58 protein-coding genes (2 of these 58 cut by a window edge) are annotated in these 57,671 nt (G+C 44.0%); 56 read left to right on the forward strand and 2 right to left on the reverse strand.

From position 1 onward, the window contains the following. Nucleotides 1-851, reverse strand: partial view of a YifB family Mg chelatase-like AAA ATPase gene (locus V6W81_RS10990; protein ID WP_338543161.1) — the 5' portion only. It extends 754 nt beyond the left edge of the window; only the first 851 of its 1,605 coding nucleotides appear in the window; it begins with the start codon at nt 849-851; its stop codon lies beyond the left edge, outside the window. Between the two features lie 255 nt (nt 852-1,106). After that, nucleotides 1,107-1,535, reverse strand: a complete 429-nt coding sequence (locus V6W81_RS10995) for an organic hydroperoxide resistance protein (RefSeq protein WP_338543163.1) — start codon at nt 1,533-1,535, stop codon at nt 1,107-1,109. 224 nt (nt 1,536-1,759) lie between these two features. On the opposite strand from V6W81_RS10995, the gene V6W81_RS11000 reads away from it, so the two are divergent. From V6W81_RS11000 to V6W81_RS11275, 56 genes are all read left to right on the forward strand, one after another. Beyond that, nucleotides 1,760-2,215 (forward strand): MarR family winged helix-turn-helix transcriptional regulator, encoded by a 456-nt coding sequence (locus V6W81_RS11000; protein ID WP_056700555.1) that lies wholly within the window; start codon nt 1,760-1,762, stop codon nt 2,213-2,215. Between the two features lie 241 nt (nt 2,216-2,456). Further along, nucleotides 2,457-3,617 carry an ADP-forming succinate--CoA ligase subunit beta gene (gene sucC, locus V6W81_RS11005; RefSeq protein ID WP_056700556.1) on the forward strand — a complete coding sequence of 387 codons (1,161 nt, stop codon included), beginning with the start codon at nt 2,457-2,459 and terminating at the stop codon, nt 3,615-3,617. 99 nt (nt 3,618-3,716) lie between these two features. Then, nucleotides 3,717-4,646, forward strand: a complete 930-nt coding sequence (gene sucD / locus V6W81_RS11010; RefSeq protein WP_056700558.1) for a succinate--CoA ligase subunit alpha — start codon at nt 3,717-3,719, stop codon at nt 4,644-4,646. A gap of 247 nt (nt 4,647-4,893) precedes the next feature. Continuing rightward, complete coding sequence (gene dprA / locus V6W81_RS11015) at nt 4,894-6,024, forward strand: DNA-processing protein DprA (protein ID WP_338543164.1); 1,131 nt, start codon at nt 4,894-4,896, stop codon at nt 6,022-6,024. A 116-nt stretch (nt 6,025-6,140) separates the two neighbouring features. Further along, nucleotides 6,141-8,240 (forward strand): type I DNA topoisomerase, encoded by a 2,100-nt coding sequence (topA, locus tag V6W81_RS11020; protein ID WP_338543166.1) that lies wholly within the window; start codon nt 6,141-6,143, stop codon nt 8,238-8,240. A 15-nt stretch (nt 8,241-8,255) separates the two neighbouring features. After that, nucleotides 8,256-9,599, forward strand: coding sequence for an FADH(2)-oxidizing methylenetetrahydrofolate--tRNA-(uracil(54)-C(5))-methyltransferase TrmFO (trmFO, locus tag V6W81_RS11025; protein ID WP_370874826.1), 1,344 nt, complete (start codon nt 8,256-8,258; stop codon nt 9,597-9,599). Between the two features lie 24 nt (nt 9,600-9,623). Further along, a complete protein-coding gene (gene hslV, locus V6W81_RS11030) occupies nt 9,624-10,166 on the forward strand; it encodes an ATP-dependent protease subunit HslV (protein WP_056700565.1) in 543 nt (180 codons plus the stop codon). Nucleotides 10,167-10,285: 119 nt separating this feature from the next. Continuing rightward, nucleotides 10,286-11,686: an ATP-dependent protease ATPase subunit HslU gene (gene hslU, locus V6W81_RS11035; protein WP_338543169.1), complete on the forward strand. Its 1,401-nt coding sequence runs from the start codon at nt 10,286-10,288 to the stop codon at nt 11,684-11,686. 1,006 nt (nt 11,687-12,692) lie between these two features. Further along, the gene (gene flgB, locus V6W81_RS11040; protein WP_145046293.1) at nt 12,693-13,100 is read left to right on the forward strand and encodes a flagellar basal body rod protein FlgB; all 408 of its coding nucleotides are present in this window, start codon (nt 12,693-12,695) and stop codon (nt 13,098-13,100) included. A 5-nt stretch (nt 13,101-13,105) separates the two neighbouring features. Further along, the gene (gene flgC / locus V6W81_RS11045; RefSeq protein ID WP_338543170.1) at nt 13,106-13,558 is read left to right on the forward strand and encodes a flagellar basal body rod protein FlgC; all 453 of its coding nucleotides are present in this window, start codon (nt 13,106-13,108) and stop codon (nt 13,556-13,558) included. A gap of 62 nt (nt 13,559-13,620) precedes the next feature. Next, nucleotides 13,621-13,932, forward strand: a complete 312-nt coding sequence (gene fliE / locus V6W81_RS11050; RefSeq protein ID WP_056700575.1) for a flagellar hook-basal body complex protein FliE — start codon at nt 13,621-13,623, stop codon at nt 13,930-13,932. Nucleotides 13,933-14,079: 147 nt separating this feature from the next. Continuing rightward, nucleotides 14,080-15,663: a flagellar basal-body MS-ring/collar protein FliF gene (fliF, locus tag V6W81_RS11055; RefSeq protein ID WP_338543172.1), complete on the forward strand. Its 1,584-nt coding sequence runs from the start codon at nt 14,080-14,082 to the stop codon at nt 15,661-15,663. Nucleotides 15,664-15,674: 11 nt separating this feature from the next. Next, nucleotides 15,675-16,691: a flagellar motor switch protein FliG gene (gene fliG, locus V6W81_RS11060; RefSeq protein WP_056700579.1), complete on the forward strand. Its 1,017-nt coding sequence runs from the start codon at nt 15,675-15,677 to the stop codon at nt 16,689-16,691. Further along, entirely contained in the window at nt 16,684-17,538 is an 855-nt protein-coding gene (locus V6W81_RS11065) for a FliH/SctL family protein (RefSeq protein ID WP_145046298.1), read from the forward strand. The genes fliG and V6W81_RS11065 overlap by 8 nt, the downstream gene beginning before the upstream one ends. Continuing rightward, nucleotides 17,525-18,844, forward strand: a complete 1,320-nt coding sequence (fliI, locus tag V6W81_RS11070) for a flagellar protein export ATPase FliI (RefSeq protein WP_128101398.1) — start codon at nt 17,525-17,527, stop codon at nt 18,842-18,844. Before V6W81_RS11065 ends, fliI begins: the two co-directional genes overlap by 14 nt. Nucleotides 18,845-18,855: 11 nt before the next feature. Further along, the gene (fliJ, locus tag V6W81_RS11075) at nt 18,856-19,308 is read left to right on the forward strand and encodes a flagellar export protein FliJ (protein ID WP_056700584.1); all 453 of its coding nucleotides are present in this window, start codon (nt 18,856-18,858) and stop codon (nt 19,306-19,308) included. A gap of 45 nt (nt 19,309-19,353) precedes the next feature. Continuing rightward, nucleotides 19,354-20,292 (forward strand): MotE family protein, encoded by a 939-nt coding sequence (locus V6W81_RS11080; protein WP_338543177.1) that lies wholly within the window; start codon nt 19,354-19,356, stop codon nt 20,290-20,292. A 55-nt stretch (nt 20,293-20,347) separates the two neighbouring features. Continuing rightward, nucleotides 20,348-21,745 carry a flagellar hook-length control protein FliK gene (locus tag V6W81_RS11085; protein ID WP_338543179.1) on the forward strand — a complete coding sequence of 466 codons (1,398 nt, stop codon included), beginning with the start codon at nt 20,348-20,350 and terminating at the stop codon, nt 21,743-21,745. A gap of 18 nt (nt 21,746-21,763) precedes the next feature. After that, nucleotides 21,764-22,339: a flagellar hook capping FlgD N-terminal domain-containing protein gene (locus V6W81_RS11090; protein WP_145046305.1), complete on the forward strand. Its 576-nt coding sequence runs from the start codon at nt 21,764-21,766 to the stop codon at nt 22,337-22,339. Beyond that, complete coding sequence (locus V6W81_RS11095) at nt 22,336-22,719, forward strand: TIGR02530 family flagellar biosynthesis protein (protein ID WP_239289526.1); 384 nt, start codon at nt 22,336-22,338, stop codon at nt 22,717-22,719. The genes V6W81_RS11090 and V6W81_RS11095 overlap by 4 nt, the downstream gene beginning before the upstream one ends. An 82-nt stretch (nt 22,720-22,801) precedes the next feature. Further along, a complete protein-coding gene (gene flgG / locus V6W81_RS11100) occupies nt 22,802-23,620 on the forward strand; it encodes a flagellar basal body rod protein FlgG (protein ID WP_145046309.1) in 819 nt (272 codons plus the stop codon). A 68-nt stretch (nt 23,621-23,688) separates the two neighbouring features. Next, on the forward strand, nt 23,689-23,910 hold the full coding sequence (locus V6W81_RS11105) for a flagellar FlbD family protein (protein ID WP_056700597.1): 222 nt from the start codon (nt 23,689-23,691) through the stop codon (nt 23,908-23,910). Beyond that, the gene (locus V6W81_RS11110; RefSeq protein ID WP_056700598.1) at nt 23,910-24,371 is read left to right on the forward strand and encodes a flagellar basal body-associated FliL family protein; all 462 of its coding nucleotides are present in this window, start codon (nt 23,910-23,912) and stop codon (nt 24,369-24,371) included. The genes V6W81_RS11105 and V6W81_RS11110 overlap by 1 nt, the downstream gene beginning before the upstream one ends. 41 nt (nt 24,372-24,412) lie before the next feature. Continuing rightward, complete coding sequence (gene fliM / locus V6W81_RS11115) at nt 24,413-25,411, forward strand: flagellar motor switch protein FliM (protein WP_338543184.1); 999 nt, start codon at nt 24,413-24,415, stop codon at nt 25,409-25,411. Then, nucleotides 25,401-26,720 (forward strand): flagellar motor switch phosphatase FliY, encoded by a 1,320-nt coding sequence (gene fliY, locus V6W81_RS11120; RefSeq protein WP_338543185.1) that lies wholly within the window; start codon nt 25,401-25,403, stop codon nt 26,718-26,720. Before fliM ends, fliY begins: the two co-directional genes overlap by 11 nt. Before the next feature lie 28 nt (nt 26,721-26,748). Beyond that, the gene (locus V6W81_RS11125) at nt 26,749-27,114 is read left to right on the forward strand and encodes a response regulator (RefSeq protein ID WP_128101407.1); all 366 of its coding nucleotides are present in this window, start codon (nt 26,749-26,751) and stop codon (nt 27,112-27,114) included. An 11-nt stretch (nt 27,115-27,125) separates the two neighbouring features. Beyond that, a complete protein-coding gene (locus V6W81_RS11130) occupies nt 27,126-27,644 on the forward strand; it encodes a flagellar biosynthetic protein FliO (protein ID WP_430701347.1) in 519 nt (172 codons plus the stop codon). 8 nt (nt 27,645-27,652) lie between these two features. Continuing rightward, on the forward strand, nt 27,653-28,408 hold the full coding sequence (gene fliP / locus V6W81_RS11135) for a flagellar type III secretion system pore protein FliP (protein WP_307214248.1): 756 nt from the start codon (nt 27,653-27,655) through the stop codon (nt 28,406-28,408). A gap of 25 nt (nt 28,409-28,433) precedes the next feature. Then, nucleotides 28,434-28,703 carry a flagellar biosynthesis protein FliQ gene (gene fliQ / locus V6W81_RS11140; RefSeq protein WP_056700610.1) on the forward strand — a complete coding sequence of 90 codons (270 nt, stop codon included), beginning with the start codon at nt 28,434-28,436 and terminating at the stop codon, nt 28,701-28,703. Between the two features lie 10 nt (nt 28,704-28,713). Beyond that, complete coding sequence (gene fliR, locus V6W81_RS11145) at nt 28,714-29,502, forward strand: flagellar biosynthetic protein FliR (RefSeq protein WP_338543188.1); 789 nt, start codon at nt 28,714-28,716, stop codon at nt 29,500-29,502. A 23-nt stretch (nt 29,503-29,525) separates the two neighbouring features. Further along, complete coding sequence (gene flhB / locus V6W81_RS11150) at nt 29,526-30,608, forward strand: flagellar biosynthesis protein FlhB (RefSeq protein ID WP_338543190.1); 1,083 nt, start codon at nt 29,526-29,528, stop codon at nt 30,606-30,608. Between the two features lie 25 nt (nt 30,609-30,633). Then, nucleotides 30,634-32,667: a flagellar biosynthesis protein FlhA gene (flhA, locus tag V6W81_RS11155; RefSeq protein ID WP_145046320.1), complete on the forward strand. Its 2,034-nt coding sequence runs from the start codon at nt 30,634-30,636 to the stop codon at nt 32,665-32,667. Beyond that, a complete protein-coding gene (gene flhF, locus V6W81_RS11160; protein ID WP_338543192.1) occupies nt 32,664-34,013 on the forward strand; it encodes a flagellar biosynthesis protein FlhF in 1,350 nt (449 codons plus the stop codon). The genes flhA and flhF overlap by 4 nt, the downstream gene beginning before the upstream one ends. Continuing rightward, on the forward strand, nt 34,010-34,897 hold the full coding sequence (locus V6W81_RS11165; protein WP_338543194.1) for a MinD/ParA family protein: 888 nt from the start codon (nt 34,010-34,012) through the stop codon (nt 34,895-34,897). The genes flhF and V6W81_RS11165 overlap by 4 nt, the downstream gene beginning before the upstream one ends. 31 nt (nt 34,898-34,928) lie before the next feature. Beyond that, nucleotides 34,929-36,374, forward strand: a complete 1,446-nt coding sequence (locus tag V6W81_RS11170; RefSeq protein WP_338543196.1) for a protein-glutamate methylesterase/protein-glutamine glutaminase — start codon at nt 34,929-34,931, stop codon at nt 36,372-36,374. Nucleotides 36,375-36,407: 33 nt separating this feature from the next. Continuing rightward, nucleotides 36,408-38,480 (forward strand): chemotaxis protein CheA, encoded by a 2,073-nt coding sequence (locus V6W81_RS11175; protein ID WP_338543198.1) that lies wholly within the window; start codon nt 36,408-36,410, stop codon nt 38,478-38,480. Between the two features lie 44 nt (nt 38,481-38,524). Beyond that, nucleotides 38,525-38,986 carry a chemotaxis protein CheW gene (locus tag V6W81_RS11180; protein WP_056700626.1) on the forward strand — a complete coding sequence of 154 codons (462 nt, stop codon included), beginning with the start codon at nt 38,525-38,527 and terminating at the stop codon, nt 38,984-38,986. Nucleotides 38,987-39,023: 37 nt separating this feature from the next. Continuing rightward, nucleotides 39,024-39,617: a chemotaxis protein CheC gene (locus tag V6W81_RS11185; protein WP_307214579.1), complete on the forward strand. Its 594-nt coding sequence runs from the start codon at nt 39,024-39,026 to the stop codon at nt 39,615-39,617. Beyond that, on the forward strand, nt 39,610-40,107 hold the full coding sequence (locus V6W81_RS11190; RefSeq protein WP_128101415.1) for a chemotaxis protein CheD: 498 nt from the start codon (nt 39,610-39,612) through the stop codon (nt 40,105-40,107). Before V6W81_RS11185 ends, V6W81_RS11190 begins: the two co-directional genes overlap by 8 nt. Before the next feature lie 5 nt (nt 40,108-40,112). After that, complete coding sequence (locus V6W81_RS11195; protein ID WP_338543201.1) at nt 40,113-40,556, forward strand: hypothetical protein; 444 nt, start codon at nt 40,113-40,115, stop codon at nt 40,554-40,556. Between the two features lie 15 nt (nt 40,557-40,571). Next, nucleotides 40,572-41,360 carry a FliA/WhiG family RNA polymerase sigma factor gene (locus V6W81_RS11200; RefSeq protein WP_056700634.1) on the forward strand — a complete coding sequence of 263 codons (789 nt, stop codon included), beginning with the start codon at nt 40,572-40,574 and terminating at the stop codon, nt 41,358-41,360. 58 nt (nt 41,361-41,418) lie between these two features. Further along, nucleotides 41,419-42,828 (forward strand): DUF342 domain-containing protein, encoded by a 1,410-nt coding sequence (locus V6W81_RS11205; RefSeq protein WP_338543203.1) that lies wholly within the window; start codon nt 41,419-41,421, stop codon nt 42,826-42,828. A gap of 51 nt (nt 42,829-42,879) precedes the next feature. Continuing rightward, nucleotides 42,880-43,194 carry a hypothetical protein gene (locus tag V6W81_RS11210; protein WP_338543205.1) on the forward strand — a complete coding sequence of 105 codons (315 nt, stop codon included), beginning with the start codon at nt 42,880-42,882 and terminating at the stop codon, nt 43,192-43,194. A gap of 123 nt (nt 43,195-43,317) precedes the next feature. After that, nucleotides 43,318-43,890 carry a hypothetical protein gene (locus V6W81_RS11215; protein ID WP_338543207.1) on the forward strand — a complete coding sequence of 191 codons (573 nt, stop codon included), beginning with the start codon at nt 43,318-43,320 and terminating at the stop codon, nt 43,888-43,890. Nucleotides 43,891-43,893: 3 nt separating this feature from the next. Next, complete coding sequence (locus V6W81_RS11220; protein ID WP_338543208.1) at nt 43,894-44,517, forward strand: hypothetical protein; 624 nt, start codon at nt 43,894-43,896, stop codon at nt 44,515-44,517. A gap of 286 nt (nt 44,518-44,803) precedes the next feature. Beyond that, nucleotides 44,804-45,502 (forward strand): 30S ribosomal protein S2, encoded by a 699-nt coding sequence (gene rpsB, locus V6W81_RS11225; protein WP_024630243.1) that lies wholly within the window; start codon nt 44,804-44,806, stop codon nt 45,500-45,502. A 114-nt stretch (nt 45,503-45,616) separates the two neighbouring features. Continuing rightward, nucleotides 45,617-46,267 carry a translation elongation factor Ts gene (tsf, locus tag V6W81_RS11230; RefSeq protein WP_145046345.1) on the forward strand — a complete coding sequence of 217 codons (651 nt, stop codon included), beginning with the start codon at nt 45,617-45,619 and terminating at the stop codon, nt 46,265-46,267. Between the two features lie 232 nt (nt 46,268-46,499). After that, complete coding sequence (gene pyrH / locus V6W81_RS11235; protein WP_056701161.1) at nt 46,500-47,228, forward strand: UMP kinase; 729 nt, start codon at nt 46,500-46,502, stop codon at nt 47,226-47,228. After that, complete coding sequence (gene frr / locus V6W81_RS11240; protein ID WP_338543211.1) at nt 47,228-47,782, forward strand: ribosome recycling factor; 555 nt, start codon at nt 47,228-47,230, stop codon at nt 47,780-47,782. Before pyrH ends, frr begins: the two co-directional genes overlap by 1 nt. An 88-nt stretch (nt 47,783-47,870) precedes the next feature. Further along, nucleotides 47,871-48,638, forward strand: a complete 768-nt coding sequence (locus V6W81_RS11245; protein ID WP_056700645.1) for an isoprenyl transferase — start codon at nt 47,871-47,873, stop codon at nt 48,636-48,638. Nucleotides 48,639-48,654: 16 nt separating this feature from the next. Beyond that, a complete protein-coding gene (locus tag V6W81_RS11250) occupies nt 48,655-49,449 on the forward strand; it encodes a phosphatidate cytidylyltransferase (protein ID WP_145046349.1) in 795 nt (264 codons plus the stop codon). 75 nt (nt 49,450-49,524) lie between these two features. Continuing rightward, nucleotides 49,525-50,670, forward strand: coding sequence for a 1-deoxy-D-xylulose-5-phosphate reductoisomerase (locus tag V6W81_RS11255; protein ID WP_056700648.1), 1,146 nt, complete (start codon nt 49,525-49,527; stop codon nt 50,668-50,670). A 789-nt stretch (nt 50,671-51,459) separates the two neighbouring features. Continuing rightward, nucleotides 51,460-51,615: a lanthionine synthetase LanC family protein gene (locus V6W81_RS11260; RefSeq protein ID WP_338543214.1), complete on the forward strand. Its 156-nt coding sequence runs from the start codon at nt 51,460-51,462 to the stop codon at nt 51,613-51,615. Between the two features lie 75 nt (nt 51,616-51,690). Beyond that, nucleotides 51,691-52,962: an RIP metalloprotease RseP gene (gene rseP, locus V6W81_RS11265; RefSeq protein WP_338543984.1), complete on the forward strand. Its 1,272-nt coding sequence runs from the start codon at nt 51,691-51,693 to the stop codon at nt 52,960-52,962. Nucleotides 52,963-53,023: 61 nt separating this feature from the next. After that, a complete protein-coding gene (gene proS, locus V6W81_RS11270; RefSeq protein ID WP_145046351.1) occupies nt 53,024-54,478 on the forward strand; it encodes a proline--tRNA ligase in 1,455 nt (484 codons plus the stop codon). Nucleotides 54,479-54,667: 189 nt separating this feature from the next. Continuing rightward, nucleotides 54,668-57,671, forward strand: partial view of a PolC-type DNA polymerase III gene (locus V6W81_RS11275; protein ID WP_338543215.1) — the 5' portion only. The gene runs 1,316 nt beyond the window's last position; the window shows 3,004 of its 4,320 coding nt (coding positions 1-3,004); its start codon is at nt 54,668-54,670; its stop codon lies beyond the right edge, outside the window.

A 57,671-nucleotide genomic window follows, 5' to 3' on the forward strand; every position in this document is an offset into this window, starting at 1 on the left:
TTTAACTTACCTGCAGCGCTTAAAATTTTGGTTACCTCAAGGGCTTCCTCTTCGGAAAGGGGAGGGAGAATAGTAGGCAGCCTTTTAATCAGCATCGTTTTGCCTGTGCCTGGTGGACCAACAAGCATAATATTATGCATGCCTGCCGCAGCGATCATCAGTGCCCGTTTCACATGATGCTGCCCTAATACGTCGTGATAGTCCTCTAGAGAGGAATCCTCTGATTGTCCACCTTTATCCGGATCGATCACTTCTATTGCATCCTTTGACGATAACAAATGGTTGTAATCTTTTAGAATGAGTGGTTGATTATTTGCTTTTGTTTCTACAGTGTTACCTATACCAGATTCGCTTTGCGGTATAACATCTTGCAGATGTCGAATCCCATACACCTTAATGCCTCGGATTAGAGCAGCCTCTGCCAAATTATCTTTAGGTAGCAGGACAGAGGTGAAGCCTCCCCTTTTAGCGAGATCAACCATAGCAAGGATACCGGGTACTGAACGCACCGTGCCATCTAGAGCAAGTTCTCCAAGGATAAGCGTTCGTTCTTGTGGAGGGAGCATGAGTTGTCCACTAGTGACAAGCAGACCCACCGCAATAGCTAGATCAAAGGAAGAGCCTTCTTTTCGTAAATCAGCAGGAGCTAGGTTAATCGTAATTCGCTGGAGTGGGTACTGGAAACCACAATTTTTAATCGCTGCCCGGACACGCTCTACAGCCTCACGAATGGCTGAATCTGGTAGCCCAATAATGGCTGTCTGAGGTAACCCATTTGATAAATCGGTTTCGACCTCAATCAAAACGCCATCAATTCCGTACAAACAAGCACTATGTATCTTACCGTACATAATAAAAGAAACACCTCACTTCGTTCTTGACTCTGCATAGCGCAGGCCAGTCTTCGAATTAAGGTGCTTCCTCATCTTCTATTATGCATTTTATATAAAAGAAATCAGGGCGTCAACTCAGGTGTTCGTCATGATGATATCGAACGGGATTCCTGATTCCTGAATTGTTATGACATCAACCAGAAATTCTTCAGAGAATTACAAATGAAAACCAAACGTCTTATATATAAGGCATGTAAATGAAATATTAATGTTTTAAAGTACGTTCAGTTCAACAACAATGTTTCCACGGGTTGCACGGGAATAAGGGCATGCTTGGTGAGCAGCTTCGACTAATTTTGCAGCAGTTTCTTTGTCTACACCTTTGGCTAGAACGTCCAGTGTAGCCGCGATTCCAAAGCCACCATCTTCAACTTTGCCAAAGTGAACGGTAGCCGTTACCTCTGTACCTTCCAATTTAATCTTCTGCATACGAGCTACCATGTTGAGTGCACTGTCAAAACAAGCTGCGTAACCTGCCGCAAATAATTGCTCAGGATTCGTGCCTTCACCGCCAGCACCACCCATTTCTTTAGGGGTACGTACGTCTAGTCGAAGTTCAGGGCTGGAGGATTCTACATAACCGTTACGTCCGCCTACGGCTTTAACTGTCGTTTCATACATTTTTTGTTGGATCGTCATCATATTATTTCACTCCTAAGCAAACAATTATATTTTATACAATTTAATTTAACATGATTAAATATAAAAGTAAAATACTTTGTGCTCAATTATTCTGTTTTTTTTCTAATTTGTGATAAGATAGATCTAGAGTTTCTAATCATTCGCAACTTCAAGTAGATAACTTAGGCGTGAAAATGCGGATTAATTAGGAATTGAATGTACAATTAGGCAGGTGAGATCAAGATATGCAGAACGATTCATTGAAGTTGGATAACCAATTATGCTTTGCCATATATGCTTGTTCACGGGAAATTACCAAGATGTACCAGCCTTATCTAGAGGTGCTGGGTGTAACATACTCGCAGTATTTAGTGCTGATGGTGCTGTGGGAGCGTGAAGAATGTACGGTGAAAGAAATCGGAGAGGCGCTTTATCTCGATTCGGGGACGTTGACTCCTCTGCTGAAACGCTTGCAATCCGCAGGTCACATCCATCGTGAACGCTCAGCGCAGGATGAGCGTAAAGTGCTTATTACATTAACCGACTCAGGTAGGGAATTACGGAACAAAGCTTTGGCTATACCGTCTTCCATCCAAGGAGATGCTTGTTTGAATAGTACCGAGTTTGAGGCTTTGCTAGGACAGTTCAAAGGGCTTTTGCATAAGGTGCATGAGACCAATATGAAAGAGTCCAGAAAATAACCTCCAAAATGATGACGAACCTTCGACATATTAGTCGGAGGTTTTTCCATTTATATCCAAGCATTCGCTAAATGGGATGATATCCATATCAAAATGCTGTCTATTAACCATTAATTTTTTAAGGAAAGCGTTTTAAAAACGTGTTACAATGAATTGGGTTTAAGTAAAAATAGTCAACATTTGTCTTTTGTTAGTCAACCAACCCGCCTTGTTGCAGTCATGTTGATAGGAGGATTCGAGAATGAATATCCATGAATATCAAGGAAAAGAAGTACTGAAACAGTATGGAGTTGCCGTTCCTAATGGAAAGGTTGCTTATACAGTCGATGAAGCGGTCGCGGCCGCAGAGGCACTGGGCAGTCCGGTGACTGTAGTCAAAGCGCAAATTCACGCAGGTGGCCGGGGTAAAGCCGGCGGTGTGAAAGTGGCGAAGAGCACGGATGAGGTTCGTGCGTATGCATCTGAAATTTTGGGGAAAGTGTTGGTTACACACCAAACTGGACCTGAAGGTAAAGAAGTGAAGCGTCTTCTGATTGAAGAAGGATGCGATATCCGCAAAGAATACTATGTGGGTGTTGTTGTAGACCGCGCTACGGGACGTGTCGTTATGATGGCTTCCGAAGAGGGCGGTACGGAGATCGAAGAAGTGGCTGAAGCTACACCTGAGAAAATTTTCAAAGAAATCGTTGATCCTGCAATTGGATTGCAAGTGTTCCAAGCACGTAAACTGGCTTACAGCATTAATATTCCGAATGAATTAGTTAACAAAGCTGTGAAGTTCATGCTTGCGTTGTACAAAGCATTTGTCGAAAAAGATTGCTCCATCGCTGAGATTAACCCTCTCGTTGTTACAGGAGATGGAAACGTTATCGCACTGGATGCGAAACTCAATTTTGACTCCAATGCGCTGTTCCGTCACAAAGACATTTTGGAACTTCGTGATCTGGACGAAGAAGACGAAAAAGAAATCGAAGCTTCGAAATACGACCTCAGCTACATAGCGCTGGATGGAAACATCGGCTGTATGGTTAATGGTGCGGGACTTGCGATGGCAACGATGGACATTATCAAATATTATGGAGGCGACCCAGCCAACTTCCTAGATGTTGGGGGCGGTGCGACAACGGAGAAAGTGACAGAAGCATTTAAGATCATTCTGTCTGATGCTAAAGTTGCAGGTATCTTCGTTAATATTTTCGGTGGTATCATGCGCTGTGATGTCATTGCCAATGGTGTGGTTGAAGCTGCGAAGCAGCTTGGACTTACGAAACCACTGGTTGTCCGTCTTGAAGGAACGAACGTGGAGCTTGGTAAGCGTATTTTGGGTGAATCCGGCCTGAATATCGTACCAGCTGACTCCATGGCCGATGGTGCACAGAAAATTGTTGCCCTCGTGAAGTAAGCTCATTCCTGGGAAGGTTGCACCCGAGTAGTGCAACAAACTTCCTTAGTACCGGAGCTGTCCGGCACTTGAAAAATAACCGTAAGGATGTGAAGCAACGTGAGTATTTTGATTGATAAAAATACAAAAGTCATTACGCAAGGCATTACGGGTTCAACGGGAATGTTCCACACGAAGGGCGCATTGGACTACGGAACCCAGATGGTAGGCGGTGTTACTCCGGGTAAAGGCGGAACCAATGTTGATATCACACTGGAAGATGGCCAAGTGGTGAGTCTCCCGGTATTTAATACGGTGCAGGAAGCGAAGGAAGCGACTGGCGCAACAGCGAGCGTCATTTATGTTCCCCCAGCGTTCGCAGCAGATTCAATCATGGAAGCTGTAGATGCAGAGCTGGATCTTGTCATCTGTATCACAGAAGGTATTCCTGTGCTTGACATGGTCAAGGTAGATCGTTTTATGGAAGGCAAAAATACCGTCCTGATCGGCCCTAACTGTCCAGGTGTCATTACACCAGGCGAGTGTAAAATCGGAATTATGCCAGGATACATCCATATGCCTGGACATGTTGGTGTTGTTTCCCGTAGTGGAACATTGACGTATGAAGCTGTACATCAACTCACCACTCGTGGTATTGGACAATCCTCTGCTGTCGGAATCGGTGGAGACCCTGTTAAGGGCTCTGAGTTTATTGATATTCTCAAACGGTTCAATGAAGATCCGCAGACTCATGCAGTCATTATGATTGGTGAGATTGGTGGTACTGCTGAAGAGGATGCAGCAGAATGGGTGGCAGCTAACATGACCAAACCTGTTGTAGGGTTCATCGGTGGTGTTACAGCTCCTCCAGGCAAACGTATGGGTCATGCTGGCGCAATCATTTCTGGTGGTAAAGGTACGGCTAAGGAAAAAATTGCGAAGCTTGAATCTTGCGGTATCAAGGTTGCGCCTACGCCAGCCGAGATGGGATCTACACTTGTCAGTGTGCTTGAAGAACGTGGTATTCTGAATTTGTGCACGACACATTAATTCTTTTCCGTTATAATAGAAGAAACGGTATAGGAAACTCGGTTTCCTTGTAACCGACTTTGTGGATACGGAAAAGGTAAGCAACCTTTTGTCCTAATTTAGGGCGAAGGGTTGCTTTTTTGCGTTTTTTTACTCGGCTTACTAGCGAACAGGGAGAGATTCTTTTGGAGTAAACGCTTGCAATCCGTTGTCACAGCCTACACAATATGAGGGAAGGACTTCTTCCCGGATCGGGAGGTTTTTGTTTATGGAGGAGAGATGGGTTTTATTTGGTTTGCATGAGATGGATGGGGTCGGTAAGAAAACGATCGCGAAGCTATTATCTGGACAGCATAAGCTCCAAGAGCTATTAGATTATACGGAAGCCGATTGGTTGCAGGCGGGTCTGAGGAAGGATCAAGCGCATCGCCTTGCCGTGCAGTTTGACCTTGACTGGATAGAGCAAAAACGCGAGAACGTTTACAAACAGGGGATTGAGGTTATAACTTATCTGGATTCCAATTACCCTATATTAATGAAGGAAACCGTTCAGCCTCCATGGGTATTATATGGTCGTGGAGATATGCAGCTGCTGCATTCTAAGTCCATCGCGATGGTAGGTACCCGTATGCCGACTGTATATGGTCGTAAAGTTGGAGAGCGACTGGCCGAGGAATTGTGCAAGGCAGGCTTGACCATTGTCAGTGGACTGGCTAGAGGTATTGATAGCGTGTGTCATGATGCTGCTTTGCGTGCAGGTGGCAAAACGATTGCAGTATTCGGAACAGGCATAGATTCGATCTATCCGCCTGAAAATAATAGTTTGGCTGAACGCATTGCCGAAACGGGTCTACTTTTGTCAGAATACCCTCCAGGTACTCGAGCTCACCAGGGGTTGTTCCCCGAACGGAACCGAATTATTGCTGGCTTAAGTCTAGGAACGTTGGTGGTAGAAGCTGACATTCGTAGTGGCTCACTCATAACGGCTGATGCAGCATTGGATGCGGGTAGAGATGTATTTGCAGTGCCAGGTCCTATTACATCGCCGAAGAGCAGAGGGTCACATAATCTCATTCGACAGGGCGCAAAATTGGTCACTTCTGCAGCCGATCTGTTAGAAGAGTATCAAATGGACTTGCCAAATCCCGAACAAGTTCCTTACAATAGAGGACGTTCGACGCAAAATAAACAGTCTGTTACAGCGGGAATGTTTCCTCCGGCAACGCTCTCTTCGGACGAGCAGAGAGTAATTGCCATACTGCAACAGGAGGAACAGTCCTTAGATCAACTTGTTGAACGGCTTAGTTGGGATTTTGGACATTTGCATTCAGTTCTGTTATCTTTAATCATAAAAAAGCAGATTAGCCAATTACCTGGAACTAGATATGCAAGGGTATGACGATGCTGTGACGTATGCAGCGTGTGAATATAGATTATTAACGGAAGTTAACGGCTATGATGAGCATTACTATGAATTGGAACCAAGCAGTTTCATGACTGAGAGGAGATGGACCTATGGCGGATTCACTCGTAATCGTGGAGTCGCCCTCAAAGGCGAAGACCATTGGCAAATATTTAGGCAGCAAGTTCATCGTTAAGGCTTCGATGGGACATGTGCGTGATTTGCCGAAAAGTCAGATCGGCGTTGAGGTTGAGAATGATTTTAATCCGAAATATATTACGATCCGCGGCAAAGGTTCGATTTTGAAAGAACTGAAAGATGCACGTAAGAAAGTGAAAAAAGTGTACCTCGCAGCTGACCCGGATCGCGAAGGTGAGGCTATTGCATGGCATTTGGCCCATGCCTTGGAACTTGATGATACAGAAGATTGCCGCGTTGTATTTAATGAGATTACTAAACAAGCCGTCAAGGATGCGTTCAAAACGCCGCGCAAAATCAATATGGATCTGGTTAATGCGCAGCAGGCAAGACGTATTCTGGATCGGCTCGTAGGATATAAGATTAGCCCTTTATTATGGAAGAAAGTCAAAAAAGGACTATCGGCTGGTCGGGTTCAATCGGTAGCGGTCAAAATCATTTTGGATCGTGAAAATGAAATTGATGATTTTGTACCTGAAGAGTACTGGAGCATTACCGCTAAGCTGATAGCTGACGGAAACCCATTTGAAGCTAAATTTCATCAGTTGAACGGCACCAAGACCGAACTGGGTAGCGAAGCTGAAGTGCAGGCGATCCTAAAACAGATCGAGGGCGCTGACTTTACGGTCAAAGAAGTGAAAGAGAAGGAACGTAGTCGGAATCCTTCCGCTCCGTTTACGACGAGTTCCTTGCAACAGGAAGCCGCTCGTAAATTGAATTTCAGAGCTTCTAAGACCATGTCCGTTGCACAACAGCTGTATGAAGGCGTAGACCTGGGAAAAGAAGGCACAGTGGGTCTCATCACGTATATGAGAACCGATTCCACACGAATCGCAGCGTCTGCACAGGAAGAAGCAAAGGAATACATCATTGGCAAGTACGGCGAACCATTTGCGCCTGAAACACCTAGAAACTATTCCAAAAAGGCAGCTAATGCACAGGATGCGCATGAAGCTATTCGTCCTACGTCCATTTTGCGCGATCCGGATTCGATTAAATCATTTATGAGCCGGGATCAATTCCGCTTATATAAATTAATCTGGGAACGTTTTGTCGCAAGTCAGATGTCATCCGCTATTCTAGACACACTGTCTGTTGATATTGCTGTCGGAGATACGATCTTCCGCGCTGCGGGCTCCAAAGTTCGCTTCCAAGGTTTCATGAAGGTATATGTGGAAGGTAACGATGACGGTACAACAGAAGAAGATCGCTTGCTTCCTCCTCTGAAAAATGGAGATGTACTGGAGAAACAGGAGATCGAGCCGAAGCAGCACTTCACACAGCCACCACCGCGTTATACCGAGGCTAGGCTGGTTAAGACTCTTGAAGAACTGGGCATAGGTCGTCCGAGTACATATGCGCCAACACTGGAAACGATTCAGAAGCGCGGGTATGTTGCGATCGAGGAAAAGAAATTCATGCCTACAGAGTTAGGTGAGCTTGTCATAGAACAGATGGAAGAGTTTTTCCCAGAAATTCTTAATGTAGAGTTTACTGCCAACATGGAAGGTGACCTTGACCATGTAGAAGAAGGCTCTGAGGATTGGGTCAAGGTTCTCGCGGAATTTTACGAATCCTTCGAGAAACGACTTGAATTTGCAGAAGAAGAAATGAAGGAAATTGAGATTGAAGATGAAGTTTCTGATGAAATCTGCGAGAAGTGCGGTAAACATTTAGTTTACAAGCTTGGCCGTTTTGGTAAGTTTTTGGCTTGTTCTGGCTTCCCGGAGTGTCGGAATACCAAACCAATTATTAAGGATATCGGCGTGACTTGTCCGAAATGTAAGGAAGGGCATGTTGTAGAGCGACGGAGCAAAAAGGGACGTGTATTCTATGGATGTGACAAGTATCCTGAATGTGACTTTGTCTCGTGGGATAAGCCATCAGCGAAGCCATGTCCAAGCTGCGGTTCGTTAATGATTGAGAAGCGCAATAAGCAAGGTACACGATTACAATGTACGTCCTGTGACCATCAGGAACCTGTGGAAGAAGCAGACGAGGAATCAGCGGATTAGCATATATGGGGGTAAATGATTTTGACTAACGAACAACAAGTAACGGTTATTGGAGCAGGTCTGGCAGGAACAGAAGCAGCTTGGCAGATTGCGAGTCGCGGTGTACGTGTGAAACTATACGAGATGAGACCGGTTGTGAAAACACCGGCTCATCATACAGATAAATTTGCAGAGCTGGTATGCAGTAACTCACTGCGTGCTAACGGACTGACCAATGCAGTAGGTGTTCTTAAGGAAGAAATGAGAATGCTTAACTCTCTTGTTCTTGGAGCAGCAGATAAGCATGCTGTACCAGCAGGTGGAGCACTTGCGGTTGACCGTGATGGATTCTCGGGGGAGATTACTTCTACGCTGCAACAGCATCCTTTAATTGAGGTTGTCAATGAAGAACTGACTTCCCTTCCGGAAGATGGCATCGTAGTTGTTGCAACAGGGCCTTTGACATCTCCTGCATTATCGGAGCAGATCAAAGCACTCATGGGAGAGGAATACTTCTACTTCTATGATGCGGCTGCACCAATCATTGAAAAAGACTCGATCGACATGAATAAAGTCTACCTAGCTTCCCGTTATGATAAGGGAGAGGCGGCATATCTGAACTGTCCGATGACAGAAGAGGAATTTGATGTATTCTACGATGCATTGATTACCGCTGAGGTCGCTCAATTAAAAGAGTTTGAGAAAGAGATTTACTTTGAAGGCTGTATGCCAATCGAAGTGATGATGAAACGTGGTAAACAAACAGCATTGTTTGGACCGATGAAGCCCGTAGGTCTAGTTAACCCACATACAGGAACACTTCCACATGCGGTAGTTCAACTTAGACAGGATAATGCTGCAGGAACGTTGTATAATCTGGTTGGATTCCAGACACATCTGAAGTGGGGAGAACAAAAACGTGTGTTTTCATTGATTCCTGGTCTTGAAAATGCAGAGTTTGTACGTTACGGCGTGATGCATCGCAATACATTTATTAATTCTCCAAAATTGTTGCGTCCAACGTATCAATTTAAAGACCGTCCTAACCTGTTCTTCGCTGGACAAATGACAGGTGTTGAAGGATATGTCGAATCGGCTGCATCAGGTCTTATTGCAGGTATGAATGCTGCAAAAGCAGCTCTCGGTCAGGAACTTGTAGTACTGCCAGTAGAAACAACACTGGGTAGTATGGCACAATATATTACGACTGCTGATTTTAAACACTTCCAGCCTATGAATGCAAACTTTGGTTTGTTGCCGAAACTGGAAACCAAAATACGCAACAAAAAGGAAAAGAATGAAGCTCTTGCTCAGCGTGCATTGGATGGAATTGCTCGGTTTGCTGCTTCAGAAGGTCTAACCGTTCCTGAACGCGTATAAATTATTCGTGGGGGAGGCTATATCATGGATATGTCATTTCATGCCACTACGATCTGTGCAGTGCGCCATAATGGCAAGGCAGCGATTGCTGGAGATGGTCAAGTGACCATGGGGCAAAGTGTTGTTATGAAGAATACCGCCAAAAAGGTAAGACGTTTGTATCGCGGACAGGTCGTTGCTGGTTTTGCCGGCTCTGTGGCAGATGCGATTACACTCTTTGAGAAATTCGAAGGCAAGTTAGAGGAGCACCATGGTAATTTACAGCGGGCTGCTGTAGAGCTTGCCAAAGACTGGAGACAGGATCGGATACTCCGTAAGCTTGAAGCGCTCTTAATCGTTATGGACAAAACAGGGATGTTGCTCATCTCTGGTGGTGGCGAGATCATCGAGCCGGATGATGATGTTATTGCCATAGGATCAGGAGGAAACTTCGCTCTATCCGCAGCACGAGCGTTGAAACGACATGCAGGGAATTTGGAAGCCAAAGATATTGCGCGTGAATCACTCCAAATTGCAGCAGAATTGTGCGTGTACACCAATACGAATATCATTGTAGAAGAGTTGTAATATAACCCCGCAAAATGGAGCCTGACCCCGGTCATTTTTCCTCATGTTTTGCGGGGTTCTCCCTAATTTGGGTCATGAATAGGTTTGAAAATTAAGTATACCAGTAGGAGGGAAGCTATATGCAATCACAAGCGCTAACACCTAGACAAATTGTTGCAGAGCTCGATAAATACATCGTTGGTCAAAAACAAGCCAAGAAATCCGTAGCGGTGGCTCTTCGTAACCGTTATCGTCGTAGCTTGCTACCCGAGCAAACCCAGGATGATATTGTACCCAAAAATATCCTGATGATTGGACCTACAGGTGTAGGTAAAACAGAGATTGCCCGTCGGTTAGCTAAGCTCGTGGGCGCTCCATTTGTTAAAGTAGAAGCAACGAAATTTACTGAAGTGGGTTACGTGGGTCGTGATGTTGAGTCCATGGTTCGTGATCTCATTGAAACGTCCTTGCGCATGGTTAAATTGGAGCGGACAGAAAAGGTGAAAGACAAAGCCGAAGAAGCTGCCAACGAGCGAATTGTACATATTTTGGCTCCTTCACAATCCAAATCCAAAAATCAGCGGAATCCATTTGAGATGATCTTCGGAAATAATGGTAATCATGTCCCAGAGCAAGAAGAAGCTGAGCCAGATACAAATGTGGCTGAGCGCCGCCGTAAGATTAAATTTGATCTGCTATCAGGCAAGCTAGAGGACGATGTTATAGAGATTGATGTAGAGGATACAACACCTAACATGATGGATATGTTTGCTGGTCAGGGTAATGATCAGATGGGAATGAACATGCAGGAGATGTTTGGTAGCTTGTTGCCTCGGCGTACCAAGAAGCGCAAATTGGCTATTAAAGAAGCTCGAAAAGTGCTCATTCAGGAAGAAGCAAGCAAATTAATCGATATGGATGACGTGACCCAGGAATCAATCCGGAGAGCAGAACAAACTGGAATTATCTTCATTGATGAAATCGACAAGGTAGCAAGCCAAGGACGCGGAAGTGGCCCTGACGTCTCACGTGAAGGTGTACAGCGGGATATTCTGCCTATCGTTGAAGGTTCAACTGTGATGACAAAATATGGGCCTGTCAAAACCGATTATATTCTGTTTATGGCTGCAGGCGCATTTCATGTGGCTAAGCCCTCAGATCTGATTCCAGAGCTTCAGGGGCGATTCCCGATTCGTGTAGAATTAAATAGCCTCACACTGGATGAATTTGTATCCATATTGACTGAACCGAAAAATGCATTAACGAAGCAATATGTCGATTTATTGCGTACAGAGAATATTGAAATTGAGTTTTCGGACGAAGCCATTCGAGAGATTGCTAAACTTGCAGAGTCCGTAAACCAGAATACGGAGAATATTGGCGCACGTCGTCTGCACACGATTCTGGAGAAACTACTTGAAGACTTGTCCTTTGAGGCAGCTGAGCTCACGTTAGAGCGTATGGTAATCACTCCAGAGTATGTTCGTGAGAAATTGAATGATATCGCTCTGGATCGTGATCTGAGCCAGTACATTCTATAGATCAGCTATAGCTGACTTGTCATTTTGACATCGATTAGACAATGACGGTATACATGGATAAACAATCACATTTTAAGTTATTCGTGGGTATGACAATCCTACAATGGCTTGTAAGTGTGCTATCTATCCGGAGGTATACCGTCTTTTTGTATTGAACGAAAAGATCCTGTTTAACAAATTCAGCTAATTAAACAAAGGTAAAGAACCGATAATTAGGTGTAAGTAGATTATTGGTAAGTGACATATAGGACTTGTGCCGCAGATCGGGCATAATTCGCTCGACAAAAGTAAGTTATAGCGTGTTCAGGTGTGGAACCTCTTCCAATATAAGGGTTTTGTTTTAACCAAGTCTGACGATAGGTTTTATGAAGAATGAGAGAAAATTTGCGCAAATGTGCAAAAAGTGGGTTTGGAGAAAATTCTGGAATAACAAACTACTTTCCAAGAAATCAATCTACATACAAGTTGATAATTGTTAAAAAAGTGTTGTGGAAAAAGAGAAGAATTGAAGTAACAAAGATTGTTTTTAAGTCAAAATTTTATTACACAGAAATGCTATTCCAAAAGTGAGATTATTGGAAAAACCTTATTATATCGGCGATTAGCTATATCATCAAAAGGGATGAGCTAATCAATCATGCTGCTATTTTGTAAAGGTTGCGTAAGAAACTAAGGGGAGAATCATTTTTTTTATTTTAAGAATGTTTAAGTGCAGGATGATTGGATGTTAGAAAGTTTTTGTTTTGGGCCTCATCATTTACGAAAAAAATCATAATTTGCAGAAAATACACAAAAAGCCCTCTATTACAGAAAAGATAGGGCTTTTTTCTTATTGTAATAAATCCCAATCTCGAAGAAACTTATCATATACGACAACATCAGAGTTAATTCTACTTAAGTCCTAGAAAAACGTGTAAAAGCGAATGTTTTTGTCGAAAAAACATAAGCGATTAAAAGGAAGAAGATGCAATCTTTTTCCATAATTTCTAAGGAGAGGAGGGAAAATATGAATCTTTTGAATGATATTAGCTTCCAGAGGTTACAAGGTGCACTTGATGCGTCGAATATGAGACAACGTACGATTGCAGACAATGTTGCAAATGCGGACACCCCGTACTTTAAGCGTTCTAACGTCGCTTTTGAAGAAATGTTGCAGCAGCAAATGGATGGAGATACGCCTGTTCTTAGGGGGAAAGTAACGGATTCAAGGCATTTTGTCATAGGCCCTTCCTCTTCCGTACCTACACCAGTAGTCAATTTGGATCATTCTACATCGATGAATAATAACCAGAATAATGTCGATATCGACAGAGAAATGAGTCTTCTGGCGGACAACCAATTGCGCTACAGTGCTTATATCCAGCAAGTAAATGAACAGATCAAAATGATGCGTGTTGGCGTTGAAGGGAGATAGCTAAGGTGAACATCAGTAATAGCTTTGGGATTAGTGCATCGGCTCTAACGGCTCAACGTTTGCGAATGGACGTGATTTCTTCCAATATTGCCAACGCAGAGACAACGCGTGCCAGTGTAGTTAATGGGGAGGCCGTTCCTTATAAGAGGAAAATGGTTGTTCTTGAGCCCAACAAATCCTCGTTTAGTAGCATGCTTCAAAGCCAAATGAGAGACGGTGGAACGGGAGAGGGTGTTAGAGTTTCTGAGATTCGTGATGATCAATCTCCGCTCAAGCCTGTATACGATCCGACACATCCAGATGCAAATGCGGACGGGTATGTATTTATGCCTAACGTTGACATTGCGAAAGAGATGGTGGATATGATCTCTGCTACGCGGTCATACGAGGCTAACGTTACTGCTTTGAATTCAACTAAAGCCATGATATCTAAGGCATTGGAGATTGGTAGAGCCTAGTTAAACAGAAATGAAATTAATTCTTCTTAAGCTGAAGAAAGAGATGAAGGGGAGGGACATTAATGATTCAGAACAACATGTTTAACACACAGGGGATTCAACCGCTCCAGATGCAAAATGCTTCCGTTAGCAAACCCTCAACACCAGCCGAAACTATCGAGAGCTTCGGTACATACTTACAAGAAGCGTTAGGCTCCGTAGCTGCACAGGAATCCCAAGCACATGAGATGTCTAACCAGTTTTTGGTTGGAAAAGTGAACGTCGATCAAGTGATGATCGCATCAGAACAAGCTCTACTGGGTTTGCAACTGACGACTCAGGTCCGAAACAAAGTAGTCGAAGCATACCAAGAAATTATGCGTACGCAATTGTAAAATAGCATGCCTTGCGCTTCGATAACAGCGCTGATCAGTACAACAAGCAGCGTGATGCTGCTCCTAAAAGCCACGTTATTCTGTAACAAATGACCTACAGAAGTTGCTTCGGGACAGACTAAGCAAAGTTTCGGATGGGGTGACAGAGTGAATGAGAGAATTGCCCAGTACAAAGACAAGACGGTTCAGTACTGGAATAGTTTTAGCAAAAAACAAAAGGTGTTGCTGGTATCTACCTTTTTATTCTTAATCATGGCAGCAGTTGTTCTAACCATGCAACTCTCCAAAACGGAATATGAGGTGGCCTTCAGAGATCTAAACTCTAGTGATTCCGCGGGAGTTATCGCATACCTAGATTCAGCCAATATTCCTTACAAACTAAGTGCAGATGGCAAATCCATCTCCATTCCTAGTACGGATGTTGCAATTACGAAAGTGAATGTCGGATCACAAGGCATTATCCAGAACGGTTCGTTAGGTTATAAAGCATTCTCAGAATCCTCGTCTCCGATCGGGATGACGGATAAAGAATTTGATGTGAAATACAATAGTGCGTTAAACGGAGAAGTGGAGCAATTACTTCAACGGATGCAAGGAATTCAGGATGCCAAGGTGCTCGTTAATATGCCAAAAGATAACATCTTCGCTGGCTTAGAAGAGCAAGATAAAGCATCCGCATCTGTAGCCCTACAATTTAAACCGGGTTATCACCCAAATCAGGCTGCAGTTGATGGTTACTTTAATTTGGTTAAAACCGCTATTCCTAATCTACCGATAGAGAATATTACGATTACGAACACGGATGAAGCAGAGCTGATTCCATCAGCCCGCGGTGGCAGTGGTGGCTTGTCATCTGAAGTTCAAGAGAACATGGCACTGCAGAAAAAGTTTGAAAATGATGTTCGTAACAACGTTAAGCAATTCCTTTCACAGATCGTAGGCGAAGAAAAAGTTAATGTTCTTGTCGTTTCTACATTGAATTTTGACAAGGAAACTAGAACAGAAAATAGAGTAGAGCCTGTCGATGTGGAAAATATGAAAGGTATTGAGATTAGCGTACAAGAGATTCAGAAGAGTTATACCGGAGCGAGTACACCTACAGGTGGCGTAGCTGGTACGGGGCAGGAAGAAGTTCCTGGTTACCCATCGGCTGATGCGACAGGAAATTCAACCTCCGAAGAATCATCGAGTACTAAAAATTACGATGTTAACCGAATTGTTAAAGATATCGTGGCAAGTCCATATTCTGTAAAAGACTTAACCATTAACGTGGCTGTTGAACCACCGGCAGGTCAGACAGAATTGCAAGCACCGGTTCAAGATGCGATTGAAAATATCTTGGTGAATATCGTTCGTGCTTCACTTGCTGACACAGGCACGGTTATCACTGACGCGGATTTAGCTAAGAAAGTATCTGTCATCTCTCAAGGCTTCCAGACTACAGATACAGCGGATACAGGATTCCCACTTTCAACAGGAATGCTATGGGGCATAGGTGGACTGGTTGCAGCATTGATCGCAGCCGTTGTGATCCTGCTCGTACGCCGTCGCCGCAAACAGGATGAAGAAGAAGAAGAGGAAATCCCTCTTCCAGTAGCAACCGAGTTCCCGTCCATAACGTTGGACAGTGTAACGAACGAAAGTCAGGTGCGCAAACAATTGGAGAGTTTGGCGAAGAAAAAGCCAGACGAATTCGTCAATCTGCTGCGTACATGGCTGGCTGACGAATAGAGGTGGACGCATTGGCAAAGGCAAGCAATCAGGGACTAAGCGGAAGACAAAAAGCAGCAATTTTGCTCATCACACTTGGTCCAGAGGTATCGGCACAAATCTTCAAACATCTTCGTGATGAGGAAATAGAACAACTGACGTTGGAAATTGCCAACGTTCGTAAAGTGGATGCCGCGGAAAAAGACATGATTATGGCTGAATTTCATCAGATCTGCCTTGCTCAGGAATACATTTCTCAAGGCGGTATCACCTATGCAAGAGAGATTCTCGAGAAAGCACTGGGATCCTCGAAAGCTCTCGAAGTCATTAATCGCTTAACGGCCACACTACAAGTTAGACCATTCGACTTTGCTCGCAAAGCGGATCCGAATCAGATTTTGAACTTTATTCAAAATGAGAGCCCGCAAACGATTGCTTTGGTGCTTTCCTATCTGCAATTTGAGCAAGCTGCAGCAATCCTTTCCTCTTTACCACAGGAAAAACAAGCTGATGTGGCGAGAAGAGTTGCGGTCATGGATAGTACTTCTCCAGAAGTTATCGCACAGGTGGAACGAGTGTTGGAGCAAAAATTGTCTTCGACCGTTACGCAGGATTACACAAATGCTGGTGGTATCGAGTCAATCGTACAGATTTTGAACGGTGTAGACCGTGGTACAGAGCGTACGATTTTGGATTCTCTCGAGATACAAGATCCAGAGCTTGCCGAAGAAATCAAAAAACGGATGTTTGTCTTCGAAGATATCGTCAACGTCGACGACCGTTCGATTCAACGCATTATTCGCGATATCGACAACGCAGATTTGCAGTTGGCACTCAAAGTGGCCAGCGAGGAAGTACGCGATGCGGTGTTCCGGAATATGTCGAAACGGATGTCCGAAACGTTCAAGGAAGAGATGGAGTTCATGGGGCCTGTTCGATTGCGTGATGTGGAGGAAGCACAGACTCGTATCGTAGGTACAATCCGTAGGTTGGAAGAAGCTGGTGAGATCATTATCGCTCGTGGTGGAGGAGATGATATCATTGTCTAATTTGATTAAATCTTTCCAGTATGTTCCGGTGGATGACCGCAAACGACTAGAGAATCATCATCATTATGGAGATTCTGAAGCGGAATTCGAAGTGGAACGAGATGAAAGTGCTGAAGCAGAGCAACTGCAAGCACGTGTAGACGAGGAGTCACAACGACTCACTGCAGAGATGCTGGAGGATGCGAAGGAGTTTGCAGAAAAGCAGGTGCGCGAAGCTTCTGAGGAGGCGGAACGTTTGCTTCAAGAAGCCCGTGAGCAGATTGATAGCTGGTGGCAGGAACAACGCATGCAGGATGAACATCTTACTGAAGCGATGCGATCACAAGGCTTTCAGCAAGGGTTTGAAGAAGGCAAAGTACAGGCTGAACTGGATCTCCAAGTGCAGATCGAAGAGATGATGAAAGAAGCTCGTGAAGTTCTTGAAGAGGCTTATGTTGCTAAAGATCAGATTATTCAAGAAGCAGAACCATTTCTGGTTGATCTAGCATGCGGTATTGCAGAGAAGGTAATTGATATGCAACTTACTGTGGAGCCAGAACAAATGCTTGAATTAATTCGTCAAAATCTGTCGCGTAAACGGGAACAAGGAATGATCACGCTATGTGTATCACCAGATCAGTTCTCTTTTGTGCAAGCAGCACGGGAAGAGTTATCGCTCGCAATTGACTCGCAAGCTGAGTTGCAGATTTTGCCTGATGCGACCGTCAAAGACAAGGGATGTGTCATCCGTTCTTCCTTCGGGAGTGTGGATGCCCGTATTGATACCCAATTAACAGAGATTAAAAAGGAACTGATCCGTTTAGCACTTGAGGATGAGGGGCGAAGAAATCAACATGAAGGTTCTTAGTTCACAGCGTTATATGGAACATTTAAAAGGTTTTGACCCTGTCCGGGTTAACGGAAAAGTGACTCAGGTTATCGGATTAATGGTTGAATCTGAGGGGCCAGATGCAAGCATCGGTGACGTATGTTACATCTACCCTGGAAAATCAGCTAAGCCACTTCAGGCAGAGGTTGTTGGCTTCAGAGATAACAAAGTACTGTTAATGCCTTTAGGAGAATTGCAGTCGATCGGGCCAGGTTGTGATGTTGTAGGAACGGGCAAACCGCTTGGCGTACAAGTGGGTTCTGAACTGCTTGGCAAAGTGCTTGACGGCTTGGGACAGCCGCTCGATGGCTCACTTCTACCGTCAAGAATGCCTACGTATTCCACCTCGAATACACCCGTCAATCCGATGGATCGACCGAGAGTACTGGAGACAATGGGAGTTGGCGTTCGTGCCATTGATGGACTGCTAACTGTTGGTAAAGGTCAGCGGGTCGGGATTTTTGCAGGATCTGGTGTGGGTAAGAGTACCTTAATGGGTATGATTGCTCGGAATACAGCTGCTGACGTGAATGTAATTGCGCTTGTAGGTGAACGGGGACGTGAAGTTCGAGACTTTATCGAACGGGATCTAGGGCCAGAAGGATTAGAACGATCTGTCGTGATCGTAGCGACCTCCGATCAACCTGCCTTAATTCGGATTAAGGGAGCGGTCATTGCGACGACGATTGCAGAGTATTTCAGGGATAGAGGCATGAATGTCATGCTGATGATGGACTCTGTGACACGTTATGCAATGGCACAAAGGGAAGTTGGACTCGCTGTTGGTGAACCCCCTGCCATGAGAGGATATACGCCATCTGTTTTTGCTAGCCTTCCGAAATTGCTAGAGCGAGCAGGAACGGGGCCAACAGGTTCAATTACCGCCTTCTACACGGTCCTTGTTGATGGTGATGATATGAATGAACCGATTGCGGATGCCGTGAGGGGTATTCTGGATGGTCACATTGTATTGAACCGTGCTATTGCGAACAAAGGTCATTTTCCAGCCATCGATGTACTTGCGAGTATCAGCCGTGTCATGAAAGACATTGCACCTCAAGAGCAGATCGAAGCAACGAATAATATGAAGCGATTAATGGCTGTTTATAAAGAATCCGAGGACTTAATTAACATTGGAGCGTATCAGAGAGGTTCCAATGCTGCGATCGACGAGTCGATGGATCAGATTGATAACATTTGGAATTTTACCAAACAAAAAGTAGATGAAAAAGTGACACTGAGTGAAGTACAGGAACGTTTGATTCTTGAGTTTGCAAGGAGATGAATGAGTAAGCGATGAAATTTCGATATCATTTCCAGAAGGTTTGTGACCTGAAGAGCAATGAGAAAACACAAGCGGAGTGGATGTTATCCACAGCCATCGGTAAACTTCAGACGGAAGAAGAGCACCTTTTACAACTTTTGAATGATAAAAATGAGCTGATCCAAGTGATCCAAACGGCAACGGAAAGCACGGCTTCTGTATCTTCTCTACAAGAAATGCAACGTTATGTTCATCACCTAGATGAATGTATTAGTAGAAAAAATACAGATGTTAAGCATGCTCAGGTCAATGTAGAACGGAATAAAACGTTTCTGAATGGCAAAATGGTTGACGAAAAAGTATGGCTTGAAGCGAGAGACAAGGCCAAGATCAAATTTCAGCAGGAGATGCTCCTCCGTGAACAGAACGATCTGGACGAGATGGCTACTGTACGCTTCGCTGCAAAAGCCGGACGGGCAATGTAATAGAAGTCTGGAAGCGAGGTTGCCCTCGTGAGGGAGGAATAAACGATGGCTGTAAGAGACACAGAGGACATGGAAAAAGAGTCAAGCGGTGGTTGGGAGAAGTTTCTGATGATCTCCATTCCAATTGTATTCACCGTTGTACTGCTTGGGGTGCTGCTCACCCTATTTAATGTAGATATTCGCAATAACTTGCTTGATTTTGCTAATAAAATTCCAGTCGTTAAGGACTGGGTACCTGAGCCTGTGTCAGATCCAGAGAAAGAGAAGCTTGAGAAGAGCGAGAAGCAAGTGGAAAGTGCTGAAGCAACAATCGAAAAGCTTAAATCTCAAGTTGCTGCAAAGGAAACGGAGCTTCAAGCAGCTAAGGATGCTACGGCTACAGAAACACAGAAAGCTAGCAATTTGCAAAAGAAATTAGACGAAGCTGAGCAGGCTGCAGAAACGGCTGCACAAGCCACTCCTGAGTCAGAGTCTGATTATCAAAAACAAATCAAAGATTTGGCTAAAATGTACGCAGACATGAGTCCAAGTAAAGCAGCACCGATTCTGCAAAACATGACGAATGAAGAAATGGTGCTCCTGCTCAGCGCAATGCAATCTACACCTCGTACTAGAGTGCTTGAGAAGATGGATCCCAAAACGGCTGCAGATGTGACCATGATGATGAAGGATGCCAAACCATCTGGTGATTTGGCCATTGATGCGCTGCAATCTAGATTGAACAAAGAAGCAACAACAACGGCAGCGGCTACAACTACCTCGAAGAATCTAGACAAAAACCAACTGAGTCAAACATTTGCTAGTATGTCAGCTTCGAGTGGTGCGAAATTACTGCTCGAGACATACAAACTCAGTCCGGATAAAACGTTAACCATTTTGAACTCAGTGGATGATGCCACTCGTTCACAGCTGCTTGAGAATATGTCCACCGAGAATTCAGTGGAAACGGCCAAAATTTTAAACAGACTGATGGGAAACAAGTAATCGGTGCATCATCTTTTTAACATGTGTTTGAACATTTGAAAGGAGGTGAGAACATATGTCGATCGTATATCAGATGACTACAGCATCCTCATCGAAAGCAACGGCAACGACTTCAACGACAGGAACCCAAGCAAAGGGAGCTACTGCAGCACCAGGGGGAGAATTTATGCAAACCCTCGCAGCATCTTTGAATGGGGGAGCAACAGAAGGAAGTAATGTGGCAGGATCTGGGATGTTAAGTGTTAATCCACTAGGTATAGCTTTGGTATCTAGCGAAGAAGGAGAGCAAACCTCTTTAGCAGATATACTTCATTCTTTGTTCAGCGACTTGGAAGCTTTAGATGATGCAATTGAGCAAGATCCATCACTTCTTGCGGAACTCCAGACCCTCATTCAGCAGATGTACGCACAGATCGCTGATGATACAGAGCAAGAGAGTGGAACTGCGGCGGATAGCGACGCGGCTCCAGAAGCATTGAAAGCCGTAACGGCTATCAACCTGACGGAACACCCGGCAGCAGCTCGTTTTGTGTTGCAGGATGCTCTTACACAAATGGCGACAAACTTGGTTAATCCAGATGGCACCCTTAATAAAAACACGAGTGAGTTTAAGAATCTCCTTCAGAATCTACAGAATCATTTACAGAACTCAGGCGTGGATTTAAGTGGTAGTAAGGGATGGTCAGATTTGAAATCAATTGTGGATACGCTAGTTGCCATGAAGGAACAGAATGTACAAGTTACTCAAGCGAGTACAGGACAAGCGCTGAATAAGCAAGATGCAGTGATCTCTCAACTTCTTATTGCTTCTGTAGCAGGTAAGGGTAATCATGCGACAACGGAGACAGGAACGAATGCATCAGTATCAGCGAGCCCAGATGTAGAATTAGATCATTCGACTGTAATCACAGCTGGTGAGTTATCTATGCGTACTTCGGGTACATCTGCAGCTAAACCTGCGGAGCCTGTTATGCAAGCATCACAGTTTGCTAAAGAAATGACGCAATTCGTTGTGAACAAGTTGGATATTGTTCAGAAGAATGGATTCTCTGAAGCGACGATTTCACTTCGTCCGGAGCATTTAGGTAAGTTGGATGTTCAGATCACGTTACAGAACGGACAATTGGTTGCTCGTTTTATGACGGAGCATACCATGGCGAAAGATATGCTTGAACAGCAGATGATGCAACTGCGTAGTTCACTTCAAGCTCAAGGAATTCAAGTAGAACGACTTGAAGTAACACAGAACAGCTCACTGGGATCTCAAATGTATCAGGATGGTGGACGTCAGCCGGGAAGTAACTCCCAGCAGCAACGTCGTTCGCGTGAGCGTGAAGAGCCATCCGATGATGCTGTAACCGCAGCAGGGATCCAGGAAGAATTGCGTAACTGGCGCAGCGAGCAAGTAGAGGGTCAGGAGCTTAAACGGGATTCGTTTACAGCAGAAGCTTAATAGAAATGAGGTGAATATATGGCTAATGAAATCGTTTCAACCAACAATACCTGGCCTAACTACTCGGCAGCGAATAAAGCAACGACAAGTGCTGCAACAAAGGAGTTAGGGAAGGATCAGTTTCTCAAAATTTTGATTACTCAGCTTCAGAACCAAGATCCGATGCAGCCAATGGAGGATAAAGAGTTTATCGCTCAGATGGCGCAGTTCAGTTCGGTTGAACAATTGGTTAACATTTCATCACAACTCAAGACTTTGAACCAATCCCTAGGTGCTGTATCTGGCATGATTGGTCGAGAGATCAGTTGGCTTTCTTCTAATAAAGCAGATAACGGAACGCTTCGTCAGGGCATTGTAGATTCAATCGTTGTTCGAGATGGTGTACAGTACGCTAAAGTGGGCAATGACGAAATCAAACTAGATGAGATTATTCAGGTAACCAATCCGAAGGAACCAGAATCAAGTGATCTGAACCAGCCGGAGCAAAGTGAACCTCAGGTTCAAAACACTACGGATATCGTGTCAGACACAAACGAAAGCCCAGTTAATCCAGAAGTAACCGAGCGGGCGGATGACAGTGAGAACTTGTTATGAGTGATCGAATAACGGTTGGGCAGTTATACACAGGGATAAATACACCGAATTTGCTGAGTCGATCCAAGCAGGGGGATTTATCCACAATGCCAGAGCGTCCCTTTGCCCAGGTGTTGGAAGATAATCTTCTGAAATTAAGTAATCACGCTGCTAAGAGATTGGAACAACGCGGCATCGAGCTGAAAAGTGAGCAAATGCAACAAATTGGTACTGCTCTAGACAAGGCTGCTGCAAAGGGAGCCAAAGAGTCTCTGATTTTGATGCAGGATCTAGCTTTTATCGTTAATGTCAAAAATCGCACCGTCGTAACTGCCATGGATAGTGAAAGTATGAAGAACAACGTATTCACTCAAATTGATAGTGCTGTCATTATATCTTAACCGGCTGGCCCTTCTCGGGAGCCGGAATGCCGCTGACCGATTGATGCGGTAAACCAATTTATGGCTGGGAGGCTTTTTTAAAATGTTGAAATCAATGTACTCAGGCGTTTCCGGGATGCGGGGTTTTCAAACAAAGCTAGATGTTATCGGTAATAATATTGCGAACGTTAATACGGTTGGTTTTAAAGGTAGCCGCGTTATGTTCAAAGATATTATGAGCCAAACGACATCTGGGGTAACTGCACCGAATGATACTGCAAATGGTGGTGTTAATGCGAAGCAAATTGGTTTGGGTGTATCTGTAGGATCTATTGATACTTTGCATTTGGCAGGAAGTCCTATGACAACAAATAACCCTACTGATTTACGCATTAATGGAGATGGATTCTTTCTAGTTTCCATGGGTGATGGGCAGGAAGTTCCGTTTCTGACTCGTGCAGGAGATTTCCATGTAGATGCTGCTCGAAATCTAGTTACGTCTGATGGGCTTTTTGTATTAGACAGTGAAGGTGAAATTATCACAATTGGTGATGACGTCGTTTCATTTACAATCGGACAGAACGGCATGATTAACCAGACAATGGCTGACGGAACTATCGAAGGCGACACTCAAATTGGGATAGGAAAAGTAGTTAACCCTGAAGGTTTGGAGAAAATCGGTGGAAACCTTTACCGAATGACAGCTAACGCTAGTCCTGAAGGTGCACTTGAAACTTTAACAGCCAACAGTGCTGAAGATGGAACTGGTGCGATTATCGCAGGTCAGCTTGAAATGTCTAACGTGGACTTGACAGGTGAATTTACAGAGATGATTGTAGCTCAACGTGGATTCCAGGCCAACTCAAGAATCATTACCACATCGGATGAAGTGCTTCAAGAAGTTGTTAACCTGAAACGTTAATGACGGTTTAGCAGTTTTTTAATTGTGTGGGGGAGTGGGTTCCCCCACGCCGAATAAGGGGGCTTAGCATGATTTCGGTGACGCGGTTAAATGGTTCTCCCATGTGGTTGAATGCGCTGATGGTGGAGATCGTTGAAGAGACGCCAGATACGTATATAACTCTTGTCACAGGAAAGAGACTCATTGTGCTGGAAAAGGCGGATGAAGTCATTTCCAAAATTAAAGAATACAACCGTGAAATTGGGGTTCAGGCGGCCACCATCAAAGTGCAACAAACGGAGGAATCCTGATGAAAAAGATGATGCCCTGGATTGCAATGAGCCTGCTTGCTATAACACTCATTGCGGTGGTTGTGTTTGTATTTATGCAAACTCAGAACGGGAACAACGCTGATGCACATAAGTCTGCTGCTGTAGTAGAAAAGAAGAAGACTGCAGATGAGATTGTCGAAGTAACATCAGAAATTACAGACATAAAAACGAATCTAGCAGATACAAATCACATTTTACAAGCGAAGTTATCCTTTGAGCTAGCAGATGCTAAATCAAAAGAAGAATTTGAGAAGATCAAAGAAATTACGGTAAAACCGATTATTATTCAGACCCTAGCAGATACACAACCAGAAGAATTAAAAACAGCTAAAGGCCGTTCTGATTTTAACACCAAGCTTACAGAATTAATCAATAATGCCTTACCAGAACCGAAACTGAGCAGTACTAGCTTCACTGATTTCTTAATGGTACCTATGTAATATGAACAGAACACGCTGTAAACCTGTAAGGGGGTGAGAACATGGTGGATGTATTATCACAAAATGAGATTGATGCCCTATTAGCAGCACTTTCCTCAGGTGAGATGGATGCTGAGGAATTGAAAAAGGAAGAAACTCAGAAGAAAATTAGATCTTACGATTTTAAGCGGGCAGTGCGCTTTTCAAAGGATCATATTCGAAGTTTGACCCGGATTCACGAAAACTTTGCACGCTTTCTCACCACTTATTTTTCAGCCCAACTGCGGACGTTCGTTCAGATCAATGTCGTTCAGGTTGAACAATTGCCTTATGATGAATTTATCCGTTCGATACCAAAAATGACCATATTAAATATCTTTGAGGCCGAGCCTTTGCAAGGTCGCATGGTTATGGAGGTACATCCAAACGTTGGTTATGCAATGCTGGATCGACTGCTTGGTGGAACGGGCAGTGCACCGGCCAAAATAGCTTCAATGACTGAAATTGAGACAACCATTATGGAGCGGATCTTTAGCCGGGCATTTGAAAGCTTGCAGGAAGCATGGAAAACGGTGCTGGATATTTCACCAAGGTTGGAAGCGTTGGAGACTAACCCGCAATTCATGCAAATTGTATCACCCAATGAAACGATTGCACTGATCTCACTGAGCACTAAAATCGGTGACACAACAGGCATGATCAATTTGTGTATCCCGCATGTCGTTCTTGAACCCATTATGTCACGATTGTCTACGCATCAATGGTTTGTTTCCGAGAAAAAGACCAGAGCTCCGGAAGAGTACGAAGCCCTCAGGGAACGTGTCAATAAGGCTAAATTGCCAGTGGTCGCCGAACTCGGAGAGTCCAGAATTTCCATTTCAGAGTTTTTGGGTTTATCGGTTGGGGACGTCATTACGTTAAACAAACCGGTTGAGGAAGGCTTATCCATTAAAGTTGGCGACAGGCTGAAGTATATGGGCAGTCCGGGAACGATTAAAGACCGTGTGGCTATACAAATAGACGAGATTGTCACCGAAGGAGTTGAAGAATTTGACGAGTAAGGATTATTTATCCCAGGATGAGATCGATGCTTTGCTCAGGCAATCTGAATCGATCAGCAGCTCTGAGCCAGCAGAGAAGACGGTTGACGATTTTTTGACCGAGCTGGAGCAAGATGCTCTGGGCGAAATTGGGAATATCACTTTTGGTAGTGCAGCTACAGCTTTGTCCACCTTGTTGGGACTCAAAGTGGATATCACGACACCTAAAGTATCGGTTATTAGCCGATCACGGTTTGAAGAAGCATTTCCTAAGCCTCATGTTGCCGTCCATGTCAATTATGTCGATGGATTCGAAGGAATTAACTCGCTCGTTATCAAAAAACGCGATGCTCAAGTTATTGCTGACTTGATGCTTGGGGGCGAGGGCAATCCAGCAGATGAGGAATTGAATGAAATTCATATCAGCGCTGTGCAGGAAGCTATGAATCAGATGATGGGTTCTTCTGCTACATCCATGTCTACGATATTTAATCGTTTCGTGAATATTTCTCCTCCAGGGATTGATATTCTCAACATGGAAAGTGGTGAGGGTGTAAGCAACCTTCCAGAAGATGAGACTCTCATTCAAGTATCCTTCCGGTTGTTGATTGGTGATCTGATTGATTCCAATCTGATGCAATTGCTTCCTGTTCATTTCGCGAAGCACATGGTTGAATTGTTGATTGGCGGTGCACAAGAGTCTACAGCGAATACACCTGCTCCAGCAGCACCAGAGCCTGTACAGACGCCAGAGCCTCAGGCACCGACACCGGCGGCAGCTCCACCACAACCACCGGTACAGCAGCAGATGCCACCACAGGCGGCACCGCAGCCACCAGCGCAGGATTACAACAGTTATGGACAAGCACCAATGGGGATGCCGCAAGGAATGCCTCAGGGAATGCCGCCACAGCAACCGTATGGAATGCCACCACAGCAACCATATGCTATGCCGCCACAGCCGCATTATGGTGAACCACAGCACTACGGCGGTGTACCGAATAGGAATGTAAATGTGCAGCCAGTACAGTTTGCTAATTTGCAAAATGGTGCATACAGTCAGGTTGATGAAAACAATTTGAATTTATTGATGGACATTCCCCTTAAAGTCACCGTAGAATTAGGAAGGACCCAAAAGCAAATTAAGGATATATTGGAACTATCACAAGGTTCAATTGTCGAGCTTGACAAACTAGCCGGCGAACCTGTCGATATTTTGGTTAATAACAAGCTGATCGCCAAGGGAGAAGTTGTCGTTATCGACGAAAACTTTGGTGTTCGTGTTATAGATATCGTAAGCCAATGGGACCGAATTCAGAAATTACAATAAGCACAATTTAGGGAGGACTTGAATCAAGATGGCAAACCGAATTTTAGTCGTGGACGACGCTGCATTTATGAGAATGATGATCCGGGACATTTTGTCCAAAAACGGATATGAGGTCGTTGGCGAGGCTCAGGATGGAGCACAAGCAATTGAGAAATTTAAGGAACTTCGTCCTGATCTGATCACGATGGATATCACCATGCCTGAGATGGATGGAATCGCAGCTCTGAAAGAAATCAAAAAAATTGATGGCAATGCCAAAGTGATTATGTGCTCTGCAATGGGCCAACAAGCGATGGTAATCGATGCAATTCAAGCGGGAGCCAAAGATTTCATCGTTAAGCCATTCCAGTCCGACCGCGTTATTGAAGCGATCAGCAAAACACTGGGCGTGTAAGAGATATGATGATGGCTCAGGATGGAAGTCCATATGCGGGTACCAATTATTATTTGCAGCTTGTTTGGGTGATTGTTGTCCTGGCCGTCATCCTAGCCCTTATCGTCTACTTGATTCGTTTTCTCAATAAACGGAATCAGCAGTGGTTTCGTAACGGCACAGTCCGGATTTTAGGCGGAGTTGGGCTCGGGCCTAATAAATCACTACAGATTATTGAAATTGGCGGTAACGTTTATCTACTTGGTGTAGGTGAGGATATTCAACTTGTAGATAAAATTTCTGATCTGGATGAGGCACAGCGGATCATTGATTCGTTTGAACGAGAAGCTTCTGCATCAAATGGAAGCCTCTCGCCTCTCATCAACAAGCTAGCTGCTCGTTTCCGCAAAGAAGAACCACCACGGGAAATAGAGCTAGAAGATACAACCTCTTTTCACGAATTGTTTGAATCCAAACTTCGGCAGATGCCTAACCGAAAAGAGAAGATGGAGAAGCTGCTTAAAGAAGAAGACAATACTACAGATCGGTAGAGGGATTCATGAAGAAAAAGATTTGGCTAGCATGTTGTTTGATGGGGCTGATCAGCCTGGCGTCCGTAACAGTCGCCTTTGCCGAACCGATACCGAATATTGATATTCAAATCGGAAATGGGGATGGGGGAGCACCAAGTACAAGCTCATTATCGCTCATCCTATTAATTACGGTACTGAGTATCGCACCGGCATTACTGGTACTGATGACCAGTTTTACCCGAATTGTTATCGTTCTTGGTTTTGTGCGAACTTCCTTGGGGACACAGCAAATGCCACCCAATCAGGTGCTTGTCGGGTTAGCGCTCTTCTTGACATTATTCATTATGTCACCGACATTGTCTTCGATTAATCAGGTAGCACTTCAGCCCTATCTTCAAGGAGAAATTACGCAAACTGAGGCATTGGAAAAGGCAGCAGACCCGATAAAGAAATTTATGTTCTCCCACACTAGGGAGAAGGACCTATTGCTTTTTATGAAATACAATCAAACCGAACAGCCTAGTTCGTATCAAGATATACCGCTCACTGTTATGGTGCCGGCATATGCAATCAGTGAATTAAAGACAGCATTTCAGATGGGATTTATGATTTTCATTCCGTTTCTGGTCATAGACATTGTTGTAGCTAGTACACTGATGGCTATGGGGATGATGATGCTTCCGCCGGTTATGATCTCATTACCTTTCAAAATACTATTATTTGTCCTCGTGGATGGATGGTATCTGGTAGTGAAGTCACTGTTGCTGAGTTTTAATACTTGAGCCGGAAAAGTAAAGGAGGACGGTCATGACTTCGGAATTTATTATCGGTCTGGCCGGGAAAGCAGTTTATACAGCACTGTTGGCCAGCGCACCCATGCTTATACTTGCTCTGGTTGTAGGTCTAATGATCAGCATATTTCAAGCGACAACTCAGATTCAGGAACAGACCTTGGCTTTTGTGCCAAAAATTGTTGCCGTATTACTGGCAGTACTATTGTTTGGACCATGGATATTGAATATATTGGTCGACTTCACCTACAACATACTCGATAATTTATACAGATATATAGGTTAGGCTTTTGCAGATGGAGACATTGTTGCAAAGTTATCCTGTCGCCCTGCTTATGTTTTGTCGAATTGCATCATTTTTTGTAACGGCACCTGTCTTTTCAGCTCGAAATGTGCCTAACACGTTTAAAATTGGAATTTCGGCATTTGTCACGTTAACCGTGTACTTGATCTATGGCATTAATCAGGAGGTTCCTACAGATCTAAGTTACATTCTACTGGTCATTAGAGAAATTCTCATAGGCCTGTTGCTGGGCTTCGTAGCGTATCTTATTATGACTGCTGTACAGACAGCAGGAGCGTTTATTGATTTTCAGATTGGATTTGCCATGGCGAACGTTTATGATCCAATGACTGGTGCTTCCGCACCACTTACGGGTAACTTCAAGTACGCATTTGCCATGCTGTTATTTCTGACGATGAATGGTCATCACTACTTGCTAGATGCGATCGTATACAGTTATCGTTGGATACCATTATCCAATGCATTTTTTATTCGTTTGGCAGATGGAAGTATAGCAGAATTTTTAGTACGAACGTTAGGCGAGACATTCATGCTTGCATTTCAGATGTCTGCACCGATTGTCGTTGCTTTGTTCTTGACAGACGTAGGTTTAGGCTTTCTAGCCAAAACAGCTCCTCAATTCAACGTATTTGCTGTTGGTATGCCGCTTAAGGTACTTGTCGGGATTGCTATTTTGCTTTTACTGGTTCCGAGTTTTTCCTTTGTATTTAGTCAATTGTTCGAAGTAATGTTCAGATCCATGGAAAAATTGCTTGGGACCATTGGACAGAGGCCGGGCTGAGTGAAATGGAGGACAAGACCCAAATGAAATATCAACTCGACCTCCAGTTGTTTGCAGGAGAAAAGACGGAAAAGGCGACACCGAATAAGAGACAGGAAACACGTAAAAAGGGACAGGTCGTCAAAAGTATGGAGATATCCGGTGCTGCGATTCTCCTGTTCACCTTTTTGATCTTTATGTTTTTTAGTGACTTCTATAAGGAACGCATGGTTAGGCTTTTCACGGATATTTTCATTAACCGGCTAAGCATGCAACTCACTGGTGAGAATGTAATGGCGCTTATGATGCGTTATGGCATCGAGGTTATGTTGTTACTTGCTCCTGTGTTGCTAGGGGTTGCCCTTATTGCTCTAATCGTAAACTATATGCAGGTTGGGTTTCTACTTGTAGGAGAAGGGCTTAAGCCAAAGCTTGAAAAGCTTGATCCAATCAAAGGCTTCAAAAATATTTTCTCATTGCGTTCAGTAGTGGAATTCGCTAAATCCGTATTAAAAATGTCGATTATAGGTTATCTCGTGTACAGCACAATCATCAGTTACCAATCAGACATTGCTTCACTTTCACATTTTTCTGTGGATGCTATTTTACACTTTGCAGCTTCAATTACACTAAGTTTAGGTGTCAAAATTGCAGTTGCACTTATGATTCTTGCGATTTTCGACTACATGTATCAGAAATATGATTATGAGAAAAACATCCGAATGTCCAAACAGGACATCAAGGATGAGTACAAAAAAATGGAAGGTGACCCACTGATCAAGGGTAAAATTCGAGAGCGCCAACGTCGTATGGCTATGCAGCGCATGATGCAGGAAGTTCCGAATGCTGATGTGATCATCACAAACCCAACTCACTTTGCGGTTGCGCTGAAGTATGAGGGGGCAGAGATGGAGGCACCTCAGATCATTGCCAAAGGTCAGGACTACGTCGCCTTACGTATTAAAGAAATAGCCAAAGAAAACGGCGTCATTACGATGGAAAACAAGCCGCTGGCACGGGCGTTGTTCCAGAGAGCTGAGATTGGAGACGCCATACCTGCTGATTTGTTTCAAGCGGTAGCTGAAGTGCTGGCTTATGTATATAAATTAAAGGGCAGAACGAAATAAAAGGGGATCGGAGGCCGTACATTCATTGAAAACTAAAGATATTGCTGTCCTTGCGGGTATCATCGGCATCGTATTGATGATGATTCTCCCGATCCCAACCTGGTTGTTGGACATGCTACTCGTTATCAACATTTCAATTGCGCTCATGATTTTGCTCGTTGCAATGAACAGCAAAGAAGCACTCCAGTTCTCGATCTTCCCGGCGATGTTGTTGATTACAACGTTGTTCCGACTAGCGCTGAACATCTCAACAACCAAATTGATTCTTGGTGAAGGGGATGCGGGATCAGTCGTAGCGACCTTCGGTAGCTGGATTGCGGGTGGACAGATTGCAATAGGGTTTATCGTGTTCCTGATCCTCGTTGTAGTTCAGTTTATCGTTATCACAAAGGGTTCCGAGCGTGTAGCTGAGGTTGCAGCTCGTTTTACTCTCGATGCGATGCCTGGTAAACAAATGAGTATTGATGCGGATTTGAATGCTGGTCTAATTAACGAGCAACAAGCCCGTGAACGTCGTACTAAGATTGAACGAGAAGCTGACTTTTACGGAGCTATGGATGGAGCAAGCAAATTCGTTAAAGGGGATGCGATAGCGAGTATCATTATCCTCATTATTAATCTCATTGGCGGATTTATTATCGGAATGACAGTACACGGAATGGCCTTTGCAGATGCACTTTCTACTTACTCCGTGTTGACCATCGGGGATGGTCTGGTAAGTCAAATTCCAGCGCTTCTGATCTCAACAGCTGCCGGTCTGATTGTTACACGAGCGTCATCAGAAGGAAATCTTGCGGATGATATTACGGGGCAATTATTTACATACCCGACGCTCATTTATATTGTAGCTTTTGTCATTGCTATGTTGGGCTTCTTCACACCAATTCATGTTATTACTACATTACCTTTAGCTGTTTTACTTGCTTTTACCGCCTGGAAGATGCAGAATACGCTGAAATCCAAGCAAGTGGCCGAAGAGCAGTTGGAGGAGGAGCAACAGATCGAAGAAGTTAGAAGCCCTGAGAGTGTGATTAACCTTCTTCAAGTGGATCCGATCGAGTTCGAATTTGGGTATGGATTGATTCCACTTGCTGATAATCAGCAAGGTGGAGACTTGTTGGATCGGATTATTATGATTCGTAGACAGTGTGCCCTTGAACTTGGTTTAGTGGTTCCTGTCATTCGTATTCGAGACAACATTCAATTAAGACCTAACGAATATGTGATCAAAATCAAAGGTAATGTTGTTGGTGGCGGTGAGCTGCTTTTGAATCATTACTTAGCGATGAGTCCAGGGTATGAAGAAGAGTCTGTAACCGGTATTGAGACGACAGAGCCTGCTTTTGGACTTCCGGCTTTGTGGATTGATGAACTGACTAAAGATAGAGCAGAGCTGGCTGGTTATACGGTTGTTGATCCTCCTTCGGTAGTAGCAACACATCTGACTGAATTGATTAAGAAACATGCACATGAACTGCTGGGCAGACAAGAAACGAAAGCGCTTGTGGATAATCTCAGAGAAAATTATGCCGCTCTTGTGGATGAATTGATTCCTTCCGTTCTAGCCATTGGTGATGTTCAAAAAGTACTTGCCAAACTATTGCGCGAGAAAATATCCATACGAGACATGGTTACCATCTTCGAGACACTAGCCGATTATGGTACGTATACCAAAGATCCAGACGTTCTGACCGAGTATGTCAGACAATCGCTCTCACGTCAGATTACGCAGCAGTTCTCGCAAAAAGGTGAGACGTTAAGAGTCATCACGGTTGGGCCTGGTTTGGAGAAAAAGATTGCAGAGTCTGTACAACAATCGGATCAAGGTAGCTACCTTGCGTTAGATCCAGTTTCTACACAGAGTGTCTATCAAAAGCTGACAGAACAGGTGAATCGATTGATTCAGTCAGGTCAGCAACCCGTTGTATTAACATCTCCAACGATTCGGATGTACTTGCGGCAAGTGATTGAACGTACTATGCAGGACATACCAGTGCTTTCCTATAGCGAGTTGGAACCGAATGTTGAAATCCAAAGTGTCGGGGTGGTGAACTTATGAGAGTAAAACAATACATTGTTGAGACCATGCCCGAAGCGATGCTTCAAATTCGTAAAGACTTGGGAAGTGATGCCGTTATCTTGTCTACCAAAGAGATTAAGGTAGGCGGGGTACTCGGTATGTTTCGCAAAAAGAGGATTGAAGTTGTAGCTGCAGTTGATAAGGAAGAGAAAAAAGAAGCGAAGAAGCAAGCTCAACCTCAGTTTGCACCTGTACCGCGCGCCTTTGTTCCTGAAGCCTATCGTCAAACAGCTCGTACGTTTGATAAGGCTTCAGATGCGCCAGCTTCTAGATCAACCGATCATTCGTCAACTGAAGAACGTGCGGATGCTAATCCTGTGTTTGAATCGAGTCAGCTTGATTCAAACACAGATAAGAGCAAATCTGATTTGAACCTCGATTATAAACCGCGACCGGAAGGGGCGGATTTTTCGGGTTCAAGCTCTCCCTCTATACAGCAGGGCAATAATTTAGATCAACAACAACTGATGTCTGAACTGCAAGACCTAAAACAGATGATGTCCAAGATATCCAAGCTAGGAATCGCGGAAGACAATTTACCAGAACAACTGCGCCTCGTAAGAGATCGTCTGAACGCGCAAGAAGTTTGGGCAGATGTATCGGAATCTTGGATCGAAGTTGTACAGCGGCAAATCAATGAGAACGAGTTGAATGAAGATAACATTCATGATGCCCTCGAACAAGAAATTACTCATTTTTTGAAAGATCGTATCGTAGAAGGTATTCTTCCTACCACTAGAATCGTGTATGTAGCTGGACCCACGGGGGTAGGGAAAACAACCACGATTGCCAAGTTGGCTGCCGAACAGATGTTTAAGAACCAACGTAAAGTTGGATTCATCACTTCCGATACTTACCGGATATCGGCAGTGGAACAGCTTAGAACGTATGCTTCTATCTTGAATGTTCCACTTGAGGTGGTACAATCTCCCGGTGATACTCAGCGAGCCATATCTCGTCTACAGGAATGTGATCTGATCTTTATGGACACGGCCGGAAGAAATTATAGGAATGAGCTACTAGTTTCTGAGTTACAAAGCCTATTGGCTCCAGTTGAGAACAGTGAAACCTTTTTGGTTATGAGCATGACATCCAAAAGTACAGATATGGTTCAGATCACAGAACACTTTAGCAAATATGGTCTGGACAAGGTAATCTTCACGAAGATGGACGAAACAGGCAGTTGTGGCTCCATGTTCAACCTGTTATATCAGTTCCCGCTAAAACTCGCGTATGTCACGAATGGACAAAATGTTCCTGATGATCTGCTGAAACCTGAGGCGAGCGCGCTCACGAAACAATTGTTGGGAGAGCGAGCCCAATGAAAGACCAGGCAGCCTCACTCAGAAGCATGGTTCCTTCCCGAGATGGTATAAACGGAGTCGATTCGGCGAAACGTTCCTCCAAAATCATTACCATTGCTAGTGGAAAAGGTGGAGTTGGAAAATCAAATTTCACTTTGAATTTTGCGCTGGCCTTGCAATCCTTAGGAAGGAAAGTACTCGTTTTTGATGCAGATATAGGGATGGCTAATATTGATGTATTGATGGGAACTTCTTCTCCTTATAATCTGTATCATTTATTGTATCGGCAGAAATCCATTCAGGAAATTATCCAGCTTGGTGCAGGTGGCCTGCCATATATCGCAGGTGGTTCAGGAATGAAAGAGTTGTTTTCGTTGTCTGACCGAGATCTTGAGTTTTTTGCACAACAAGTAGAAGAGATTGCCCAGGAAATGGATTACGTGATCTTTGATACAGGAGCCGGACTCTCAAGAGAAAATATGAAATTTATTGGTGCTGCTGATGAATGCTTAATCGTAACCACACCTGAACCGACCTCAATAACCGATGCTTATGCTTTAGTTAAAGTTATGCATGGCCAAGAAAATGCTACACCCTTTCGAATGATTGTTAACCGGGTGGAAGACGAACAAGAGGCGCAGCGAGTGGCAGAGAAGATAGCTGGAGTAGCAAAGCGTTTTTTGCAGACGGATATCCCACTTCTAGGGTACATCTCAGAAGATATCCAGGTGGTAAAGGCGGTTAAAAGGCAGGTGCCTTTTAGCCTAGCATTCCCAAATACCAAGGCATCAAGAGACATAACGCGACTTGCTCTTCGTTATTTGGCTGTACCTGCTACAACCGGATCCGAAACCTTGACAGGAATCAGGGGATTTATGAGAAAGTGGCTTAAGAAGACAACGTGATTTCTGAAAAAAGGAAACAGGGGTGAACAACATGGCGGTGTATCAAGTATTGGTTGTCGATGATTCCGCTTTTATGCGTAAGATTGTTTCAGATTTAATTGAAGCGGATTCGGAATTCAAGGTGGCAGCAACAGCAGCAAACGGGAAAGAAGCTATCCAAAAAGCACTGGATGTAAAGCCCGATATTATAACTATGGATGTTGAAATGCCTGAGATGAACGGTCTTGACGCATTGCAGGGTATCATGAAGCAGTCCTATGTTCCAGTTATTATGTTATCGGGTATTAATGAACAAGGCATGAAAGAGACCATTATGGCTCTGGAGGCCGGGGCATTTGACTTTATTCGCAAGCCATCTATATCGCATGATCAAGATATTGCCCAGGTAGGGAAAGCATTGGTTGAGCGTATGAGAGCAGCGATGAATGAAGTTGAACGAAAAGCGAACCGTGAGGCGTCCCTGCAGAAACGAGAGGAGGCTCAGGGTAACCTGATGAATCAATCTCAGCGAATACAGCGGGATGTAGCCGCTGTGCCGTCGCGTAGGGAACTTGACCAGAAAAAAATAGAACCTGCAAAACTTGAAAAACGAGCGAGCAGTGAACAAACTCCCTCTGTTCCATCCAAAGTTATACCGAAGAACACACCGCTACTGAGTCAAAAGCCAGCACGTGTGGATCAAAAGACAGAGGTTTCTAAGAGTTCAGATCGTAAGCTTGAACCTAAAGAAATTAAAGAGTTGAGACCGAATAAGCCTGCTGCACCGTCTAAGGAAATCCGATCCGCACGTATTCAACGTGTGGCAGCCGACCAAGTGGCTGCTACGTCTATATCGGGGAATACACCTGAAAAAAGTCGAGTAGCTCCTATGCAAAGAGGTGTACCGTCCTTAGAGGTTGGATTTAACAAGCTTGTGGCGATTGGGTGCTCAACAGGTGGGCCAAGGGCTCTCAAAACGTTGCTAGAGCAGTTGCCTGCTGATCTTCCGGCTCCTGTGATTATTGTGCAGCACATGCCACCCAATTTCACCAGATCACTTGCCCAGCGATTAAATACGTTCAGTCCACTTCATGTGGTAGAAGCCGAAGAAGGAATGATTCTGAAAAAAGGAACAGCGTATATTGCTCCTGGCGGATATCACATCAAAGTAAACAGAACGTCGGATGGCAAATTCATTCTGAAGCTTACAGAGGAACATCCGGTTAATGGCCACAGACCATCAGTCGATACGATGTTCGAATCTCTTTTGCCGCACACATCGCTGCAGCGTCATTTGGTCTTACTGACTGGGATGGGAAGTGACGGGGCTCGTATGATGAAGAAATTATACGAATCAGGTGTCACTTCAACGTTTGCAGAGAATGAAGAAACATGTGTTGTATATGGAATGCCGCGTTCTGCTGTAGAGCTGCAATGCGTACGGCATCTCCTGCCTTTGCAGGAGATTGCGCCAAAACTTGTTCAAGCTGTGAAATAAATGGAGTGAAACTCATGGAGGAGGTGCCTCACAATGGACATGAACCAATATTTATCCATGTTTATTGATGAGTCTAATGATCATCTGCAGTCGCTTAATGAAAACATGCTACAACTCGAAGGTAACCCGGAGGATTTAGGAATCGTTCAGGTTATATTCCGTTCAGCTCATACCCTGAAAGGTATGGCTGCAACAATGGGCTTTGAAGATTTGGCATCACTGACACACAAGATGGAGAATGTGTTAGATATGGTGCGTAATGAGAAACTGAAAATGCAAGATTTTATTTTTGACACGCTATTTAAAAGTTTAGATGCGCTCGAAACAATGGTTCAGGATATTACAAATGGCGGAGAAGGTAAAGCGGATGTCTCTGCAATTGTTACTTCACTTCAAGCGATTGAAAGTGGCGAATGGACTGGAGGCGATGCGCCAGCAGCAGCCGTAGCTCAAACGACGGTTCCTGAAACCTTAGCTGCAGTGCAACTGGATGAGTTCCAATATTCAGTACTGGATCAATCCATTGCTGAAGGACATCGTGTATTCTACATTGAGGTGCTGGTAAGTGAACATAGCCAGTTAAAAGGCGTACGTGCTTACATGGTATTTGATCTGTTAGAACGCTCTGGTGAGGTTGTAAAAGCATTCCCATCCGTTCAGGATATCGAACAAGAGAAGTTTGAGCGCAATTTCTCGTTATATTACATAACAACCAAAGAAGCGCAGGAACTTGAACAAGGAATTTTAAGTATTTCTGAAATTGAAAGTGCCAAAGTGATTCAGTTGGATCAAGAAACACTGGAGCAGATGACGAACCAGGCAGCCGTTGCAGCCGAAGCTGAAGTCGTTGCTGTAAACGATGCAATTGCAGCATCTCAAGTGAAAGAAGCTCCTCCTAAAGCAGAAGCGAAGCCTACCGAAACTAAAGCAGCGGCACCGAAGCAAGCGGCAGCTCCTTCACGTACGATTCGTGTAGATATTGAACGACTTGATGTACTTATGAACCTGTTCAGTGAGTTATTGATCGACCGGTCACGCCTAGAACAATTGGCTAGCGAGACAGGAAATAATGATCTTTCCGATACGGTAGCTCACCTGAGCAGAGTCAGCACAGATTTGCAAAATATTGTATTGAAGTTGCGGATGGTTCCTGTGGATACCGTATTCAACCGTTTCCCTCGTATGATTCGTGACCTAGCAAAAACACTAGACAAAAAAATCGATCTAGTGATTACTGGTGCCGAAACAGAACTGGATCGTACCGTTATCGATGAGATTGGAGACCCGCTGGTGCATTTGCTGCGTAACGCAGTTGACCATGGTGTTGAATCCATTGCAGAGCGTGTAGCAGCAGGAAAACCAGAGATGGGAACCGTTAACCTGCGTGCATTCCATAGTGGTAACCATGTATTCATCGAGATTGAAGATGACGGTAAAGGGATCTATCGTGAGAAGTTGTTGAAAACAGCCATTTCTAGAGGTGTTGTTACAGAAGAACAGGGTGCCAAGATGAGCGATGAAGAAGTTAATCAACTGTTGTTCGCACCTGGTTTCAGCACGGCTGATGTGATTTCTGATATTTCAGGACGTGGGGTTGGATTGGACGTTGTTAAATCAAAAATCACTTCACTCGGCGGAAATGTAACTATTCACTCCACACCAGGAAAAGGAACAAACTTCTCTGTTCAACTTCCATTGACCCTATCGATTATTGCAGCAATGCTTGTACGGGTGGGTTCAGAGAAATATGCTATTCCTCTGTCTTCAATTGTCGAGACAGCCATTGTGCAGCGTGAACAAGTTCGCAATATTCATGGCAACAAGATGATTACGTTCCGTGAGTCATTGATCCCATATCTCTCATTAAATGAAGTGTTCTCTGTACCAGACTTCAATGATGCAGAAGAGAAAGAAACGGAAATTGTTGTTATCCGCAAAGGAGATCGACTTGCAGCCGTATCTGTAGAGGAATTCATTGGACAAAGCGAGATTGTCCTCAAATCGATGGGAACTTATCTTCCTGCGATTGAAGGCATTTCAGGAGCAACGATCCTTGGAGATGGACAAGTCGCTCTAATTGTTGATCCTAACGCATTCATCAAATAAACCAATTACGTTTAAGCTCTACATCTAATAGGGAGGTTTTTTACATGGAAGAAGAGTTGAAAGTTATCGTCTTTAAGTTAGGATCAGAGGAATACGGCATCGAAGTTGAGAGAGTTCAGACGATTGAGCGCATGATGCCAATTACACGTGTCCCCAAAACATTTTCATTTGTTAAAGGGGTTATCAATTTACGCGGGGTTGTTATCCCTGTTATCGATTTGCGTGGTCGCTTCTCATTGCCAGAAACGGAATATACCGATCAAACACGTATTGTCATTGTAGGTGTAGGCGATATGCAAGTAGGCTTTATCGTTGACGCTGCTAATGATGTTATTGATATTAAGAGCAGTTCAATCGATAGCCCACCTGAAGTGGTTGGTGGTGTCAAGGCTAGATATCTCCGTGGTGTAGCGAAGCTTGAAAATGAACGTTTGCTAATCATGTTGAATCTGCATGAAGTCTTAAATAAAAGCGAAGTCGTTCAGCTGGAAAGTGTCGAGGGATAACTCCGTGGAACTATTCAACCGATTTGAGGGATTCCAGATGGATGTGCTCAAAGAGGTCGGTAACATAGGAGCAGGCAACGCCGCAACGGCGTTGTCCCAGCTCCTTAATAGACCGATTGACATGGGCGTTCCAACGGTACAAATGCTTCCGTTCGAAGAAGTTTCTGAGAAAGTAGGCGGAGATGAACGGATCGTCGTTACTGTTTTCTTACGTGTAGAAGGCGAAGCACCAGGGAATCTGTTTTTCATGATGACACCTGAAGCAGCTAAGATGTTGCTTAATCGTCTTGCTGGTTTTGACTTGAGGGAAGGGTTTGACTTCACAGATATGGAACAATCTGCTCTGTCCGAGATTGGAAACATATTGGCCGGGTCTTATCTATCTTCACTTGCGGATTTCACGAAACTGTCCATGTATCCAACGGTTCCGGGACTTGCCATTGATATGGCAGGTGCCATTCTCAGTTATGGTCTATTGCAATTTGGTGAAATGGGCGATGCTGCATTACTGATTGACACATCGTTCTTTGAAGGACAAGATGAAGTGGAGGGTCAGTTCTTCCTCATTCCCGATCCGACATCATTTGCAAAGATATTCGAATCATTAGGGGTGCCGCTAGATCATGATTGAAGATAAAAGCGTCGTTAAAGTCGGTATGGCGGATTTGAATATTGCTCATCTTCCTGGCATAATCCGTACGACTGGCCTTGGTTCATGCGTGGGCTTAACAATGTATGACCCACAATTGAAACTGGCCGGAATGGCGCATGTCATGCTCCCTACTTCAGATATTGCCCGTGAGGGGAATTTGAATAGAGCCAAATATGCGGATACGGCATTGCCTGAGTTATTGGAGAAGATGGTTAAGCTCGGCGCTTCTCAATCACGTATCGTGTCCAAAATGGCGGGAGGGTCACAGATGTTTGCTTTTTCGGGAGCAGGTGACACTATGCGCATTGGACCGCGAAATGCTGATTCTTGTCGGGAATGGTTACAAAAGCTCGGTATTCCTCTTCTAGCTGAAGATACGGGCGGCAACTATGGACGAACTATTGAAATGGACTGTGAGACTGGACTTTTAACTATTAGAAGTGTACAAATGGGTGTAAAGGAACTATAACCAATATGATAGGAAACTACCGCATTAATCTTGGAGCAGGCATAGTCGGATTTATTCTGACTTTTTTTGTAGCTTACAGCAGCAATGTGTTGATGACCAGTTTAATTCGCGGGTTAATCGGATTTGTAGCCTGGTTTGCCCTTGCTTATGCACTACGCTGGGGATTGGGGTTGCTGCTGACTCCATCCTTAGATAGCAAGGGATTCGATTATGATCCCCTAAACGGTCAAGAGTTAAGAGGTTCACAGGTGGACATTAAACTCGAAGACGATGGTCAAGAGCTAAACGATTTGCTCAAAAACGGACAGAACGCCTCCTTTGGGGAAGATCTTCCGCCATCTGAGACGAAAGCTCCAACGGGTTTTGCCCCATTGGATCCGCCTAAACTCGTTCGGACCAAAGAGCCGGAAGAATTGGCGCAGGCCGTTCGTCACCTGACAGACAAATAAGGAGGGTGAAGTCAATTGAACGAGCGTAAAGCTTCACATTTGAACCATGCAGATCTGTGGGAAAAGTGGAAGGAACATGGAGATCTTGAAGCCAAGAAAAACTTAATCGAGAAGTATCTTCACATTGTCAATTATGTATCTGGACGACTGGCAGTAGGATTGCCCAAAAACGTTCCCAAAGATGACTTGGAAAGCAATGGTGTTATGGGTTTAATAGATGCGTTGGAAAAGTTCGATTATGAACGTGGGCTCCAGTTTGAAACATACGCTTCTTGGCGTGTTCGTGGTGCGATACTCGATGGACTAAGACAAGGGGACTGGGTTCCACGTTCCGTGAGGGAGAAAGCCAAGCGCATCGAAGACGCGTATCAGCAATTGGAACAATCGTATCTAAGATCCGTAAGTGATGAAGAAATGAGTGCGTACCTGGATGTGTCAACAAAGGATTTCCAACACATGCTTCAGGAGGTGGCGGTAATGTCACTTTGCTCACTTGAAGACCCTATTCGAGAAGAAGAATCCGAGACACGTCTGTCTTTAATGGTTGACGAAAAGGCCAAAAATCCTGATTATAAGGTCAATGAGTTTTATTTAAAAGAAGCCTTGGTACAGGGTCTTGAGAAGCTGACAGTAAAAGAGCGCACGGTGGTTTCCCTCTTATATTATGAAGATCTGTCTCTTAGCGAGATTGCAGAGGTTATGTCCTTGTCTCCATCACGAATTTCTCAGCTTCATTCTAAGGCGATCTTAAGACTAAGAGGAACGTTAGATAAACAGAAGGATCTATTACTACGTAAAGATTAATAGAGAGAGTTATGCTGGATTATAGGGAGTGGAAAGTCTAAAAGGAGGAAGAACTGCATTGACACAGCGAATTGCTTTGGAACAATGCTTGAGCATTATTTTATCGGAAGATAAAAGCACGGCCTACCTTGAAGTTTCCAAATTGGAAGAGGGCTTTACCTTCACTTTAGATGAACTCGAGCAATATATTGATAGTAAAGGGATCAAGTATGGTATTTTACGAGAGGCATTGCTTTCATTCGCAAGTCATCCGGAAACCTATCTCAATAATCAGTGTAAAATTGCCGAGGGCATTGCTGCTGTAGCGGGCGAAGATGGATACATTAAGGTACTCGTAGGCATGGACGATTCCAATGAGCGTCGACCACAGGAATCGGAAGATGGTACGGTGGATTACAAAGAAGTGACACGCCTTAATAATGTTCGAGCAGGTCAGATTATTGCAGAACGAATTCCTCCTATGGATGGCATAGTAGGTAGGGCAGTAACGGATGTTGAAATCCCTTTTCGTCCTGGTAAAGAAGCACGTTTTAAAGTTGGCAAAAATGTAGTTGTTAACCCAGATGGAACCGCAATGTATGCTGCACTGGATGGGTTGGTTACCAAAACAGAAGGCAATAAACTAAATGTATTCCCCGTATATGAAATCAATGGTGATGTGGACTATAACATCGGAAACATTGATTTTGTCGGTACAGTGGTTATACGTGGGAATGTTCTAACAGGCTTTAAGGTGAAAGCTGCTGGTGATATCCGAGTTGTTGGTGGTGTCGAAGGTGCCGAGTTAGAAGCAGGTGGCTCGGTCGAAATCACGGGTGGGATAATCGGATATAACAAAGGGCTTGTACATGCTGGGCATAATGTTAAATGTAGCTTTATTCAAGAAGGCAACGTGGATGCCGGTGAAGACGTCCTCGTTTCACAAAGTATTATGCATTCTAATATTCGTGCAGGCAGAGAAGTAATCTGTGCTGGGACAAAAGGGCTTATTGTTGGTGGCTCTATTCAAGCTGGTGAAAAAGTATCAGCACGTATTGTGGGTAATAGCATGTCTACCGTTACTTCTATTGAAGTTGGTGTTCTGCCTAGACTACGTAATGAATTGAACGATCTCCGCAAAGTCATACGAGAACAGATGGATTCATTGGATAAAACCAAGAAAGCTCTGACTCTATTGGATCAACTGGCAGCAGCAGGACAATTAAGTCCTGATAAAATGTCCATGCGAATTAAACTGACAGCCACACAGAAATCATCCATGCGTCTTAATGAAGAAACAAAGACTCGAATCTTTGAAATCGAAAAGGCACTTGAGGATACGAGTAGGGCTCGTGTAGATATTCTCAAGATGATTTATGGTGGCTCTAAAATAGTTATCGGCAGATACACCAAATTTATTAAAGATCCAGTGAGTAGAATTTCATTTTATTATCATGATGGTGATATTTCGATGGTTCCTTACGTGTAAGTACAGCATTCAAGCAGACCAAGAATCCATTCGAAACCGTGAGGTGAGCGTATGAGTTTCAAAGCAGTTGAGTTGCAGATTGCCGTACCAAGGACGAGTGAGGCCGGTCGTTATCAAAATGAATCTCAACAGCGGCCGGTCATCGACCAGAGTTTGCTCGCAGAGCAAACAGCCAAGGAAGCTGAGGCGGCCAGGCATCGAAGTGAAGCGATGGACGAAACATCTAACGCTGCATTGCGTGATAATCATAGTCATGATTCAGAGCAGAAAAATGGTTCACAGGCACCAGAATCTTCTGAGAATCAAGAAAATGTTAAACCGGCTGAGCACCCGTACAAAGGAAAACATATTGATTTTTCTTTATAACGTAGCTCAGTAGAGAAGCACCCATAGTTTTGCTTTTGATAATCGAAGTAAAACATGAATGGAAACTTGCATAGAGAAGAAGTCTTGCGCATCGACTGCTGCATCAAAAGGAGAGAACCGAATTTGTCACCATGGATTATTATTGTCATATTAGGTGCCTGTGCAATTGCATATGCCTTGATTATGCCTAAGAGAGACAAGTCACAGGAGCACGGGAATCAACTGGTGCAGGAGATGGAATCCACGCTTGAACACTATATGACTGAGATGGAAAACGATAATGATGCCCTCATTCAGCGTGTTGCTGAAATGAAGGGGGAGGCTACAGCTGCAGATCAGCGTATGCAGTTGCAGCTGGAAGAGATGCAACAACGTCTTGAGCAATTAGAACAGCGCAAAGCGGTTGAGCCAAATTCAGTTTCCCATCTGTCTACGGTAACCAGTACTAATGGACTTCAGGCTCAAGGGCTGGTAGAGAGCGTAAGAGTGGAGGCAGCTGAGTCGGTTGCTGAACCGGAAAATCAGCCAAACGACCAAGCGACGCCAACCGTTGGAGAGTCGATCAAAGATCGGTACGCAGAACTCTTTAATTTGTATGCAGAGGGTAAGTCAATCGACGCAATTACGAAGCAAACAGGTATACAGCGTGGGGAAGTTCAATTGATACTTCAACTCGCAGAACGGGAGGAGAGCTAGAAGATGGATAAGCGCTCCTTATGGATCGGACTTGGAAGTGGCATGATTGTTGGAGCGGTTTTGTTACAGCTTGCTACAGTAGGACAAAATGCATTATCGGATAGCGCTTTGGATACGGATCAAGTTGTTGCAGATTTAACGAAAGAACAATTGGAAGTGGCTGCGAAAAACTTGGATATGAGACTCGTAGATTCGGATGAAGAGTTGTTCACCGAAACAGAATGGGTGCAGAAGAAAACACAGGAGAGCAGTGAACTACAAGGTACTACAGCAGAGCCTCCCAAGGATACGGAGACAGTAGAGACGCCAAGCACACCTGCGAATCCTGAGAAGCCTACATCTACTGATAAACAGACTCAGGTTAATCAGCCCACATCAACAGAGCCCTCAACTCCAGTAACGCCAAAAGACGCTACGGTATCGTTTAAAGTCCGGTCAGGAAACAGTTTGGCTATGGTAGCAGAGAATTTGGAGAAATCGGGTATTGTGGACGATGCAGAAGCATTCATTCAAGCAGGCCGTGCAGAACGAATCAACACGAAAATACAAGTTGGCACATATGCGCTGGAAAAGGGCGAAAGCTTTAAGTCCATTATCGCCAAAATTACCAAAGAACCGTCACGCTGAGAGCTTCAGGCAGGACGGTTCTTTATATTTTTAATTTGACTGCGATTCATTGTTCTTATCTTTGCTCGTATCAAGGCTTGGTATAGTTCAGAATAATATGCTAAAAATATCGTATTTTGTTTGAAAGATAGTTGCAACGGGTAGGCGTTTGTGCTATATTAGATAACGGTGTTAAAACACACGCATGTGCTAATTTCGTTAAGGGTGCTTTCCTTATTGGAGAGTCTTGGCGAAAAATGATGCCGGCGGAGGACACAATAAAAACCATACTAGGAGGTGTGTGAAGATGGCAGTAATCTCCATGAAGCAGCTTCTCGAAGCTGGGGTACACTTCGGTCACCAAACACGTCGTTGGAACCCAAAAATGGATCGTTATATCTTCACTGAAAGAAACGGAATTTATATCATTGACTTGCAAAAGACAGTGAAAAAAGTCGAAGAGGCTTACAACTTTGTTAAAGGAATCGCAGGCGAGAATGGTACTATTCTTTTCGTTGGTACTAAAAAACAAGCTCAAGATTCTGTTAAAGAAGAAGCTGAACGCGCTGGGCAGTTCTACATTAACCAACGTTGGTTGGGTGGTACCCTGACTAACTTCTCAACTATTCAAAAACGTATTGATCGTTTGAAACAGTTGGAAGCTTGGGAAGAAGACGGTACTTTCGCTGTATTGCCTAAAAAAGAAGTTATCTTGCTTCGCAAAGAAAAAGATCGTCTTGAGAAATTCTTGGGCGGTATTAAAAATATGAAAGGCCTGCCAAGCGCCCTGTTCATCATCGATCCACGCAAAGAGCGTATCGCTGTTGCTGAAGCTCGCAAATTGGGTATCCCAATCGTTGGTATCGTTGATACTAACTGCGATCCAGACGAGATCGATTATGTTATCCCAGGTAATGACGACGCGATTCGCGCTGTTAAATTGCTGACAGGTAAAATGGCTGACGCTGTTATCGAAGCTAACCAAGGCGAAGAAACTTCCGCTTAATAGTTTCGAACATAATTCATGAATTAAATGAAAAGGGTGGTTGGTAGGTGGATAACCTCTCACTGCCCTTTTTTTAGAGTGTACGTACAATACTTAATCTGGAGGGAATTTATAATGGCAGTTAATGCGAGTGCAGTAAAAGAACTTCGCGAAAGAACGGGCGCTGGTATGCTCGATTGTAAAAAAGCACTGGAAGAAGCAAACGGTGATGTAACGAAAGCGGCTGAATTGTTGCGTGAAAAAGGTCTTTCTGCAGCAGCAAGCAAAGCAGGTCGTGCAGCTACTGAAGGAACTGTAGAATCTTACATCCACGCTGGCGGACGTATCGGTGTCTTGGTTGAAGTTAACTGCGAAACTGACTTCGTTGGTAAAACAGATCAATTTAAGGATTTCGTTAGAGACGTAGCTATGCAAATCGCTGCAGCTAATCCTAAATATGTTACACGCGAAGAAGTTCCTACAGATGAGCTGGAAAAAGAAAAAGAAATCTTGAAAGCTCAAGCTCTTAACGAAGGTAAACCAGAAAAAATCATTGAAAAAATGGTTGAAGGCCGTATCGGTAAATACTACGAAGAATATTGCCTGATGGAACAAACTTTTGTTAAAGATCCAGACAAAACAATTTCCCAATTGCTGAATGAAAAAATCAGCCAAATTGGTGAAAATATCTCTATCCGTCGTTTCGTTCGTTACGAACTGGGTGAAGGTCTTGAGAAAAAAGTTGATAACTTCGTAGAAGAAGTTATGTCCCAAGTAAACAAATAAGACGGTTATTTAAACCGGCAAGCAGGATTGATTTTCGAAGATATAAGAATGATGAAACTTCGAAGCGCAAACTCCCTTATATCTCAGGAAAACAGTGCCTTACCGGTCGATCGTTTTTCCTAAAAGAGCGGAACACTAGTGTGTTCCTTTCTTTTTAAGCAGGAGGCCGTGCGCGAGAAGTTTTGTTGGTTGAATGCCTCAGGGCGTTCAATTTAAAGTGGAGGGTGAACAATTGGAACAGCCAGTATTTAAACGTGTTGTCTTAAAAGTCAGCGGAGAGTCCCTTTCCGGTCAAAATGGCTATGGTATTGATGCAGAGACGATTTCGTCCATTGCGCAACAAGTAAAAGAAGTCGTTGAACTAGGTGTGCAGGTTGCTATTGTATGTGGCGGCGGAAACATCTGGCGCGGTATTGCTGGTAGTGAAAATGGCATCGATCGAGCAACTGCAGATTACATGGGTATGCTGGCGACAGTAATGAACTCGCTGGCACTGCAAGATGCATTGGAGCAGATTGAAGTCCCAACACGGGTTCAAACATCTATTGCTATGCAACAAATTGCAGAGCCTTACATTCGCCGTAGAGCTATTCGTCATCTTGAGAAAGGTCGGGTCGTTATTTTTGCATCAGGTACAGGTAACCCGTTCTTCTCCACAGATACAACAGCAGCACTGCGCGCAGCGGAGATCGAAGCAGAAGTCATCTTGATGGCTAAGAACAAAGTGGATGGTGTATATTCAGCCGATCCGTTTAAGGACAGCACAGCTGTGAAATTTGATCAGTTGACTTATATGGATATTCTCAACAAAGACCTTGGTGTAATGGATTCGACGGCGTCCTCACTGTGTAAGGATAACAACATTCCGTTGATCGTCTTTGCTATTACAGAACAAGGTAACATCAAGCGTGTTGTTCTAGGTGAACGCATCGGAACAATCGTTAAAGGGAGTGTAGATTAATGCCACAAGCGGTTAAAAAACATGCCGAAGAACGTATGGAAAAAGCAATTCAAGCGTTACGACGTGATCTTGCCACTTTGCGTGCAGGGCGTGCTACTCCAGCTCTTCTGGATCGGGTTCAGGTAGAGTATTATGGTGCAATGACACCACTTAATCAGCTTGCTAATATCAGTACACCAGATTCACGCACACTGATGATCCAACCATGGGATAAGTCATCCATGAGTGATATCGAGCGTGCGATCATGAAGTCCGATCTTGGACTTACACCAGCCAACGACGGCACCATGATTCGTCTGTCTATTCCGCCACTTACGGAAGAGCGCAGAGCGGAGCTTGTGAAGCTGACTAAAAAGTTTGGTGAAGAGGGCAAAGTGGCGATTCGTAACATTCGCCGTGATGCTAACGATGATATCAAAAAAATGGAGAAGTCAGATATTTCTGAGGACGAGTCCCGGAGACATCAAGACGATATCCAAAAATCGACAGATAAATTTATTGCTGAAGTCGATAAGGTACTCGCTGCCAAAGAAAAAGAAATCATGGAAGTGTAAGACAAGCGCAGCCCCTCCGATCCGGTGGGGTTTTGTCTCTTTTTTAAGCTTCAGGTGAAGAAACTTCAGGGATTTTGGAGGAACAGGAATGATCAAACGGGTTCGGTCGTGGTGGAATGGGGCTGAAAAGCAGGAAACGCTGACTATATCCGAGGATAATATCCCGCAGCATGTAGCTATTATTATGGACGGAAATGGACGATGGGCCAAACGTCTCGGCCTTCCGCGCATAGCTGGACATCAGAATGGGATGAAGGCAGTCAAACGTGCGACCATCGCGGCGGATGAACTGGGCATCAAATATCTGACGATGTATGCTTTTTCGACAGAAAACTGGACGCGTCCAAAAGAAGAAGTGGATTTTCTGATGCGACTTCCGCAAGAGTTTTTGGCGATTGAGCTGGATGAGCTTATCGAAAAGAACGTGCAGATTCGGATGATGGGTCAGGAGGAACATTTACCTTCTCATACCATTAATGCTTTACGTGAAGCTATACGTCTTACAGAACATAACACAGGTCTTGTGCTAAACTTTGCAATGAATTACGGAAGCCGCAGAGAAATGACAGACTGCGTTAAAAAAATAGCTCTACAGGTTCAGTCGGGGGAACTGTCTGCAGAGGAGATTACACCGGAGCTCATCGACAGACATATGTTAACGAGTGATATGCCTGACCCGGATCTGTTGATTCGAACAAGCGGAGAGCTCAGACTCAGTAATTTCATGCTCTGGCAACTTGCTTATAGCGAACTATGGTTTACGGATATATACTGGCCCGAATTTGGCAAGCAGCATTTAATTGAAGCAGTAGCCGAATATCAGCGCAGAACAAGGCGTTACGGCGGTTTGAAATAGATGGAGGATGAAGCCGTTGAAACAGCGATTAACGACAGGAATAATAGCAGGTGTTTTGTTTTTGGGTTTTTGCTTGCTAGGCGGACCCTGGTATCATGGCTTGGTATTAGTGATGGCTCTCATCGGTTACTATGAATTTGTGAAAATGACGGGAGTACAGCCTTTTTCAGGTGTAGCTCTAATTGGATACCTAGGCGTTTTTTCGCTTGTATTTCCTTGGGAAATGGTATGGGAAGCCAGACCGCTGACTCTATTTCAGATCGGCTGGCTTGTGATGTTGGTATTAATGACGGCATCGGTCATTACTAAAAATAAGATTCCGGTTAATACCGTTGCGATGCTCTTTCTTGGTGTGTTGTACATTGGTATTGGCTTTTATTACATTGCCGAGTCGAGACATCTTCAACATGGGTTGTTTTGGACTTTTCTACTGCTGGGCTCTATTTGGGCAAGCGACGCAGGAGCCTATTTTGTCGGAAAGCTGATTGGCAAAAACAAATTGTGGCCTTCAATTAGTCCTAACAAAACAGTGGAGGGTGCACTAGGCGGTATCATCATTGCCATTATAACCTCACTCGTTTTTGCAGGAGTATCGGACGGTTTGCTTACCTGGCCGAGAGCGATATTAATTGGAGTCGCTTGTGCTGTAGTAGGTCAGATGGGAGATCTCATTCAATCTGCGTACAAACGAGTTTATAATATTAAAGATTCCGGTACGTTGCTACCGGGGCATGGTGGCATTTTGGATCGGTGCGACAGTTGGATCGTCGTTTTCCCGTTCATACATATACTGATGCTACTGCCCTACTAATTTTGCAAACAAGACAGGTGTAGTGAGTCGTCATTTTACTACACGTGCATTGGATAAATGAAGATGAGGTGCAGCATGAAGAAAATTGCGATTCTTGGGTCAACGGGCTCAATTGGAACTCAGACACTTGATGTAGTAGATATGCATCCTGAGTTATTTCAAGTGGAAGGGCTTGCTGCAGGTGGGAATGCGGAGCTGCTCATTGAGCAAACGAAGCGTTACAAACCGAAGAAAGTTTCTGTTGGCTCCAAAGAACTGGCAGACTATATTGCACCCCTAATTCCTGCAGGAACGCAGGTTTTTCACGGTAAAGAAGGATTAGTCGAAATTGCTGCAGCTACAGAAGCGGATACAGTTGTAACCGCAGTAGTGGGAAGTCTGGGACTGGAGTCTACTCTAGCTGCCATTGAAGCTGGAAAACAGATTGGTTTAGCGAACAAAGAGACCTTAGTTACAGCAGGCCATATCGTTACGTCAAAAGCAGCAGCAAAGGGAGTTTCGCTCTTGCCCGTGGATAGTGAACACTCTGCTATCTTCCAATGTTTGAATGGAGAGAAACGGGAGCAATTGCTAGGGATTACACTTACCGCTTCCGGAGGGTCTTTCCGCGATTTAACGCGTGAACAACTCAAAGAGGTTACTGTAGAGGATGCACTGAAACACCCGAATTGGTCGATGGGTTCCAAAATTACGATTGATTCCGCAACAATGGTGAATAAAGGTCTGGAAGTAATTGAAGCGCATTGGTTATTTGGACTTCCATACGATCAGATCAATGTAGTGCTCCACCCTGAGAGCATTATCCACTCATTTGTTGAGTTTGAAGATACCAGCATAATTGCTCAGTTAGGTAATCCAGATATGCGTGTGCCAATTCAATATGCGTTAACTTATCCTGATCGCCTACCATCGCAAGCGACACGTCTATCCTTAGCTCAAGTGGGTAAGTTGAACTTTCGCGAGATGGATATGGAGCGCTTCCCTTGTTTAAGAATGGCATATGAATCTGGCAAACTTGGAGGAACTGCACCAACTGCGTTCAATGCGGCCAATGAAATTGCTGTCGCGAGATTTCTAAAAGGTGAGATCTCCTTTTTACAAATAGAGTATACGATCGAGAAGATCCTGGAAAAGCATAGTAACATTCAAAATCCAAGTTTAGAAGAAATTCTGGATGCTGATGAAACTTCTCGTAAGCTAGCCAATGAGTTGCGTTTTTAAACACTTTATAGATGTCCAACTCTTTTGTTAGTATGTTCCTTCATGCAAAACGATAGGCTGTGTCGGATGACAGACTGAGAGACTATAGCTAAAGAGAAATAGCAACCGAAAGAAGGTCACTTTTTAAGATCAATGGCTGATCTAAAGGGGTGACCTTTTTATGTCAAATTAATTTAAATTGGAGTTGGTTCAATCAATTTAAATAAAGATGTATCGGAGCATTATTGGTATGAGGAGTTAAATTCAAAATTGCTATACATGAGCATCCCAATATTAATTAAGAGTTGTACATTTCAAGGTTAACCGGCTTGCCTAACGTCGAGCACTCTGAAAATCGCTATCATGATCATTATGCTGTATTATTATAGAATAGAGAATATGTCCAGTCCGATTTAGTCATGCATTTTGTGTAAGCTCAATTAATGATCGACAAAATGAAGAAATTCATCGAATATCATACAGAAATCCTAATTCACATGCCCAAGAAAATAGATCCCTTATAAAAGGAACGAGCATAGAGTCGCGTGTACTAGAGGGAATTTTCACAAGAGTTGGCGAATCTCATTCTAAAGGTTGTACTGTATGCGTACTTTATTTAGGTGGTGGACAAAGGCTGACTCTCAATTATTAGTCCAATAAGCGTGTACAACCAAGGAAGAGATCCAAAGACCGCTACCATTGCCGTGATAAACGGATTAAATAGATGAAGGGGATTGAATCGATCTATCATTGTCATGGGTCACCAAGGGGCCGGAATTTTCACTACAAGAACTTGGCGTTGAAATATGCTTGAAGTATAATAGTATTTCGGCGAGAGACTTCCAATTAGGGCTGATGACGGGAATAGCAGGCTTAGGTTATGGACTATTACGACTGAATAATCCTGAAATTCCTTCTGTTCTATCATTGGAGATTCCAGTACTTGGTGCGTTTACTGGGGCTTAAAAAACTTCTTGGTATTTAATTAAGAATAATGTTATTCTAGAGCATGCATAATAAGTTAAGGAGGTGTAGTGTTTGTTGGAGACTCTTAAAATCGCGTTCTATATATTCATGATGTTCTTTGTTATTGTAGCCATTCATGAATGGGGCCACTATTATTTTGCGAAGCGCGCTGGTATTTTGGTTCGTGAATTTGCAATTGGATTTGGTCCTAAAATGTTTTCATATAAGAAGGGTGAAACTCAGTTCACGTTCCGTCTGCTTCCTTTTGGTGGGTATGCAAGAATGGCAGGTGAAGATCCGGATACTACGGGGATTGATGTAGGACAAACGATATGTGTTAGAATTAAGGACGATAAGGTTGAGAAAATCTTCACGAGCAATCTTGAAAAGTACAAGAATGTAATCAAAGGTGAAGTTCTGCAAATCGACCTGGAAACAGCTCTTAAAATTGAACTTGATGTTGACGGCGAGCGCATGACCTATGATGTTCATCCTCAGGCTGTTATTGTAAACAAAAATGCTAGCATGCAAATCGCACCTAAAGATCGTTGGTTTAGTAGTAAAACCGTTGGACAGCGCTCCTTGGCTATTTTTGCCGGCCCGATGATGAACTTTATTCTAGCATTTGTGTTGTTTGCAATATTTGTTCAAGTAAGTGGTGTTCCTGTCGAGAATCCCTCCTACATAAAAATAGCTGATGTTTCAGCAAACACGCCTGCGGAGAAGGCTGGATTCAAAGAGGGAGATATCATTAAGAGTATTAATGGTACGTCCGTTGGAATTGACCAACAACAAGTCATTGCTTCCATCTCTGAGTCAAAAGATAAGGCTATGAACTGGACTGTGATTCGGGATGGGAAGGAACTTGACGTTTCGGTTACTCCGACTTCGTTGCCTGGCCAGGAAGGTGGCAAAGTAGGGATCTCACTAGGGTTTCCTACGAGACAAGCAGGTTTTGTAGAAACCTTCACGTTATCTGGTAAGTATACGATCGAAACATCTAAATTAATTTTCAAAGGCCTTCAACAACTCGTACAAAACTTCGCTCTTGATGATATTGGTGGTCCAGTCAGAACCATCGAGTTAACGGGGGAGATCGCCAAATCCGGGTTGGATCGTTTATTATACTGGAGTGCAATGATCAGTATTAATCTAGGGATTTTCAACCTGTTACCGATCCCGGCATTGGATGGCAGCCGCCTTGTATTTTTGGGAATTGAAGCTCTGCGAGGCAGACCGGTTGACCCGAATCGAGAAGGCATGGTTCACTTTATTGGATTTGCGATGTTGTTTGTACTGATGCTGGCTGTAACATATAATGATATACTACGTTTAATTAATGGATAATATGGTTTGACTATCTTCTGGTAAGTCGAAGGTAGTCGTAATGGGAGGACGCTGGAGTCTTATGTCAAAGGAAAATGAAAAACAGTTCGTAACTGAAATTACACCACAGAGTGAAGATTTTTCTCGTTGGTACATTGATGTAATCAAAAAAGCAGATCTGATGGATTACTCTCCAGTTCGCGGATGTATTGTTTTTAAACCTGATGGATTTGAAATTTGGGAACATATTAAGGATGAGCTGGATCGTCGTTTCCGTGAAACGGGTCACCGGAATGCATACTTCCCAATGTTTATTCCAGAGAGCTTTTTCCAGAAGGAAAAAGAGCACGTAGAGGGCTTTAACCCTGAATTGCCGTGGGTTACCGAGGCTGGTGGAGAGAAGTTGGAAGAGCGTCTTGCAATCCGCCCTACATCTGAGACAATTATTGGTCACATGTACTCCAAGTGGATTCAATCATATCGTGACTTGCCAGTTCTGATTAACCAGTGGGCTAACGTTGTGCGTTGGGAGAAAAGAACGTTGCCTTTCCTTCGGACAAGCGAGTTCTTGTGGCAAGAAGGACATACTGCACATGAGACGGAAGAAGAAGCGCGTGAGGAAACGATGAAAATGCTTGAGATTTATCGTGAAGTAGTTGAAGAATACCTTGCGATTCCGGTCATAACAGGACAGAAAACAAAATCGGAGAAGTTTGCCGGTGCGGTAGACACCTTCTCAATTGAAGCAATGATGAAAGATGGACGTGCAGTGCAAGCAGGTACATCTCACTATATGGGAACGAATTTTGCAAAAGCTTTTGAAATCCAATATCTTAGCCGCAACAATGAGTTGGAGCTTGCTTACACGACGTCTTGGGGGGTAAGTACTCGTCTCATTGGTGCGCTAATTATGGTGCATGGTGATGACCGTGGTCTGGTGCTGCCGCCTAAAGTTGCACCTACTCAAGTGGTTATGATTCCGATTGGACCGCCAAAAACTCGTGATGCTGTTGTAGGCCGTGCGGATGAATTATTTGCGGAGTTGAAACAAGCTGGGGTTCGTGTCAAGATGGATGACCGTAGCGATGTACGTCCTGGTTGGAAGTTTAACGAGTATGAGATGCGCGGTGTGCCGATTCGTCTTGAGATCGGGCCACGCGATATGGAAAACGGTGTTTGTGTTCTTGTATCTCGGATTACAGGTGAGAAGAAAGTTGTGGAGCAGGCTAACCTGGTTGAAGAAATTCAAACGATGTTGGCACAAGTTCAGTCCGATATGTTGGAACGTGCACGTACATTTATGTCGGACAACTTCTATTCTGTAGATACATTAGATGAGATGAAAGAGTTAATGGAGAATAAACGTGGTTTCACGCTAGCAGGATGGTGCGGCTCAGAAGCGTGCGAAGATAAAGTAAGAGAAGTAACGGGCGCTACAAGCCGGAACATCCCGTTCCAGCCTGCAGAAGAAAAACATACGTGCCTGGCTTGTGGAGAAAAAGCAGAACATACCGTAGTATTTGCGAGAGCCTACTAAGTAACACAGGCTTCGTTATATTGTATTGAAATTATGTACTCATAATTTCGATCTAGCAAAAGGATGTTTGCTGATTAAGGTAGGAATGAAAAGCTTCTGTCGGATAAAATGAGTCGGTGCCGTTCGGATCGGGGACATTTTTGATTACAGAGGCTTTTCATGCTTTGAAGGGCAACGAGGAGGAACATTATGAGTGGATTCGAGGAGAAGAGAAAAAGATTTGAATTATTGATGAAACAGACGGATCTTCCAGCAGGGCTCGTTGAGCCATATTTTATGGATGGTTGGATTGAACAGGTGGAAACAAGCCGTAGTAATCGAGATTGGACTATTCTGATTGCTAAGGATACCTTGGTGCCTGCTCCGATCTACCGCACATTCTGCCTGCATATTCAGGAGAAAATGAACCATATTGCCAAAATTTCATTTGGCTTTAAATATAGTGATTCTGTCTTGTCTACAGATATTGTAAGTGAGTACTGGAATTTGTTCCTTGAATGGGTTGCTCGTGAAATTCCATCGGTTAATGGCTGGATGAGCCGTACCAAATTTGAATGTGAAGCGGACTTACTGCAATTAACTATGAGTGATGCAACATCGATGGAGCTTGCGAAGAAGAAGCAAATTGATCAGGCGATTACGCGATTTTATGAGAAGTATTTCCATACAACTCTGAAAGTCAAAATGCAGGTAGGACAGATGGAAAGCAACAAAGAGGCATTAGAGCAGTTCCAGCTTAAAAAACAGGAAGAAGAGCGTCAGGTCATCGAGAAGATGATGAGTGAGGTAGAGCCTGAGATGCCTGAAGAAGAAGAGCAAGGGGATGTCCGTCTGCAGATGGGATACGACATCAAAGAACCCGCTGTTCCAATGCAGGAAATTCAAGATGAAGAGAAGAAGGTCACCTTGCAAGGGACGATTTTTGGACTGGATCGTAAGGAATTGCGTAATGGTAACACGTTGTTTACCTTCTATCTGACAGACTTTACGGATTCCATGCAGATGAAAATGTTTGCGAAAACAAAAGAGGATGTCCGAATTCTTAGTTTGCTAGCGAATGGGAAATGGGTGAAAGTGCGTGGTCGTGTTGAATATGACCGTTTCATGCAGATCCCTGAACTTGCTATGATTCCTTCAGACTTGGTTGAAGTAAAGGCACCGCCATCCCGCAAGGATAAAGCTGCTGAGAAACGGGTGGAATTCCATTTGCACTCTACCATGAGTACGATGGATGCCGTGACCTCTATTGACAAGTATGTGAAAACTGCAGCAGAGTGGGGACATAAAGCCATTGCTGTGAGTGATCATGGTGGTGTTCAAGTATACCCAGAGGCAGCAAAAGCAGCTAAGAAAAACGGAATTAAGATGATCTATGGGCTAGAAGCCAACGTGGTGAATGATTCTGTGGCCGTCGTTTTGAATCCTCAGCCATTGGATCTCAAAGCCACAACGTATATCGTTTTTGATATTGAGACCACGGGTCTGTCTGTAACGCAGAATAAAATCATCGAGATTGCAGCAGTAAAGGTAGAGGATGGCAAAGAGATTGATCGGTTTGCTACGTTTGTGAACCCACACGAACGGATTCCTTATAACATTCAGCAATTGACTAACATCAATGATGATATGGTGAAGGACGCTCCAGAACTTGAACCTGTCATTCAGGATTTTGTGAAATTTGCAGGGGATGGCGTGTTGGTCGCTCATAACGCACGTTTTGATATGGGCTTCATTCAAGCTTCGTTAAAACAACTTGGTATGCCTGAGTTAACGAATCCTGTACTTGATACGCTGGAACTAGCAAGATTGCTGTACCCAAAAATGAAAAACCATCGTCTGAATACACTCGCAGACAAATATAAAGTGGCTCTAGAGAGCCATCACCGAGCGATTGACGATACGATTGCGCTCGCAGGTATTCTCAATGGATTGGTGAATGATGCTGCTCAGCTTAAAGGGCTAACGATGCTTGATCGTCTGAATGATTATGTAGGTGTCGATCTATCGAATACGCGTCCATTCCATTGTGGAATATATGCGCTGAATGATATTGGTAAGAAAAATCTCTACAAATTGGTTTCTCTTTCACATACGGAGCATTTTAAACGAGTGCCCTGCATTCCTAAATCCAAACTAGTCAATTTACGCGAAGGTCTGATTATTCTGTCTGGCTGTGAAAAAGGCGAGTTCTTCGAAGCGGTGCTTAATAAATCGCTCGAAGAAGCTGAGGAGATTGCAGAGTTTTATGACATTCTGGAGATTCAACCACTGACGATGTACATGCATTTGGTTGATAAAGGGCTGGTAGCTACTCCAGAAGAGATCAAAACAGCGATACAGAAAGTCATTAGTATTGGTGCGAAACTGGAGAAACCGGTTGTAGCGACGGGCAATGTTCACTATTTGGAACCACGCGATAAGCTATATCGGGATATTACAATTCACGGTATTACAGGATTTAGCCCGTTGAAAGATCAGCGAAAGCCTGATGCCCATCTGAGAACGACGGATGAAATGCTGGAAGAGTTCCAATTCTTAGGTCAAGATAAAGCGTACGAGGTTGTTGTAACCAATACGATTGAACTTGCTGACCGGTTTGAGGAAATCAAGCTGTTTCCGGACAAGCTGTTTACTCCAATTCTGGAAGGTGCGGACGAAGAAATTCGTAACACCTGCTATAATACGGCCAAGTCCATCTATGGAGAGGACCTACCAGAGGTCATTATCGCTCGATTGGAAAAAGAACTGATTCCAATTATTAAGTACGGTTTCTCTGCCAACTACCTCATATCGGAACGGCTGGTTAAAAAGTCGAACCAAGATGGTTATCTTGTAGGATCTCGGGGCTCGGTTGGTTCATCGGTTGTTGCTACGTTTCTCGGCATCTCTGAGGTTAATCCATTACCTGCGCACTATATCTGTGTGAATCCCGAATGTAAACATAGTGAGTGGTTCCTTGACGGTAGTGTACGGAGTGGGTTTGACCTTCCTGCGAAGGAGTGTCCGGATTGTGGAAATACCCTGAAGGGTGAAGGTCAAGATATTCCGTTTGAGACCTTCCTTGGATTTAAAGGGGATAAGGTTCCCGATATCGATTTGAACTTCTCAGGTGATTACCAACCTCATGCCCATAACTATACCAAGGTACTATTTAGTGAGAAGAGTGTATTCCGTGCGGGAACCATCGGAACCG

Source organism: Paenibacillus tundrae (assembly GCF_036884255.1).
Taxonomy (GTDB): domain Bacteria; phylum Bacillota; class Bacilli; order Paenibacillales; family Paenibacillaceae; genus Paenibacillus.

Excerpts from the sequence above, each read along its gene's own strand:
- hslV (WP_056700565.1), top strand. The coding sequence starts at position 9,624 with ATGGATATGTCATTTCATGCCACTACGATCTGTGCAGTGCGCCATAAT.
- tsf (WP_145046345.1), top strand. The coding sequence starts at position 45,617 with ATGGCAGTTAATGCGAGTGCAGTAAAAGAACTTCGCGAAAGAACGGGC.
- hslU (WP_338543169.1), top strand. The coding sequence starts at position 10,286 with ATGCAATCACAAGCGCTAACACCTAGACAAATTGTTGCAGAGCTCGAT.
- topA (WP_338543166.1), top strand. The coding sequence starts at position 6,141 with ATGGCGGATTCACTCGTAATCGTGGAGTCGCCCTCAAAGGCGAAGACC.
- V6W81_RS11170 (WP_338543196.1), top strand. The coding sequence starts at position 34,929 with ATGGCGGTGTATCAAGTATTGGTTGTCGATGATTCCGCTTTTATGCGT.
- V6W81_RS11180 (WP_056700626.1), top strand. The coding sequence starts at position 38,525 with ATGGAAGAAGAGTTGAAAGTTATCGTCTTTAAGTTAGGATCAGAGGAA.
- proS (WP_145046351.1), top strand. The coding sequence starts at position 53,024 with ATGTCAAAGGAAAATGAAAAACAGTTCGTAACTGAAATTACACCACAG.
- sucC (WP_056700556.1), top strand. The coding sequence starts at position 2,457 with ATGAATATCCATGAATATCAAGGAAAAGAAGTACTGAAACAGTATGGA.
- V6W81_RS11090 (WP_145046305.1), top strand. The coding sequence starts at position 21,764 with ATGGCTAATGAAATCGTTTCAACCAACAATACCTGGCCTAACTACTCG.
- flhB (WP_338543190.1), top strand. The coding sequence starts at position 29,526 with ATGAAATATCAACTCGACCTCCAGTTGTTTGCAGGAGAAAAGACGGAA.
- fliM (WP_338543184.1), top strand. The coding sequence starts at position 24,413 with ATGGTGGATGTATTATCACAAAATGAGATTGATGCCCTATTAGCAGCA.
- V6W81_RS11130 (WP_430701347.1), top strand. The coding sequence starts at position 27,126 with ATGGCTCAGGATGGAAGTCCATATGCGGGTACCAATTATTATTTGCAG.
- V6W81_RS11085 (WP_338543179.1), top strand. The coding sequence starts at position 20,348 with ATGTCGATCGTATATCAGATGACTACAGCATCCTCATCGAAAGCAACG.
- V6W81_RS11095 (WP_239289526.1), top strand. The coding sequence starts at position 22,336 with ATGAGTGATCGAATAACGGTTGGGCAGTTATACACAGGGATAAATACA.
- V6W81_RS11165 (WP_338543194.1), top strand. The coding sequence starts at position 34,010 with ATGAAAGACCAGGCAGCCTCACTCAGAAGCATGGTTCCTTCCCGAGAT.
- flgG (WP_145046309.1), top strand. The coding sequence starts at position 22,802 with ATGTTGAAATCAATGTACTCAGGCGTTTCCGGGATGCGGGGTTTTCAA.
- V6W81_RS11245 (WP_056700645.1), top strand. The coding sequence starts at position 47,871 with ATGATCAAACGGGTTCGGTCGTGGTGGAATGGGGCTGAAAAGCAGGAA.
- fliE (WP_056700575.1), top strand. The coding sequence starts at position 13,621 with ATGATTCAGAACAACATGTTTAACACACAGGGGATTCAACCGCTCCAG.
- V6W81_RS11210 (WP_338543205.1), top strand. The coding sequence starts at position 42,880 with ATGAGTTTCAAAGCAGTTGAGTTGCAGATTGCCGTACCAAGGACGAGT.
- V6W81_RS11195 (WP_338543201.1), top strand. The coding sequence starts at position 40,113 with ATGATAGGAAACTACCGCATTAATCTTGGAGCAGGCATAGTCGGATTT.
- V6W81_RS11220 (WP_338543208.1), top strand. The coding sequence starts at position 43,894 with ATGGATAAGCGCTCCTTATGGATCGGACTTGGAAGTGGCATGATTGTT.
- fliR (WP_338543188.1), top strand. The coding sequence starts at position 28,714 with ATGGAGACATTGTTGCAAAGTTATCCTGTCGCCCTGCTTATGTTTTGT.
- fliP (WP_307214248.1), top strand. The coding sequence starts at position 27,653 with ATGAAGAAAAAGATTTGGCTAGCATGTTGTTTGATGGGGCTGATCAGC.
- V6W81_RS11125 (WP_128101407.1), top strand. The coding sequence starts at position 26,749 with ATGGCAAACCGAATTTTAGTCGTGGACGACGCTGCATTTATGAGAATG.
- V6W81_RS11185 (WP_307214579.1), top strand. The coding sequence starts at position 39,024 with ATGGATGTGCTCAAAGAGGTCGGTAACATAGGAGCAGGCAACGCCGCA.
- V6W81_RS11110 (WP_056700598.1), top strand. The coding sequence starts at position 23,910 with ATGAAAAAGATGATGCCCTGGATTGCAATGAGCCTGCTTGCTATAACA.
- fliJ (WP_056700584.1), top strand. The coding sequence starts at position 18,856 with ATGAAATTTCGATATCATTTCCAGAAGGTTTGTGACCTGAAGAGCAAT.
- flgB (WP_145046293.1), top strand. The coding sequence starts at position 12,693 with ATGAATCTTTTGAATGATATTAGCTTCCAGAGGTTACAAGGTGCACTT.
- flhF (WP_338543192.1), top strand. The coding sequence starts at position 32,664 with ATGAGAGTAAAACAATACATTGTTGAGACCATGCCCGAAGCGATGCTT.
- V6W81_RS11080 (WP_338543177.1), top strand. The coding sequence starts at position 19,354 with ATGGCTGTAAGAGACACAGAGGACATGGAAAAAGAGTCAAGCGGTGGT.
- rpsB (WP_024630243.1), top strand. The coding sequence starts at position 44,804 with ATGGCAGTAATCTCCATGAAGCAGCTTCTCGAAGCTGGGGTACACTTC.
- V6W81_RS10995 (WP_338543163.1), bottom strand. The coding sequence starts at position 1,535 with ATGATGACGATCCAACAAAAAATGTATGAAACGACAGTTAAAGCCGTA.
- fliI (WP_128101398.1), top strand. The coding sequence starts at position 17,525 with ATGAAGGTTCTTAGTTCACAGCGTTATATGGAACATTTAAAAGGTTTT.
- V6W81_RS11190 (WP_128101415.1), top strand. The coding sequence starts at position 39,610 with ATGATTGAAGATAAAAGCGTCGTTAAAGTCGGTATGGCGGATTTGAAT.
- fliQ (WP_056700610.1), top strand. The coding sequence starts at position 28,434 with ATGACTTCGGAATTTATTATCGGTCTGGCCGGGAAAGCAGTTTATACA.
- dprA (WP_338543164.1), top strand. The coding sequence starts at position 4,894 with ATGGAGGAGAGATGGGTTTTATTTGGTTTGCATGAGATGGATGGGGTC.
- V6W81_RS11175 (WP_338543198.1), top strand. The coding sequence starts at position 36,408 with ATGGACATGAACCAATATTTATCCATGTTTATTGATGAGTCTAATGAT.
- V6W81_RS11105 (WP_056700597.1), top strand. The coding sequence starts at position 23,689 with ATGATTTCGGTGACGCGGTTAAATGGTTCTCCCATGTGGTTGAATGCG.
- frr (WP_338543211.1), top strand. The coding sequence starts at position 47,228 with ATGCCACAAGCGGTTAAAAAACATGCCGAAGAACGTATGGAAAAAGCA.
- V6W81_RS11000 (WP_056700555.1), top strand. The coding sequence starts at position 1,760 with ATGCAGAACGATTCATTGAAGTTGGATAACCAATTATGCTTTGCCATA.
- trmFO (WP_370874826.1), top strand. The coding sequence starts at position 8,256 with ATGATTTTGACTAACGAACAACAAGTAACGGTTATTGGAGCAGGTCTG.
- V6W81_RS11255 (WP_056700648.1), top strand. The coding sequence starts at position 49,525 with ATGAAGAAAATTGCGATTCTTGGGTCAACGGGCTCAATTGGAACTCAG.